At 55.3% G+C, this 56,531-nt stretch carries 58 protein-coding genes (1 of these 58 running past the window's edge); 26 read left to right on the plus strand and 32 right to left on the minus strand.

The annotated features are described in order from the left end of the window. On the minus strand, window positions 1-245 hold a 245-nt coding region (gene yhcN / locus IM295_RS01955), incomplete at its 3' end, for a peroxide/acid stress response protein YhcN (RefSeq protein WP_193055694.1). Window positions 246-620: 375 nt separating this feature from the next. Further along, complete coding sequence (gene argR, locus IM295_RS01960) at window positions 621-1,091, minus strand: transcriptional regulator ArgR (RefSeq protein WP_008502836.1); 471 nt, start codon at window positions 1,089-1,091, stop codon at window positions 621-623. A gap of 397 nt (window positions 1,092-1,488) precedes the next feature. Between argR and mdh the strand changes: the two genes are divergently transcribed. Beyond that, on the plus strand, window positions 1,489-2,427 hold the full coding sequence (gene mdh, locus IM295_RS01965; protein WP_028014594.1) for a malate dehydrogenase: 939 nt from the start codon (window positions 1,489-1,491) through the stop codon (window positions 2,425-2,427). Window positions 2,428-2,515: 88 nt separating this feature from the next. On the opposite strand, the gene degS is transcribed toward mdh, so the two are convergent. The 3 genes from degS to zapG all read right to left on the minus strand — a co-directional run bounded on the left by degS (window position 2,516) and on the right by zapG (window position 5,612). Further along, window positions 2,516-3,583, minus strand: a complete 1,068-nt coding sequence (degS, locus tag IM295_RS01970) for an outer membrane-stress sensor serine endopeptidase DegS (protein ID WP_028014593.1) — start codon at window positions 3,581-3,583, stop codon at window positions 2,516-2,518. 92 nt (window positions 3,584-3,675) lie between these two features. Beyond that, the gene (gene degQ / locus IM295_RS01975; RefSeq protein ID WP_193066142.1) at window positions 3,676-5,043 is read right to left on the minus strand and encodes a serine endoprotease DegQ; all 1,368 of its coding nucleotides are present in this window, start codon (window positions 5,041-5,043) and stop codon (window positions 3,676-3,678) included. Window positions 5,044-5,213: 170 nt separating this feature from the next. Further along, complete coding sequence (zapG, locus tag IM295_RS01980) at window positions 5,214-5,612, minus strand: Z-ring associated protein ZapG (RefSeq protein WP_010436126.1); 399 nt, start codon at window positions 5,610-5,612, stop codon at window positions 5,214-5,216. 189 nt (window positions 5,613-5,801) lie between these two features. On the opposite strand from zapG, the gene zapE reads away from it, so the two are divergent. From zapE to sspB, 5 genes are all read left to right on the plus strand, one after another. Next, window positions 5,802-6,926, plus strand: coding sequence for a cell division protein ZapE (gene zapE / locus IM295_RS01985; RefSeq protein ID WP_193066143.1), 1,125 nt, complete (start codon window positions 5,802-5,804; stop codon window positions 6,924-6,926). A 292-nt stretch (window positions 6,927-7,218) separates the two neighbouring features. Then, complete coding sequence (gene rplM / locus IM295_RS01990) at window positions 7,219-7,647, plus strand: 50S ribosomal protein L13 (protein WP_006178824.1); 429 nt, start codon at window positions 7,219-7,221, stop codon at window positions 7,645-7,647. Window positions 7,648-7,662: 15 nt separating this feature from the next. Next, complete coding sequence (gene rpsI, locus IM295_RS01995) at window positions 7,663-8,055, plus strand: 30S ribosomal protein S9 (protein ID WP_003860436.1); 393 nt, start codon at window positions 7,663-7,665, stop codon at window positions 8,053-8,055. Between the two features lie 307 nt (window positions 8,056-8,362). Beyond that, entirely contained in the window at window positions 8,363-9,001 is a 639-nt protein-coding gene (sspA, locus tag IM295_RS02000; protein WP_028014589.1) for a stringent starvation protein SspA, read from the plus strand. 5 nt (window positions 9,002-9,006) lie between these two features. After that, window positions 9,007-9,507: a ClpXP protease specificity-enhancing factor gene (gene sspB / locus IM295_RS02005; protein ID WP_028014588.1), complete on the plus strand. Its 501-nt coding sequence runs from the start codon at window positions 9,007-9,009 to the stop codon at window positions 9,505-9,507. Window positions 9,508-9,551: 44 nt separating this feature from the next. Here the strand turns inward: sspB and IM295_RS02010 are convergent, their stop codons facing one another. From IM295_RS02010 to gltB, 4 genes are all read right to left on the minus strand, one after another. Next, a complete protein-coding gene (locus tag IM295_RS02010) occupies window positions 9,552-9,845 on the minus strand; it encodes a hypothetical protein (protein ID WP_032644923.1) in 294 nt (97 codons plus the stop codon). 320 nt (window positions 9,846-10,165) lie between these two features. Then, on the minus strand, window positions 10,166-10,390 hold the full coding sequence (locus IM295_RS02015) for a hypothetical protein (RefSeq protein ID WP_032644922.1): 225 nt from the start codon (window positions 10,388-10,390) through the stop codon (window positions 10,166-10,168). Between the two features lie 269 nt (window positions 10,391-10,659). Further along, on the minus strand, window positions 10,660-12,078 hold the full coding sequence (gene gltD, locus IM295_RS02020; protein WP_063155272.1) for a glutamate synthase subunit GltD: 1,419 nt from the start codon (window positions 12,076-12,078) through the stop codon (window positions 10,660-10,662). 9 nt (window positions 12,079-12,087) lie between these two features. Continuing rightward, window positions 12,088-16,548, minus strand: a complete 4,461-nt coding sequence (gene gltB / locus IM295_RS02025; protein WP_193066144.1) for a glutamate synthase large subunit — start codon at window positions 16,546-16,548, stop codon at window positions 12,088-12,090. A 687-nt stretch (window positions 16,549-17,235) separates the two neighbouring features. Here gltB and IM295_RS02030 point away from each other — a divergent pair. Continuing rightward, window positions 17,236-18,177 carry a TIGR01212 family radical SAM protein gene (locus tag IM295_RS02030; protein WP_193066235.1) on the plus strand — a complete coding sequence of 314 codons (942 nt, stop codon included), beginning with the start codon at window positions 17,236-17,238 and terminating at the stop codon, window positions 18,175-18,177. On the opposite strand, the gene IM295_RS02035 is transcribed toward IM295_RS02030, so the two are convergent. Continuing rightward, the gene (locus IM295_RS02035) at window positions 18,157-19,659 is read right to left on the minus strand and encodes a helicase HerA-like C-terminal domain-containing protein (RefSeq protein WP_041907858.1); all 1,503 of its coding nucleotides are present in this window, start codon (window positions 19,657-19,659) and stop codon (window positions 18,157-18,159) included. The genes IM295_RS02030 and IM295_RS02035 overlap by 21 nt on opposite strands. A 137-nt stretch (window positions 19,660-19,796) precedes the next feature. Here IM295_RS02035 and IM295_RS02040 point away from each other — a divergent pair, with 137 nt between their 5' ends. Beyond that, window positions 19,797-21,434 (plus strand): dihydroxyacetone kinase subunit DhaK, encoded by a 1,638-nt coding sequence (locus IM295_RS02040; RefSeq protein ID WP_193066145.1) that lies wholly within the window; start codon window positions 19,797-19,799, stop codon window positions 21,432-21,434. Window positions 21,435-21,480: 46 nt separating this feature from the next. Here IM295_RS02040 and IM295_RS02045 read toward each other — a convergent pair whose 3' ends face one another. The 5 genes from IM295_RS02045 to pepA form a co-directional block, all read right to left on the minus strand. After that, entirely contained in the window at window positions 21,481-22,500 is a 1,020-nt protein-coding gene (locus tag IM295_RS02045; protein WP_028014580.1) for an NAD(P)-dependent alcohol dehydrogenase, read from the minus strand. An 83-nt stretch (window positions 22,501-22,583) separates the two neighbouring features. Continuing rightward, window positions 22,584-23,087, minus strand: a complete 504-nt coding sequence (locus IM295_RS02050; protein ID WP_028014579.1) for a GNAT family N-acetyltransferase — start codon at window positions 23,085-23,087, stop codon at window positions 22,584-22,586. 123 nt (window positions 23,088-23,210) lie between these two features. Continuing rightward, on the minus strand, window positions 23,211-26,066 hold the full coding sequence (locus IM295_RS02055) for a valine--tRNA ligase (protein WP_193066146.1): 2,856 nt from the start codon (window positions 26,064-26,066) through the stop codon (window positions 23,211-23,213). After that, window positions 26,066-26,509: a DNA polymerase III subunit chi gene (holC, locus tag IM295_RS02060; protein WP_003861884.1), complete on the minus strand. Its 444-nt coding sequence runs from the start codon at window positions 26,507-26,509 to the stop codon at window positions 26,066-26,068. Before holC ends, IM295_RS02055 begins: the two co-directional genes overlap by 1 nt. Window positions 26,510-26,626: 117 nt before the next feature. Next, window positions 26,627-28,138 carry a leucyl aminopeptidase gene (pepA, locus tag IM295_RS02065; RefSeq protein ID WP_028014577.1) on the minus strand — a complete coding sequence of 504 codons (1,512 nt, stop codon included), beginning with the start codon at window positions 28,136-28,138 and terminating at the stop codon, window positions 26,627-26,629. 143 nt (window positions 28,139-28,281) lie between these two features. On the opposite strand from pepA, the gene IM295_RS23255 reads away from it, so the two are divergent. The 6 genes from IM295_RS23255 to mtgA all read left to right on the plus strand — a co-directional run bounded on the left by IM295_RS23255 (window position 28,282) and on the right by mtgA (window position 34,664). Beyond that, complete coding sequence (locus tag IM295_RS23255) at window positions 28,282-28,341, plus strand: hypothetical protein (RefSeq protein WP_213743486.1); 60 nt, start codon at window positions 28,282-28,284, stop codon at window positions 28,339-28,341. Window positions 28,342-28,404: 63 nt separating this feature from the next. Further along, entirely contained in the window at window positions 28,405-29,505 is a 1,101-nt protein-coding gene (gene lptF / locus IM295_RS02070) for an LPS export ABC transporter permease LptF (protein ID WP_028014576.1), read from the plus strand. Then, on the plus strand, window positions 29,505-30,587 hold the full coding sequence (gene lptG, locus IM295_RS02075; protein WP_028014575.1) for an LPS export ABC transporter permease LptG: 1,083 nt from the start codon (window positions 29,505-29,507) through the stop codon (window positions 30,585-30,587). Before lptF ends, lptG begins: the two co-directional genes overlap by 1 nt. Before the next feature lie 135 nt (window positions 30,588-30,722). Further along, the gene (gene arcB / locus IM295_RS02080; protein WP_045260464.1) at window positions 30,723-33,056 is read left to right on the plus strand and encodes an aerobic respiration two-component sensor histidine kinase ArcB; all 2,334 of its coding nucleotides are present in this window, start codon (window positions 30,723-30,725) and stop codon (window positions 33,054-33,056) included. Window positions 33,057-33,288: 232 nt separating this feature from the next. Next, complete coding sequence (gene elbB / locus IM295_RS02085; protein WP_193066147.1) at window positions 33,289-33,942, plus strand: isoprenoid biosynthesis glyoxalase ElbB; 654 nt, start codon at window positions 33,289-33,291, stop codon at window positions 33,940-33,942. After that, window positions 33,939-34,664, plus strand: a complete 726-nt coding sequence (gene mtgA / locus IM295_RS02090) for a monofunctional biosynthetic peptidoglycan transglycosylase (protein ID WP_193066148.1) — start codon at window positions 33,939-33,941, stop codon at window positions 34,662-34,664. Before elbB ends, mtgA begins: the two co-directional genes overlap by 4 nt. A gap of 38 nt (window positions 34,665-34,702) precedes the next feature. Here mtgA and npr read toward each other — a convergent pair whose 3' ends face one another. From npr to IM295_RS02145, 11 genes are all read right to left on the minus strand, one after another. Continuing rightward, a complete protein-coding gene (gene npr, locus IM295_RS02095) occupies window positions 34,703-34,975 on the minus strand; it encodes a PTS phosphocarrier protein NPr (RefSeq protein WP_025756690.1) in 273 nt (90 codons plus the stop codon). After that, the gene (rapZ, locus tag IM295_RS02100; RefSeq protein WP_014885397.1) at window positions 34,972-35,826 is read right to left on the minus strand and encodes an RNase adapter RapZ; all 855 of its coding nucleotides are present in this window, start codon (window positions 35,824-35,826) and stop codon (window positions 34,972-34,974) included. Before rapZ ends, npr begins: the two co-directional genes overlap by 4 nt. A gap of 45 nt (window positions 35,827-35,871) precedes the next feature. Then, window positions 35,872-36,363 carry a PTS IIA-like nitrogen regulatory protein PtsN gene (ptsN, locus tag IM295_RS02105; protein WP_008501443.1) on the minus strand — a complete coding sequence of 164 codons (492 nt, stop codon included), beginning with the start codon at window positions 36,361-36,363 and terminating at the stop codon, window positions 35,872-35,874. 82 nt (window positions 36,364-36,445) lie between these two features. After that, on the minus strand, window positions 36,446-36,733 hold the full coding sequence (hpf, locus tag IM295_RS02110; protein ID WP_014171818.1) for a ribosome hibernation promoting factor: 288 nt from the start codon (window positions 36,731-36,733) through the stop codon (window positions 36,446-36,448). 22 nt (window positions 36,734-36,755) lie between these two features. Next, entirely contained in the window at window positions 36,756-38,189 is a 1,434-nt protein-coding gene (gene rpoN, locus IM295_RS02115; RefSeq protein WP_028014571.1) for an RNA polymerase factor sigma-54, read from the minus strand. A 47-nt stretch (window positions 38,190-38,236) separates the two neighbouring features. After that, window positions 38,237-38,962 (minus strand): LPS export ABC transporter ATP-binding protein, encoded by a 726-nt coding sequence (gene lptB, locus IM295_RS02120; RefSeq protein WP_028014570.1) that lies wholly within the window; start codon window positions 38,960-38,962, stop codon window positions 38,237-38,239. A 6-nt stretch (window positions 38,963-38,968) separates the two neighbouring features. Beyond that, complete coding sequence (gene lptA, locus IM295_RS02125) at window positions 38,969-39,523, minus strand: lipopolysaccharide ABC transporter substrate-binding protein LptA (protein WP_028014569.1); 555 nt, start codon at window positions 39,521-39,523, stop codon at window positions 38,969-38,971. Beyond that, complete coding sequence (gene lptC / locus IM295_RS02130) at window positions 39,492-40,067, minus strand: LPS export ABC transporter periplasmic protein LptC (protein WP_028014568.1); 576 nt, start codon at window positions 40,065-40,067, stop codon at window positions 39,492-39,494. The genes lptA and lptC overlap by 32 nt, the downstream gene beginning before the upstream one ends. Continuing rightward, on the minus strand, window positions 40,064-40,630 hold the full coding sequence (gene kdsC, locus IM295_RS02135; protein WP_025756695.1) for a 3-deoxy-manno-octulosonate-8-phosphatase KdsC: 567 nt from the start codon (window positions 40,628-40,630) through the stop codon (window positions 40,064-40,066). Before kdsC ends, lptC begins: the two co-directional genes overlap by 4 nt. A 14-nt stretch (window positions 40,631-40,644) precedes the next feature. Beyond that, window positions 40,645-41,631 carry an arabinose-5-phosphate isomerase KdsD gene (kdsD, locus tag IM295_RS02140; protein ID WP_028014567.1) on the minus strand — a complete coding sequence of 329 codons (987 nt, stop codon included), beginning with the start codon at window positions 41,629-41,631 and terminating at the stop codon, window positions 40,645-40,647. Between the two features lie 13 nt (window positions 41,632-41,644). Next, window positions 41,645-42,622 (minus strand): calcium/sodium antiporter, encoded by a 978-nt coding sequence (locus tag IM295_RS02145; protein WP_193066149.1) that lies wholly within the window; start codon window positions 42,620-42,622, stop codon window positions 41,645-41,647. A gap of 227 nt (window positions 42,623-42,849) precedes the next feature. Between IM295_RS02145 and mlaF the strand changes: the two genes are divergently transcribed. The 7 genes from mlaF (at window position 42,850) to murA (ending at window position 47,642) form a co-directional block, all read left to right on the plus strand. Next, window positions 42,850-43,662: a phospholipid ABC transporter ATP-binding protein MlaF gene (gene mlaF, locus IM295_RS02150; RefSeq protein WP_028014565.1), complete on the plus strand. Its 813-nt coding sequence runs from the start codon at window positions 42,850-42,852 to the stop codon at window positions 43,660-43,662. Window positions 43,663-43,669: 7 nt separating this feature from the next. Continuing rightward, the gene (gene mlaE, locus IM295_RS02155) at window positions 43,670-44,452 is read left to right on the plus strand and encodes a lipid asymmetry maintenance ABC transporter permease subunit MlaE (protein WP_028014564.1); all 783 of its coding nucleotides are present in this window, start codon (window positions 43,670-43,672) and stop codon (window positions 44,450-44,452) included. A 4-nt stretch (window positions 44,453-44,456) separates the two neighbouring features. Beyond that, the gene (mlaD, locus tag IM295_RS02160; RefSeq protein ID WP_041911946.1) at window positions 44,457-45,005 is read left to right on the plus strand and encodes an outer membrane lipid asymmetry maintenance protein MlaD; all 549 of its coding nucleotides are present in this window, start codon (window positions 44,457-44,459) and stop codon (window positions 45,003-45,005) included. A gap of 17 nt (window positions 45,006-45,022) precedes the next feature. Next, the gene (gene mlaC, locus IM295_RS02165; protein WP_028014562.1) at window positions 45,023-45,658 is read left to right on the plus strand and encodes a phospholipid-binding protein MlaC; all 636 of its coding nucleotides are present in this window, start codon (window positions 45,023-45,025) and stop codon (window positions 45,656-45,658) included. Beyond that, a complete protein-coding gene (mlaB, locus tag IM295_RS02170; RefSeq protein ID WP_028014561.1) occupies window positions 45,658-45,951 on the plus strand; it encodes a lipid asymmetry maintenance protein MlaB in 294 nt (97 codons plus the stop codon). Before mlaC ends, mlaB begins: the two co-directional genes overlap by 1 nt. Before the next feature lie 126 nt (window positions 45,952-46,077). Further along, window positions 46,078-46,332, plus strand: coding sequence for a BolA family iron metabolism protein IbaG (gene ibaG / locus IM295_RS02175; protein ID WP_008501458.1), 255 nt, complete (start codon window positions 46,078-46,080; stop codon window positions 46,330-46,332). Between the two features lie 50 nt (window positions 46,333-46,382). Next, window positions 46,383-47,642 carry a UDP-N-acetylglucosamine 1-carboxyvinyltransferase gene (murA, locus tag IM295_RS02180; protein WP_028014560.1) on the plus strand — a complete coding sequence of 420 codons (1,260 nt, stop codon included), beginning with the start codon at window positions 46,383-46,385 and terminating at the stop codon, window positions 47,640-47,642. A gap of 61 nt (window positions 47,643-47,703) precedes the next feature. Here murA and sfsB read toward each other — a convergent pair whose 3' ends face one another. Continuing rightward, window positions 47,704-47,991 (minus strand): DNA-binding transcriptional regulator SfsB, encoded by a 288-nt coding sequence (gene sfsB, locus IM295_RS02185; protein WP_028014559.1) that lies wholly within the window; start codon window positions 47,989-47,991, stop codon window positions 47,704-47,706. 230 nt (window positions 47,992-48,221) lie between these two features. Then, window positions 48,222-49,193 carry an octaprenyl diphosphate synthase gene (gene ispB / locus IM295_RS02190; RefSeq protein WP_028014558.1) on the minus strand — a complete coding sequence of 324 codons (972 nt, stop codon included), beginning with the start codon at window positions 49,191-49,193 and terminating at the stop codon, window positions 48,222-48,224. A gap of 257 nt (window positions 49,194-49,450) precedes the next feature. Here ispB and rplU point away from each other — a divergent pair, with 257 nt between their 5' ends. The 4 genes from rplU to cgtA all read left to right on the plus strand — a co-directional run bounded on the left by rplU (window position 49,451) and on the right by cgtA (window position 52,288). After that, window positions 49,451-49,762 carry a 50S ribosomal protein L21 gene (gene rplU, locus IM295_RS02195; protein WP_003025032.1) on the plus strand — a complete coding sequence of 104 codons (312 nt, stop codon included), beginning with the start codon at window positions 49,451-49,453 and terminating at the stop codon, window positions 49,760-49,762. Window positions 49,763-49,781: 19 nt separating this feature from the next. Next, window positions 49,782-50,039, plus strand: coding sequence for a 50S ribosomal protein L27 (gene rpmA / locus IM295_RS02200; RefSeq protein WP_004385076.1), 258 nt, complete (start codon window positions 49,782-49,784; stop codon window positions 50,037-50,039). A gap of 95 nt (window positions 50,040-50,134) precedes the next feature. Next, window positions 50,135-51,100 (plus strand): DMT family transporter, encoded by a 966-nt coding sequence (locus tag IM295_RS02205; RefSeq protein WP_028014557.1) that lies wholly within the window; start codon window positions 50,135-50,137, stop codon window positions 51,098-51,100. A gap of 15 nt (window positions 51,101-51,115) precedes the next feature. Beyond that, window positions 51,116-52,288 (plus strand): Obg family GTPase CgtA, encoded by a 1,173-nt coding sequence (gene cgtA / locus IM295_RS02210; RefSeq protein WP_014885381.1) that lies wholly within the window; start codon window positions 51,116-51,118, stop codon window positions 52,286-52,288. Between the two features lie 33 nt (window positions 52,289-52,321). Here cgtA and pmrB read toward each other — a convergent pair whose 3' ends face one another. The 3 genes from pmrB to dacB are packed head-to-tail and all read right to left on the minus strand — an operon-like array spanning window position 52,322 to window position 55,460. Further along, the gene (pmrB, locus tag IM295_RS02215; protein ID WP_041907874.1) at window positions 52,322-53,365 is read right to left on the minus strand and encodes a two-component system sensor histidine kinase PmrB; all 1,044 of its coding nucleotides are present in this window, start codon (window positions 53,363-53,365) and stop codon (window positions 52,322-52,324) included. Continuing rightward, window positions 53,362-54,024, minus strand: a complete 663-nt coding sequence (gene pmrA, locus IM295_RS02220; protein WP_028014555.1) for a two-component system response regulator PmrA — start codon at window positions 54,022-54,024, stop codon at window positions 53,362-53,364. Before pmrA ends, pmrB begins: the two co-directional genes overlap by 4 nt. 2 nt (window positions 54,025-54,026) lie before the next feature. Then, on the minus strand, window positions 54,027-55,460 hold the full coding sequence (dacB, locus tag IM295_RS02225; RefSeq protein ID WP_193066150.1) for a serine-type D-Ala-D-Ala carboxypeptidase: 1,434 nt from the start codon (window positions 55,458-55,460) through the stop codon (window positions 54,027-54,029). Window positions 55,461-55,688: 228 nt separating this feature from the next. Between dacB and greA the strand changes: the two genes are divergently transcribed. Then, on the plus strand, window positions 55,689-56,165 hold the full coding sequence (greA, locus tag IM295_RS02230; RefSeq protein ID WP_006812122.1) for a transcription elongation factor GreA: 477 nt from the start codon (window positions 55,689-55,691) through the stop codon (window positions 56,163-56,165). Window positions 56,166-56,317: 152 nt separating this feature from the next. On the opposite strand, the gene yhbY is transcribed toward greA, so the two are convergent. Next, window positions 56,318-56,531, minus strand: the 3' portion of a protein-coding gene (gene yhbY, locus IM295_RS02235) for a ribosome assembly RNA-binding protein YhbY (protein ID WP_003861814.1). The gene runs 80 nt beyond the window's last position; 214 of the gene's 294 nt are visible here — the last part of the coding sequence; its start codon lies off the right edge, out of view; the stop codon is at window positions 56,318-56,320.

The raw sequence follows: 56,531 nt of genomic DNA on the forward strand, positions 1-56,531 counted from the left end.
GTGGCGTGCCAGTGGTCACCGGAACGCGCTTCGATAATGCGATAGGATGACGCACCTTTTTCTTCCGCTTTTTTGTTCAGCATCTCATGCATGTCCATTGGAGACGTGCCAACAGCGCCGACAGAAACCGTACCGATTGCCTCACGGGATTGCGCCTGGTCAGCATTAATAGCGTCAGCCGCGAAAGCACCGAAGGACAGGACAGACAGGACGCTCAGCGCCGCTACAGTAGTTTTGATTTTCATGATTCTTACCTCGTCGAATTTTTTAGTGGGGTCTTGTTTCGTGACCCTCATCACAAAAATCAAGTATACACTAATAACGTAAAAAATTAATACCAGACTAATGGTTTCCCTTGTTATTACGTGTTAAACACGCTTTTTTTTATAACCTAATTGCATAATGTTGGGTGTTTTGTGAGCAATTTGTGCTGGTATTTATAAGAAAATCATAGGGATAATGCTTTTTGATTTTTTGTGCGATTTACGGGATTGCTATTCACTGGATGAATGTTAATGAGTGGTAAAAAGCACTAATCGTCAAAGCAAGGGCAGTGAAATAAAGGGGGAAATGATGCGAGAGCAGAATGATCCCCGCAGCGGCGCTACGGGGAGAGCGCATTACAGTTCCTGTTCGAACAGAACCAGAATCGCTTCGTGGAGATCCTTCACGGAGAAACCGCTAGCCGGGGTGGTAAAGATGGTGTCATCACCGGCAATGGTGCCGAGAATACCCTCTGTTTTACCTAACGAGTCCAGCATGCGGGCAATCAGCTGCGCGGCACCCGGGCTTGTGTGGATGACCACAACGGCGTCGTTATAGTCAATATCCAGAACCAAATTCTTGAGCGGGCTGGAGGTGGTCGGCACGCCAAGTTCAGCCGGCAGGCAATAGACCATCTCCATCTTGGCGTTGCGGGTACGCACCGCGCCAAACTTGGTTAACATGCGGGAGACTTTCGACTGGTTGATATTATCGAAGCCTTGTTCCTGCAGCGCCTGAACAATTTCTCCCTGAGAACTGAATTTCTCTTCTTTAAGTAGCGCCTTAAACGCTTTTACCAATTCTTCTTGCTTAGACGAGCTTCGCATAAGTCACCCGGAATATGACGAAAGAAACAACATTATTATGCATGTGGATGAATTTTTATGCAAATTATCTGCTCAACGGCAGGCTGAAATAATGTTATGAAAGGGAGTGATTTTATCAGATTTCGTTATCAGAAAACATGCCTGGGTCACGCCGCGCAAATAAGCTTAAAAGTAAATTAAATGTTATCAAAATGATGTTGTTTTGGTGGCGTGGCAGGGTGTATTGTAACCACCTCTTAATTCGTTGCCATCTGTCGTCAGATAGCTTTCTGGTGAGAGATAAAGTCGTGTGACCTCAAATTCTTTAGCTTCGAAAATTGTAATTAAAGACATGCTGATTTAAGGTCGCGGCAACGGATTTACAGATACTTAAGTTAACCATAATAAGGAGTTTAGGATGAAAGTCGCAGTCCTCGGCGCTGCTGGTGGTATCGGCCAGGCGCTTGCCCTACTACTGAAAACCCAACTGCCTTCAGGCTCAGAACTCTCCCTGTACGATATTGCTCCGGTAACCCCAGGCGTGGCGGTTGACCTGAGCCACATCCCGACCGCTGTAAAAATCAAAGGCTTCTCCGGTGAAGATGCGCGTCCTGCGCTGCAGGGTGCTGACGTGGTCCTGATTTCTGCAGGCGTGGCGCGTAAGCCAGGCATGGATCGTTCAGACCTGTTCAACGTCAACGCGGGCATCGTGAAAAACCTGGTGCAGCAGATCGCTGAAGTGTGCCCGAAAGCATGCATCGGTATTATCACTAACCCGGTGAACACCACCGTTGCTATCGCAGCCGAAGTGCTGAAGAAAGCGGGTGTGTACGACAAAAACAAACTGTTCGGCGTGACCACGCTGGATATTATCCGTTCCAACACCTTCGTTGCTGAGCTGAAAGGCAAACAGCCAACAGAAGTAGAAGTGCCGGTTATCGGCGGCCACTCTGGCGTGACTATTCTGCCTCTGCTGTCGCAGATCCCGGGCGTGAGCTTCACCGAGCAGGAAGTGGCTGATCTGACCAAACGAATCCAGAACGCGGGCACCGAAGTGGTGGAAGCGAAGGCGGGTGGCGGTTCTGCAACCCTGTCTATGGGCCAGGCGGCTGCACGTTTCGGTCTGTCACTGGTTCGCGCCCTGCAGGGCGAGAAAGGCGTTGTTGAATGTGCTTACGTTGAAGGCGACGGCGAACATGCCCGCTTCTTCTCTCAGCCGCTGCTGCTGGGCAAAAACGGTATTGAAGAGCGTAAGCCTATCGGTACGCTGAGCGCGTTTGAGCAAAACGCGATGGAAGGCATGCTGGACACGCTGAAGAAAGATATCACTCTGGGTGAAGAGTTCGTTAACAAGTAAAACGAAGTGTCTCCCGTAGGCCGGGTAAGCGTTAGCGCCACCCGGCAAAAAAACCGAAGCCAGTAAGCGCTTCGGTTTTTTTATGGGGCTAATTTGTTGCCGGGTATTCCTGAATCGTCACGTGCAGCGTCATTTTCTTATCGTTGCGCATGATTTCCACAGGGATGATCGAGCCAGGGCGAATTTCGGCCACCTGGTCCATCGTCTCCAGGGCAGAGACTGCCGGCGTGCCGTTGACCGACACGATGACATCATTAACCTGAATCCCCGCGTTAGCCGCCGGGCCACCCGGTGCCACCTCGTTGACGACGATGCCCTGAATCTGATCGATACCGCCGCCCTGAGTATGCATTGGCGCAATTTCGCGCCCGCCGATACCGATATAGCCGCGGATCACGCGTCCGTCGCGGATCAGCTTATCCATAATCTTGGTCGCCAGCTGGAACGGAATAGCAAAGCCGATCCCTTCCGGCGTCTCGCCGTCGTTGCTTTTATCGAACGAGAGGGTGTTGATGCCCATCAGTTCGCCCAGCGAGTTGACCAGCGCGCCGCCGGAGTTGCCGTGGTTGATTGACGCATCCGTCTGCAGGAAGTTCTGCCGTCCTGACGGGTTGAGGCCGATTCGACCGGTCGCGCTGATAATTCCTTGCGTGATGGTCTGGCCCAGGTTGTACGGGTTACCGATCGCCAGCACCACATCGCCGATGTGCGGCGTACGTTTACGGTTGATCGGAATGACCGGCAATCCGCCCGTGGCGTTAATCTTCAGCACGGCCAGATCGGTCAGGCTGTCTGAACCCACAAGCAACGCCTCAAACACGCGGCCATCCTGCAGGGCGACGATGATCTGGTCGGCATCGTTGATCACGTGTTTGTTCGTAATAATGTAGCCGCGCTCGTCCATAATCACCCCGGAGCCAAGGGTGCGGATCTCAAGCTGGTTATGTGCTGAGCTGTTGAGGCCGCGGTTATAAACGTTAACCACGGCAGGGGCGGCACGGCGAACGGCCTGGTTATAGGTCGCCGGCGTTTCATCCGTGCTGTCGAACTGGGGGGCAGACAGCTTATTAAACTGACGCAAAGACGGCATCGCCAGCAGCAGCAGGCCAGCGACAATCAAACCGATGACAATGGAACGTAAGAGCTTTAAAAGCATGATGCGCGTGTCGTGAAAAAAGGAACGATTTGCAGCATAACATGAGTTATCCGGACATCACACGCAGCGGTGATGTCCGGGATCGCAAATGCTTAGCGCAACAGAATGTAGATAGACTCATTGCCACGCATGACCTGCAGGGCAATGACCGCCGGTTTGCTCTCCAGCACCTTGCGCAGTTCGGCAATGGACTGCACGCGATTGCGGTTCACGCCAATGATGACATCTTCCTGATGCAATCCGGCCTGCGCGGCAGGGCTGCTCTTCTCGACGGTATCCAGGCGAATGCCTTTCGTACCGTCTTTCAACTGCCCATCGCTTAGCGTTGCTCCCTGCAGCGCCGGGGCGATAAGCTCCGCGCTGGCAGAGGACGAGGTGCTTTTATCCAGCGTCACTTCGACGTTCAGCGGCTTACCGTCACGGATCAGGCCCAGCTTCACTTTGGCCCCCGGTTCGGTAGTGGCAATACGCGAACGCAGTTCAGCAAAGCTGCTCAGCGGCTTGTCGTTAAGGCTGACGATCACGTCGCCCGATTTAATGCCTGCTTTTGCCGAGCCGGAGTTTGGCAGCACTTCACTGACAAACGCACCGCGCTGCACGTTGATATTGAACGCTTTCGCGATATCAGCGCTCATCTCCATGCCTTTAATACCCAGCAGTCCACGTTTGACTTCGCCGAACTGGATTAGCTGCTGCGCCAGCGTTTTAGCCATATTGCTCGGGATCGCAAAGCCAATCCCAATGCTGCCGCCGCCCGGAGCCAGAATTGCCGTGTTAATGCCAATCAGCTCGCCGTTAAGGTTGAGTAATGCCCCGCCGGAGTTGCCCCGGTTGATTGAGGCATCGGTCTGGATGAAGTTTTCCAGACCTTCCAGATTCAGGCCACTGCGTCCCAGCGCCGAGACTATGCCGGAGGTGGCGGTTTGACCTAAACCAAAGGGGTTGCCCACAGCGACGGCAAAATCACCGACGCGCAGCTTGTCGGAATCCGCAATGGCAATCTGGGTCAGGTTGCTCGGGTTCTGCACCTGCAATAGCGCGATGTCGCTCTGATCATCGCCGCCAATCAGTTTGGCATCAAATTCACGACCATCGTTCAGCTGGACGCTGATTTTATCGGCCTGGCTGATGACATGATTGTTGGTCAGGATATAGCCTTTAGCCGCATCAATGATGACGCCAGAGCCCAGGCCTTCAAAAGGCTGGGCCTGCTGGTTGGGGGACTCATCGCCAAAATATTTTTTCAGTTCTTCCGGTACGCGCTGGCTTTGAACCGCCGTGCCTTCTACCTGAACGCTCACGACCGCGGGCAACACTTTTTCCAGCATTGGCGCGAGGCTGGGAGTGGCTGCCTGTCCCGGCACCTGCGAAGGCAGCGCCGCACCGGCAGGGGAGGACGCCGAGAGAGATAACCCGACACTTAACGCTATAGCGCTCAACAGCTGGTTTTTTTTCTTCATTGATGCTGACTCTCGTATCCTGGAATGAAAGAAGAACGGCCCAAAATCATGATGATGTTATTGAATTTTATACCGCTGAACAATGAGGTGTTTGACTAAATAATAGCTGGGGACGGGAAGAAAGGACGGGCGCAAGAGATGCGCCCGTAAAATATATTTATGTTGTGCGATTAATCGCGTTTTGCGCCACCGCGCAGCAGGCCGGACGCTCCGTCAGAGTAGTCGCGTGGCATCTGAACCGGAGCCTGATCGTTACCCGCTTCTGAGTCGGCCAGACGGTTGCGGAACGGGTTAGTCTCCGCGGTCATTTCCGGCAGCAGGCTGCTGGAGCTTTTCGCCATATGCTGATACAGCTGACGGTAGTCGGTCGCCATGTTGTCCAGCAGCTCAGCGCTACGGGCAAAGTGGCTGACCAGCTCTTCGCGATACTCTTCCAGCTCTGCTTTATTCTTTTCCAGTTCGTACTGCAGTGACTGCTGCTGACGCAATTTGCGGTTGCCGAAACGCATGGCCACAGCACCGATCACGATGCCGACGACTAAACCGATTAGCGCATATTCCCAGGTCATGAACTTCTCCCGTTGTCTTGTTGTTCCGTAGGGTGTTGGCTCGGCTCCTGCCTGTGCCTGATAATGCCACTATAACCGCTATTTCCGCAGAAGTGGAATCCTGACGTATCATCGCGTAGTGTAGAACGGCCTTTTTTTCATCAGTCACGCCTGCTGATGAGCATTAATTGAAGGAATAACAATAAGATTATGCAAATCCTGTCCCCTGCATCGCGATATCAACTGGCCCTGAATGAGGGTACTCATCAGCCTGATGACGTTCAACGTGAGGCGGTAAACCGTCTGGAGATGATTTATCAGGCGCTCAAGGCAAAACCTGCTGAAGTAGAACAGAGTGGTGGGCTCAAAGCGGCGTTTGGCCGACTGCTCGGCAAAAAAGCGCCGCAGGCTCAGGCTCCGGTGCGCGGTTTATATATGTGGGGCGGCGTCGGTCGCGGAAAAACCTGGCTGATGGATCTGTTTTATCTCAGCCTGCCGGGGGAGCGTAAACAGCGCCTCCACTTCCATCGCTTTATGCTGCGGGTGCATGAAGAGCTTACAGCGCTGCAGGGCAAAAGCGATCCGCTGGAGATTGTGGCTGACAGGTTCAAGGCGGAAACGGACGTGCTCTGCTTCGATGAGTTTTTTGTTTCTGACATTACCGACGCCATGCTGTTAGGCGGGCTGATGAAAGCGCTGTTTGCCCGCGGGATCACGCTCGTTGCCACGTCGAATATCCCGCCGGATGAACTCTATCGCAACGGCCTGCAGCGGGCGCGTTTCCTGCCGGCTATTGATGCTATCAAACAGCATTGCGACATCATGAATGTCGATGCCGGTGTCGATTATCGTCTGCGCACGTTAACGCAGGCGCACCTGTGGCTTTCGCCGTTAAACGCCGATACCGCTCGCGAGATGGATAAACTCTGGCTGGCGCTGGCGGGCGCAAAACGCGAAAACGCACCGACGCTGGAGATTAACCATCGCCCGTTACCTACCCTTGGCGTAGAAAACCAGACGCTGGCGGTCTCTTTTGCGACGCTCTGCGTGGATGCCCGCAGCCAGCATGACTATATTGCGCTTTCGCGCCTGTTCCACACCGTGATGATGCTGGATGTGCCGGTGATGACGCGGTTGATGGAGAGCGAAGCGCGGCGCTTCATTGCGCTGGTGGACGAGTTTTACGAGCGCCACGTCAAGCTTGTCGTCAGCGCCGAGGTACCTTTATATGAGATCTACCAGGGCGAGCGGCTGAAGTTTGAGTTCCAGCGCTGCCTCTCGCGCCTGCAAGAGATGCAGAGCGAAGAGTATCTTAAGCGTGAGCATATGCCCTAATCAATGCTCCTCTCTCCCACGGGGAGAGGGGCTGGGGGTGAGGGTGCCAGACCGCACAAACGCGCCCCCCGAAAAACCCATTCCAAATCACATTTAAGGGTCGATCTTTGACCTCAACTTCTCTATAATCTTGCGACCCCACGTTACGAGAAGGTTTTTTTCCCGAAACTTTCTATGTGTCGGCATGTGCTATTCGAAGGGGTAGGTTTGCCGGACTTTGTCGTGTGAACCTCAACTGACTAAACGTTTGGGTGTTCACCAACGTGTAACTTATTATTTGGGTAAGCTTTTAATGAAAACTTTTACAGCTAAACCAGAAACCGTACAGCGCGACTGGTATGTTGTTGACGCGACCGGTAAAACTCTGGGCCGTCTGGCTACTGAACTGGCTCGTCGCCTGCGCGGTAAGCATAAAGCGGAATACACTCCGCACGTTGATACCGGTGATTACATCATCGTTCTGAACGCTGACAAAGTTGCTGTTACCGGCAACAAGCGTACTGACAAAGTGTACTACCACCACACCGGCCACATCGGTGGTATCAAAGAAGCGACCTTTGAAGAGATGATTGCCCGCCGTCCTGAGCGTGTGATTGAAATCGCGGTTAAAGGCATGCTGCCAAAAGGCCCGCTGGGTCGTGCTATGTTCCGTAAACTGAAAGTTTACGCAGGCAACGAGCACAACCACGCGGCACAGCAACCGCAAGTTCTTGACATCTAATCGGGATTATAGGCAATGGCTGAAAATCAATACTACGGCACTGGTCGCCGCAAAAGTTCCGCAGCTCGCGTTTTCATCAAACCGGGCAGTGGTAAAATCGTAATCAACCAGCGTTCTCTGGAACAGTACTTCGGTCGCGAAACTGCCCGCATGGTAGTTCGCCAGCCGCTGGAACTGGTTGATATGGTAGAAAAACTGGATCTGTACATCACCGTTAAAGGTGGTGGTATCTCCGGTCAGGCAGGTGCGATCCGTCACGGTATCACCCGCGCTCTGATGGAGTACGACGAATCCCTGCGTTCTGAACTGCGTAAAGCTGGCTTCGTTACTCGTGACGCTCGTCAGGTTGAACGTAAGAAAGTGGGTCTGCGTAAAGCACGTCGTCGTCCACAGTTCTCCAAACGTTAATCCATTCTGCTTACGCAGAACGATTGGCGAAAAACCCGCTTCGGCGGGTTTTTTTATGGATAATGCGCAGGTTATCCACAGTAACATTTCATATATCTTCTCTTTTTCCACATTTCCGGCATCCCCTCACCACAAAGCCATCAAAATCTGGTAAACTATCATCCAATTTTCTGCCCAAATATCGGTGAATACTCGATTTTTGTTCGATTCTTGAACAATGTGTCTTCTCTGGGATGGGCGATACTTCATCTGGCTGGCCCCGTTGGGCTGGTAGCAGTAAAAATTCTGAATATACCTGGAGGTTTTCATGGCTGTCGCTGCCAACAAACGTTCGGTAATGACGCTGTTTTCTGGTCCTACTGACATTTATAGCCATCAGGTTCGTATCGTGCTGGCCGAGAAGGGTGTCAGTTTTGAGATCGAGCATGTGGAAAAGGATAACCCGCCTCAGGATCTGATCGATCTCAACCCGAGCCAAAGCGTACCGACGCTGGTGGATCGCGAGCTGACCCTGTGGGAATCCCGTATCATTATGGAATATCTGGATGAGCGTTTCCCGCATCCGCCGCTGATGCCTGTTTACCCTGTTGCACGTGGTGAAAGCCGCCTGTACATGCAGCGTATCGAAAAAGACTGGTACTCGCTGATGAACGTCATTACCAGCGGCTCCGCTTCTGAAGCCGACGCTGCGCGTAAGCAACTGCGTGAAGAGCTGCTGGCAATTGCCCCTGTGTTTGGTCAGAAACCGTTCTTCCTGAGCGACGAGTTCAGCCTGGTGGATTGCTATCTGGCCCCGCTGCTGTGGCGTCTGCCAATTCTGGGCGTTGAGTTCAGCGGCCCTGGCGCAAAAGAGCTGAAAGGCTATATGACTCGCGTATTTGAGCGCGACTCTTTCCTGGCATCTTTAACTGAACCGGAACGTGAAATGCGTCTCGGCCGAGGCTAATGACTGTGGAAATGTCACAACTTACCCCACGCCGTCCGTATCTGCTGCGCGCCTTCTATGAATGGCTGCTGGATAACCAGCTCACGCCGCACCTGGTTGTGGATGTGACGTTGCCGGGCGTGCAGGTTCCAATGGAATACGCACGCGACGGACAGATTGTACTGAATATTGCGCCACGTGCAGTGGGTAACCTGGAGCTGGCAAACGACGAAGTGCGCTTTAATGCGCGTTTCGGCGGCGTGCCGCGTCAGGTTTCCGTTCCGCTGGCTGCGGTTCTGGCTATCTACGCCCGTGAAAACGGTGCAGGCACCATGTTCGAGCCGGAAGCGGCGTATGATGAAGAGGTTGCCAGCCTGAATGACGATGAGGCATCCGATGAACGCGAAAGCGACCCGGTAATGTCTGTGATTGATGGCGACAAGCCCGATCGTCAGGACGACGACGAGGGTCCCGATGATGAACCGCCACCGCGCGGTGGTCGTCCCGCACTGCGCGTTGTGAAATAAACAAACAGGCCCGACGGGCCTGTTTTGCTTTCTGCTTATAGCGGTTAGCTGTTACGTTCCCGCCACTCTTTTATCATTTCAGCGGTGACTTCATTCTGGTAACAAATTGGGGAATAGCCACCAGCCTTACTCCATGCACTGCGACGCCCGCATGAACTGCCATTTCGGGCCTGATTAAAAGGGCAAGCACATACGCCGGGATAATCAGCGATAGACTCCGCAATAATTTCGTTTTTAACCTGAGAATCGGAGAGCGCGTTGGCTTTGGCGACAGCATTACCGACGCTGAAAAACAAAATGGCAAAGAGTAGCCCGGTGACGATTTTATCGAATTTCATATCTTCATTTCCGTATGTAGTAGCAATATATCAGCGGCAAAGAGGTGCCGGCCTAGGATCAGACAAGTTATTTAGATGACACTAGTTGTCGTTTCATATTTGAGAATGCAATGATATTAGCTGTGAATGTTAATTCAGATATCTATGCTGTTAGTGAATGTTATTATCGAAATGTCCGGACATAAATGTCACATTTTCGATTGTGTTTGCCCCTAAGAATCACTCCGGTTAAAGACATAATAAAAAGCCCCGAAGGGCTTTTAAATAGCGCATATTTAGGCTTTAATCCCTTGGTGTATTACAAGGAACATCTAATTGCCCTAGGGGTATACACGGAACAAAGGCGGTTGATCTAAGTCCTTAAGATGGCGCTCGCGGGCGACATGAACCGCATAACCCTGTTCCAAAGCCCAATCAGCAGCCTTTTCCTGCGTTTTCTCTGTATGTATCTCTTTGCCGTCAACAATCACCACATGATGGATAACGTCTTCATCCTCACTCGTTGATTTAGGGCGATATTCTACATAGGCATGTTTTTTGACCATTATTTCAAATCCCTTTTGTTTACGGCGCAGATATTACGCCGCTCTTCTATTACTGCGTTATATGAACTTCTGCTTCAACACTTAACCATTTATTTGTTGTGGATATACGATTGCGTTCACGATTTAAAGAGAGTTACGGACCGTTGATAAAGGTTCATCATGTCATGGTTCGTAATAAATCTCAGGCAGAAGGAATAAGCCTGGAATTGAAGGGGGGAAAGAAGGGGGGGCGAACATGCGGTGATGATAAACCGCATGTTCAACCGGTATTACACTTCCAGGAAGTTCAGGATCCCGTCAGCCGCCTTGCGGCCCTCGGCAATTGCCGTCACCACCAGGTCGGAACCGCGAACGATATCGCCACCGGCGAAGATTTTCGGGTTGCTGGTCTGGAAGGCGTTGTCGCTGCCTTCCGGCGCAATCACGCGGCCCTGTGAGTCCAGCTCTACGCTGTGCTTCGCCAGCCACTCCATGCTGTGAGGGCGGAAACCAAACGCCATCACCACGGCGTCGGCCGGGATCACGTGCTCAGAGCCCGCCACAATCTCCGCACGACGACGGCCTTTCGCATCCGGCGCACCCATCTCCGTACGCGCCATCTTCACGCCGCTTACCTTTCCGTTGGCGTTCACTTCAATGCCCAGAGGCTGGATGTTGAACTGGAACTCCACGCCCTCTTCACGCGCGTTTTTCACTTCGCGCTTAGAGCCCGGCATGTTCTCTTCGTCACGACGGTAAGCACAGATGACGTGCGCCGCGTTCTGACGAATGGACGTACGCACGCAGTCCATCGCGGTATCACCGCCGCCCAGCACGACAACGCGTTTACCTTCCATGCTGACAAACGGCTCGTCGGCAGTTTCGCCGTAGCCCATCAGCTGTTTGGTGTTAGCAATCAGGAACGGCAGCGCGTCGTACACGCCTGGCGCATCTTCGTTCTCAAGACCACCGCGCATGGACTGATAGGTACCCACGCCCAGGAACACGGCGTCGTAATCCTTCAGCAGATCGTCGAGCTGCACGTCGCGGCCCACTTCGGTGTTGAGTTTGAACTCAATGCCCATGCCGGTGAAGATTTCACGGCGGCGGGTCATCACCTCTTTTTCCAGTTTGAAGGCCGGGATGCCGAAGGTCAGCAGACCGCCGATTTCCGGATGACGGTCAAAAACCACCGCCTTCACGCCGTTGCGTGTCAGCACGTCGGCACAGGCGAGGCCTGCCGGACCCGCACCGACGATCGCCACGCGCTTGTCGGTTTGACGCACGCCGGTCATATCCGGACGCCAGCCCATCTCGAAGGCTTTATCGTTGATATAGCGTTCGATGTTGCCGATGGTCACCGCACCAAACTCGTCGTTCAGCGTACAGGAGCCTTCGCACAGGCGATCCTGAGGACACACGCGCCCGCACACTTCCGGCAGGGTGTTGGTCTGGTGAGACAGCTCGGCGGCTTCAAAAATACGCCCTTCGTTGGCCAGCTTCAGCCAGTTCGGAATGTAGTTATGGACCGGACATTTCCATTCGCAGTAAGGGTTACCGCAGGACAGGCAGCGGTCTGCCTGTGCTTTGGCCTGGCCTTCTGAAAACGGCTCATAGATTTCAACAAATTCAATTTTACGGATCTTCAGCGGTTTCTTTGGCGGATCAACACGCTGCAGGTCGATAAACTGGTATACGTTCTGGCTCATCTGAATTCCTTACTGCGCCTGCACGCGCAGCTCTGCTGCGCTACGACTACGGTGACCCAACAGGGCTTTAACATCGCTGGACTTCGGCTTAACCAGCGCGAATTTCGCAGAGAACGCTGGCCAGTTCGCCAGGATCTCTTCGCCGCGCGAAGAACCGGTATGCTGCACGTGTTCGGTAATCAAACCGCGCAGGTGTTCTTCATGAATGGCCAGCGAATCAACGTCCAGCACTTCCACCAGTTCCGGGTTCACGCGCTTGCGGAACTCACCGTCTTCATCCAGCACGTAGGCAAAACCGCCCGTCATGCCGGCGCCAAAGTTCACGCCGGTTTTACCCAGGACGCACACAATTCCGCCCGTCATGTATTCGCAGCCGTTATCGCCGATGCCTTCCACCACGGTGATGGCACCGGAGTTACGCACCGCAAAACGCTCGCCCGCACGGCCCGCGGCAAACAGACGACCGCCGGTCGCACCGTACAGACAGGTGTTGCCGATGATGCTGGCTTCATGGCTGCGGAAGGCTGAACCGACCGGAGGACGCACCGCCAGCAGACCGCCCGCCATGCCTTTGCCGACGTAGTCGTTGGCATCGCCGGTCAGGTATAACTCAACGCCGCCGGCATTCCACACGCCGAAGCTCTGGCCCGCGGTACCGCTGAAGTGCGCGGTAATCGGATCCGATGCCAGCCCCTGGTCACCGTGCGTTTGCGCGATGTAACCGGAGAGGGACGCGCCGACAGAACGGTCGGTGTTGCGGATATCAAACCAGAACGTTTTGCTCTGCTTCTCGTCCACGTACGGCTTCGCCTGTTGCAGCAGCTGCGCGTTCAGCACGCCGTTGTCGAACGGCGGGTTGTTCTCGGTGCAGTAAACCGCTTTGCCAGGATGCGGCTCAGCCGTTTCCAGCAGCTTAGACAGCTCCAGCTTCTGCTGCTTGGCGGTGAAGCCTTCCAGCTCTTTCAGCAGGTCGGTACGGCCAATCAGATCCACCAGACGCTTCACGCCCAGCTGCGCCATCAGCTCGCGGGTTTCACGGGCGATGAAGTCAAAGTAGTTGGTCACTTTGAACGGCAGGCCGTGATAGTGATTCTTACGCAGCTTCTCGTCCTGGGTTGCAACGCCGGTTGCGCAGTTGTTCAGGTGGCAAATACGCAGGTATTTACAGCCGAGCGCAACCATCGGGCCGGTACCGAAGCCGAAGCTTTCCGCACCCAGAATCGCCGCTTTGATGATGTCGAGGCCGGTTTTCAGACCGCCGTCCACCTGCAAACGGATCTTGTGACGCAGACCGTTAGCCACCAGCGCCTGCTGGGTTTCCACCAGGCCAAGCTCCCACGGGCAGCCCGCGTATTTCACGGAGGAGAGCGGGCTTGCGCCGGTACCGCCGTCGTAGCCGGCAATGGTGATCAGATCCGCATAGGCTTTCGCCACGCCGGTGGCGATGGTGCCGACGCCCGGCTCGGAAACCAGCTTCACGGAGATCATCGCTTTCGGGTTGACCTGCTTCAGGTCGAAAATGAGCTGCGCCAGATCCTCGATAGAGTAGATATCGTGGTGCGGCGGCGGGGAAATCAGCGTTACGCCCGGCACCGAGTAGCGCAGTTTGGCGATGTACGGGGTGACTTTATCACCCGGCAGCTGACCGCCTTCGCCCGGTTTTGCACCCTGAGCGACCTTAATCTGGATCACGTCGGCGTTAACCAGGTAGGCAGGGGTTACGCCAAAGCGGCCGGACGCCACCTGCTTGATGCGCGACACTTTGTTGGTGCCGTAACGGGCAGGATCTTCACCGCCCTCGCCGGAGTTGGAGTTGCCGCCGATGCTGTTCATGGCTTCCGCCAGCGCTTCGTGCGCTTCCGGGCTCAGCGCGCCGATGGACATCGCCGCGGTATCGAAGCGTTTGAACAGTTCGGATGCAGGCTCAACTTCGTCAACGCTGACCGCTTCATCGCCCGGATTGAGGGCAATAAGGTCGCGCAGCGTCGCTGCCGGACGGTTGTTCACCAGCTCGGCATACTGCTGATAATCGCTGTATTCGCCGCTCTGTACCGCCTGTTGCAGCGTGCGCACCACGTCCGGGTTGTAGGCGTGATATTCGCCGCCGTGAACGTATTTCAGCAGGCCGCCCTGTTCCAGCGGCTTACGTGCCAGCCAGGCGCGCTTCGACAGGTTCACCAGATCCTGCTGGAAGTCAGCAAAACCGGCCCCGCCGATGCGGCTGACCACGCCCTGGAAGCAGAGGTTGGCGACGTCGTCGTGCAGGCCGACCGCTTCAAACAGCTTCGAGCAGCGGTAAGAGGCAATGGTCGAGATGCCCATTTTGGACATGATCTTGTACAGGCCTTTGTTGATGCCGTTACGGTAGTTCAGCATCACCGTGCGGTAATCTTTGTCGATGGCGCGGGTGTCTACCAGGCGAGCCAGCGTTTCGTAGGCCAGGTACGGGTAGATCGCCGTCGCACCAAAGCCTAACAGCACGGCAAAGTGGTGCGGATCGCGGGCGCTGGCGGTTTCCACAATGATGTTGGCATCGCAGCGCAGGCTCTTGTCGACCAGACGCGTCTGGATAGCCCCCACCGCCATTGGCGCAGGCACCGGCAGACGGTTTTTCGCAATGTTACGGTCAGACAGCACCAGCAGAACGGTGCCGTTACGCACCATCTGCTCGGCTTTGTCACACAGCGCATTCACCGTCTCTTCGAGGCTCGTTTCGGTCACGTCGAAGGTGATATCGAGCGTGTCGGCGCGGTAGTGCTCCTCGGTCATGGTGGTGAGCTGTTTAAAATCAGAGTACAGCAGGATCGGCGATTTAAAGGTCAGACGGTGCGCCTGGCCTTCGGCTTCGCAGAAGACGTTCATCTCGCGACCGATGCTGGTGGCCAGCGACATCACGTGGGCTTCACGCAGCGGATCGATTGGCGGGTTGGTCACCTGCGCAAACTGCTGACGGAAGTAGTCGTAAATAATGCGCGGCTGGCTGGAGAGCACGGCGAACGGGGTATCGTCCCCCATCGAGCCGACCGCTTCCTGGCCGTTTTCGCCGAGCACGCGAATAACCGAGTCCAGCTCTTCCGCGCTGTAGTTAAACTGCTTCTGGAAGCTTGCGAGGGTATCGTCGTCCATCTCGCGGCTGCCCACTTCGTCGTCAGACAGATCTTCGAACGGCACCAGGCGACGGACGTTTTTCGCCATCCACTCTTTATACGGATGGCGGCTTTTCAGATCGTTATCGGTTTCCGCAGAGTGCAGAATACGGCCGCCGCGGGTATCGATCACCATCAGCTCGCCCGGACCGACGCGGCCTTTCTCGACCACTTCGTCAGGCTGGTAATCCCAGATCCCCACTTCAGAGGCGCAGGTGATGAGTTTATCTTTAGTGATGACGTAGCGCGCCGGACGCAGGCCGTTACGGTCCAGGTTACACGCAGCGAAGCGACCGTCGGACATCACGATACCTGCCGGACCGTCCCACGGCTCCATGTGCATGGAGTTAAAGTCGAAGAACGCGCGCAGCTCCGGATCCATATCCGGGTTGTTCTGCCAGGCCGGCGGCACGAGCAGACGCATGGCGCGCACGATATCCATCCCGCCCGCCAGCAGCAGTTCCAGCATGTTATCCATGGAGCTGGAGTCAGAGCCGGTTTCGTTCACGAACGGCGCGGCATCGTGCAGGTCAGGGATCAGAGGGGTCTGGAACTTATAGGTACGAGCACGCGCCCACTGGCGGTTGCCGGTGATGGTGTTGATCTCGCCGTTGTGCGCCAGGTAGCGGAACGGCTGAGCCAGCGGCCAGCGTGGTACGGTGTTGGTGGAGAAGCGCTGGTGGAACAGGCAAATGGCCGATTCCAGACGCAGGTCCGCCAGGTCCAGGTAGAAGCGCGGCAGGTCAGCCGGCATACACAGACCTTTATAGATGTTCACCAGGTTAGAGAGGCTACAGACGTAGAACTCTTTATCGTCCTGGAGACGTTTTTCAATGCGGCGACGGGCGATAAACAGACGGCGTTCCATATCGCGTGGACGCCAGCCCGCAGGCGCGTTAACGAAAATCTGCTCAATACGAGGCAGCGAGGAGAGGGCGATTTCACCGAGTACCCCTTCGTTGGTTGGCACATCGCGCCAGCCGACAATCGACAGGGTTTCGCGCTGAAGTTCTTCTTCAACGATGCGGCGTGAGACGGCAGCCTTTTCAGGATCCTGATTCAGGAACAGCATGCCGACAGCGTAGTTTTTGGCTAAACGCCAGCCGCGCTCTTCCGCCACGATGCGGAAGAAACGATCCGGTTTTTGCAACAGCAGGCCGCAACCGTCGCCGGTTTTACCATCGGCCAGGATGGCGCCACGGTGCTGCATACGGGCCAGTGCGTGAATAGCGGTACGCACTACCTTGTGGCTAGGTTCGCCTTCTATGTGGGCGATCAGGCCGAAACCACAGTTATCCTTCTCAAGGGATTTATCGTACAACATATCAGTGAACCTCCCCAGGCTCGTCGGGCTTCCCACTGAACTTTACCGTGGCGCACAGGCGCAGAAAGAGCATGGCGACGGGGTTAGCGTTTCATACGCGGACCTCGCATTCGCCCTCTTTTTCATCCTTTCGCGCAGGTAAACAAGTTTGAGGACTTGCTTCAGAGGGAATCTCAATTACTGCATAAATATGATGAGCAGGCCGCTCATCCAGAAAGCTTCCAGCGGATTTCCAACTTATCGGGAATTGGTACACAGGTCAAATGGCAATCTTATTTATACAAAAATGTGCTAAAGCGTAATTATCATTTTGTTTTTATTGGTTATTTGGCTAATTTTGCAACCACTGAAAGCGCCAGGAAGGTGCAGGGGAGTGTGATCTGACTCACTATATGAAAGCGGTATTATTGATGCAGCGTGCTGAAATGCGGTTTTATGGCAGAATAATAATCTGGCGCAGTCTTCGAACCCGCATAAAATCACTGTTTTTCAGTCCTGGCGCTATAAATGAAAAAAACCATCAGAACATAAGGAAAAGTAATTACGTGGCGGGTGAATGAAATCTCGGTGATCGTGATTATTTATTCAAATGGATAAAGGCCGTCCAGGGCGATTGATCCAGGTCATCGCCGACAGAGGCTAAAAATGGCAGGCTTGTCCCCTTTCTTCGGGACGGTCTATCAGATTATGCAGTTACAGAAATTAGTCAATATGTTTGGTGGGGATCTTTTGCAGCGGTACGGTCAAAAGGTGCATAAGCTGACGCTGCACGGCGGCTTTAGCTGCCCGAATCGCGACGGCACCATCGGGCGCGGCGGCTGCACCTTCTGTAACGTAGCGTCGTTTGCTGACGAAGCCCAGCAGCATAAATCCATCGCGGAACAGCTCGCCCATCAGGCCAGCCTGGTGAACCGCGCGAAGCAGTATCTGGCCTATTTCCAGGCCTACACCAGCACGTGGGCGGAGGTGCAGGTGCTGCGTTCCATGTACCAGCAGGCGGTTGCTCAGGCGAACATTGTCGGGCTGTGCGTGGGTACGCGCCCGGACTGCGTACCGGAGGCGGTGCTGGATTTACTTAGCGAGTACAGAGAGAAGGGCTATGAGATCTGGCTGGAGCTGGGCTTGCAGACCGCGCACGATAAAACCCTGCACCGTATCAATCGTGGGCATGATTTCGCCTGCTACCAGCGCACCACGCGTCTCGCCCGCGAGCGTGGCCTGAAAGTCTGTTCGCATCTGATTGTCGGCTTGCCCGGAGAAGGGCAGCAGCACAGCCTGGAGACGCTGGAAAAAGTCGTGGAAACCGGCGTAGACGGCATTAAGCTGCACCCGCTGCATATCGTGAAGGGAAGCATAATGGCGAAAGCCTGGGAAACCGGGCGGTTAAGCAGTATCGAGCTCGACGACTATACGGTGACGGCGGGAGAGATGATTCGCCACACGCCGCCGGAGATTGTCTACCACCGCATCTCCGCCAGCGCCCGCCGTCCAACGCTTCTGGCACCGCTCTGGTGCGAGAACCGGTGGACGGGGATGGTGGAAATCGACCGCTATCTTCAGGAAAACGGCGTACAGGGTTCGGCGCTGGGCCGCCCGTGGGTTCCCCGCCTATCGACGGCGGCCGCCTAGCAGACTCCCCAGCATGCCGCGCACAATCTGATTGGTGACCTGCCGCGCGGCGCTTTTCGCCATAGTCTGTACCACGCCGTCGCGCTTGCCGCCGCGCGGTCCGGTTGTGCCAAACAAAATGTCTTTTAGCCCGCCGAGAATCCCGTCATCCACTGCGACTGACTGGCCCTTAGCGGGTGGAGCATCCTGCGATTCGGTGGTTGCCTGTACCCCTTTTTGCAGCATCTCGAACGCAGACTCTCGATCCACCTCGTCTTCATACTTGCCGTACACCGGGGAGTGATTAATCAGGCTGTTACGTTCATCGTCGGTAACCGGCCCCATGCGCGAGCAGGGCGCGATCACCATGGCGCGTTCCACCACGGACGGGCTGCCCTTGGCATCCAGGAACGAGATCAGCGCTTCACCGGTGCCCAGCGCCTGAATCGCGGCTTCGGTATCAAAGGCCGGATTGGCACGCATGGTTTGCGCGGCGGCTTTCACCGCTTTCTGATCCTTCGGCGTAAAGGCGCGCAGGGCGTGCTGCACGCGGTTACCAAGCTGGCCCAGCACATTGTCAGGAATATCTGACGGGTTTTGCGACACAAACCAGACGCCGACCCCTTTGGAGCGGATCAGGCGTATAACCTGTTCAATTTTATCCAGCAGCACCTGCGGCGCGTCGTTAAACAGCAGGTGTGCTTCGTCAAAGAAGAAGACCAGTTTGGGTTTTTCCAGATCGCCCGCTTCCGGTAACTGCTCGTACAGTTCGGAGAGCATCCACAGCAGGCTGGCGGCGTAAAGCTTTGGCATCTGGTAGAGCTTCTCTGAACTCAGAATGTTGATGATGCCTTTGCCGCTGCTGTCGGTGCGCATCCAGTCTTTAATATCCAGCATCGGCTCGCCGAAGAAGTGTTCGGCGCCCTGCTGCTCCAGCGTCAGTAGCCCACGCTGAATGGCACCGACAGAGGCGCTGCTGATATTGCCGTACTGGTTCTGGAAAGATTTGGCGTTATCGCCGATGTACTGGGTGATGGCGCGCAGATCTTTGAAATCAAGCAGCAGCAACCCCTGATCGTCGGCGATACGGAAGATAATATTCAGCACCCCGGACTGCACGTCGTTGAGGTTGAGCAGGCGGGCCAGCAGCAGCGGGCCGAGATCGGAAACGGTGGCGCGTACCGGGTGGCCTTTCTCACCGAAGATGTCCCAGACCACCACCGGGTTGCCGTGTGGCGTCCAGTCCGTGATACCGATATTCTTCAGTCGTTCGAGCAGTTTTTCTGACGCTGTACCTTCCTGAGCCACCCCGGTTAAATCGCCCTTCACGTCAGCCATAAAGACCGGCACGCCAATCTCTGAAAGTGACTCCGCCAGCTTCTGGAGAGTGACTGTTTTCCCTGTGCCGGTGGCGCCGGTAATCAGACCGTGGCGGTTCGCCATCGCGGGCAGTAGATACAGCTCTTTTTCCAGCGTCCGGGCAATTAACAATGGTGTACTCATGATGCGCTTCCTCTCTTAGTCCTGGGTGGAGTATAGGCAACCTGACGGCAAAATGGTTGAGTAAATTGCTGACTTTGCGGCGCATTGTCCAGTGCGGACTATGCTTTTGCATACGGTTCATAAAATAGTGGAAAACAATGTCCAGATTCTTCTTTAACGATCGCAAACAGCTGGTCAATGACGCCATTGAAGGCATACTGCTTTCTGCGCCACATGCGAATCTCGTCAAACTTGATATCGATCCAGCTATCAGGGTTGTCGCCCGCGGCGACTGGGATAAAAGCCGCGTGGCGGTGATCTCCGGCGGTGGCTCCGGGCACGAACCGGCGCACGCCGGATTTGTCGGTAAAGGCATGCTGACGGCGGCAGTGTGTGGCGATCTGTTCGCCTCCCCGAGCGTGGATGCGGTGCTGAACGCCATTGTGGCGGTGACGGGCGATCGCGGCTGCCTGCTGATCGTCAAAAACTATACCGGTGACCGGCTTAACTTTGGCCTGGCGGCAGAAAAGGCCAAACGCTACGGCCTGAAGGTCGAGATGGTGATTGTGGCGGACGATATCGCGCTGCCCGACAACAAGCAGCCGCGCGGCATTGCCGGCACGGCGCTGGTGCACAAGATTGCGGGCTATGCAGCGGAGCAAGGAAAATCGCTGAGCGAGGTGCGGGATATTGCGCAGCAGGCCTGCGATAACCTCTGGAGCCTGGGCGTTGCGATGCAAACCTGCAACCTGCCGGGCAGCGACGATGAAGAGGGGCGCATCAAGCAGGGCCATGTCGAGCTGGGGCTGGGGATCCACGGGGAGCCGGGAGCCTCGGTGGTTGATACGCAAAACAGTAAAGCGATTATCGACACGCTGGTGACGCCGCTCAAAGCGCAGGCGGGCGAGGGGCGTTTCGCGGTGCTGATCAACAACCTCGGCGGCGTGTCCGCGCTGGAGATGGCTTTGCTCACCAAAGAGCTGGCACATTCAGCGCTGAAAGAGAATATTGCGTACCTGATTGGCCCTGCGCCGCTGGTGAGCGCGCTGGATATGAAGGGTTTTTCTCTGACGCTGCTAAAGCTCAACGATTACTTTGAAAAGGCGATCCACGGCGAGGTCGAGACGCTGGGCTGGCAGAAGCCTGTGGCCTTTGCCCCTCTGCGTACCGTTCCGCAAAGCGCTATTCACGATAGCGTGGAATATGCCGCGTCCGACAATCCGCAGGTGAAGGAGTCTGTTTCACAGGTGACGAAGACGCTCATACAGCTTGAAAACCGCCTGAATGCGCTGGATGCCAAAGTGGGCGATGGCGATACCGGGTCTACGTTTGCGCAAGGTGCACGGGATATTGCGCAGCGCCTGGAAGAAAACACTCTCCCGCTGAATGACGTACCTAAGCTGCTGTTGCTGGTGGGGGAACGACTGGCCACGGTGATGGGCGGATCGAGCGGTGTACTCATGTCGATCTTCTTCACGGCGGCGGGGCAAAAGCTTCACGATGGACAGCCGCTACCTGAAGCATTGCTGAGCGGACTGGCGCAGATGAAGCAGTATGGCGGGGCAGAGCTCGGCGATCGTACGCTGATCGATGCGCTGCAACCGGCGCTGGAAGCCTTGAAGAAAAAAGATCTTCAGGCGGCAGCGCAGGCTGCGCAGCAGGGAGCGGAGGCAACGGCGAAAATGGCGAAAGCCGGAGCAGGGCGCTCATCGTATGTGAATAAAGAGAATCTGGATGGGGTAATGGACCCGGGGGCGGTCGCGGTGGCGGAAGTGTTTAATACATTGGCGCAGTAGCAAAAGTAGGCCGGGTCAGGCGAAGCCGTCACCCGGCAAACTCATATCAGAAATCCGCTTTCAACACCACGCGATAACGGGCTTTGCCGTCGCGCACGTGCTGGATGGCTTCGTTAATTTTCGACATTGGATACAGCTCGGTGGTTGGCGTCACTTTGGTGCGGCCGGCAAACTTCATCAGCTTGCGCAGCTCGTATGGCGTACCGGTCGCGGAGCCTGACACGCTGCGATCCCCGCCGATCAGGGTAAAGGCCGGAACCGGCAGCGGCTTCATCACCGCACCCACGGTGTGGAAGTTACCGCCGTAGGCCAACGCTTCAAAGTAAGGCTGCCAGTTGAGATCGACGTTCACGGTGTTGATGATCAGGTCAAACTGCCCAGCCAGCGCGTTCAGCGCGTCCGGATCGCGGCTGTTCACGACTTTGTCCGCGCCCATTGCCAGCACTTCTTTCTCCTTCGCCGGGTTCGAGCTAAACGCCGTCACTTCACAGCCCATCGCGTGCAGCAGCTTGATGGCGATGTGGCCCAGACCGCCGATACCGATCACGCCCACGCGGCTGGTGGCGGTGACGTGGTGCATCAGCAGCGGTTTAAAGACGGTGATCCCGCCGCACAGCAGTGGACCAGCAGATTCAATATCAATGCTGTCCGGCAGCGGGATGACCCATTGCCAGTCGGCGCGCAGCTTATCGGCAAAACCGCCCTTGTTCAGGATGGTGGGCACTGCGCCTTCAAGGCAGTTGATCTGGTTGCCGCTGATACAGGCGTCGCAGTGGCCGCAGCTGCGTGCTGTCCAGCCAATACCCACGCGCTGGCCAACCTTCAGCCCTTTGTCCTGCGCGGCGCTGCCGAGCGCGACGACGCGGCCAATCACCTCGTGCCCGGCAACCAGCGGATAGCTGGAGAAGCCCCATTCGTTGTCGATCATCGAGAGATCTGAGTGGCAGACCCCGCAGTAATCAACCTGTACTTCGACGTCTTCCGCTTTTAGTTCGCCCGCATCGTACTCGTACAGCTCAAGTTCTGCACCCGCCTGCGGTGCGGCGTAGCTTTTTATCTTCGACATCGTGTTTCCCCCGTTGTGGTGTGAACTGAGAGTGTAGAGCATTCAGTTTACAGCCGCTTAACAGAAGGGGGCAGGAACGAAACTTACAGACTTTTCAGCATTCTGACTTCGCAATCGACGTGGCCCGTGCAGCCCAGCGGCGCATCGATATGCTCAAAGCCCAGATGTTCATACAGGCCGATGGCCTCTTTGAGGAAGGCGGTGGTTTCGAGGTAACAGCGTTTAAAACCCTGATTGCGCGCGTGCTCCAGGGCGACCAGCGCCAGCTTTTTCGCCAGACCCTGTCCACGAACCGACGGCAGGAAATACATTTTCTGCAGCTCACAGATATCCGGCTCGCTGCAGCTCAGCGGTGCAACGCCGCCGCCGCCCACAACCTGGCCGTCCTGCTCAATGACCCAGTAGGCGTGGCCCGGCTGGCTGTATAGCTTAAACAGTTCGTCAAGATTCGGGTCGGCAACGGTGTAACCTTTATCCGCCGTCAGCCCAAACTCTGCAGAAACGGTGCGGATAACGGCGGCGATAGCCGGATTGTCCTGCTCAGTGATCCGACGCATCGTCGTCGCGACGGGGGTAATCACGCTCATAGCATTACTCATTACAAAAATTGACACACAGTTGCTGTTAATAGCACCGCAGAAAAGGGAGTGCAAGCGAGGAGTTTTCAGGAAGGTTACCCCTTACGCCCTGAAGCGTAAGGGGTAAAAGCATTACAGGGCTGCGATAACGGCCTGCTGCTCGATCAGTTTGGTCTTCGCATCGGCGAAGGCAACCAGACGCTCACGCTCTTTGGCAATGACCGCTTCCGGCGCGCGGGCAACAAAGCCTTCGTTCGCCAGCTTGCTTTCGATTTTGCCAATTTCCACGTCGACTTTCGCCACTTCTTTCGCCAGACGCGCCAGCTCTGCGTCTTTGTCGATCAGGCCTGCCATCGGGATCAGCAGCTCCGCACCGTCGATGATTTTAGTCACGGAAACCGGACCCTTGTCATCGGCAGGCAGCACGGTGATGCTTTCCAGACGCGCCATGGTTTTCAGGAAAGTGTTGTTCTCGGTGACGCGACGAACGGCAGCGTCGCTGCAACCGCGCAGCAGCAGCTCCAGTGGTTTACCCGGGGCGATGTTCATTTCGGCACGGATGTTACGTACCGCAACGATCGCCTGCTTCAGCCACTCGGTATCCGCTGACGCGGCTTCATCAACCTTAGCCGCATCGAATTCCGGGAACGGCTGCAGCATGATGGTATCGGCGTTGATGCCCGCAATGACCTTCACGCGCTGCCAGATGGTTTCGGTGATGAATGGAATGACCGGATGCGCCAGGCGCAGCAGGCCTTCCAGGACGGTAATCAGCGTGTTGCGCGTGCCGCGCAGCTCTGCTTCAGAACCGCCGTTCATGACCGGCTTCGCCAGCTCCAGATACCAGTCACAGAACTGGTTCCAGGTGAATTCATACAGAATGCCCGCTGCGATATCGAAGCGGTAGCTGTCCAGCGCCTCGCGGAAGGCTTTCACCGTCTGGTTAAATTCCGCCAGGATCCAGCGGTCCGCCAGAGACAGGGTCATCTCGCCGCCGTTGAAGCCGCAGTCCTGATCTTCGGTGTTCATCAGCACGAAGCGGCTGGCGTTCCACAGCTTGTTACAGAAGTTACGGTAACCTTCAAGACGTTTCATGTCCCAGTTGATGTCGCGGCCGGTAGAGGCCAGCGCCGCCAGGGTGAAGCGCAGGGCGTCGGTACCGTGAGATTCGATCCCGTTCGGGAACTGCTTCTCGGTACGCTTGCGGATTTTCTCAGCCAGTTGCGGCTGCATCATGTTGCCGGTACGTTTTTCCAACAGGTCTTCCAGGGAGATCCCGTCAACCATGTCCAGCGGGTCAATCACGTTGCCCTTGGACTTGGACATCTTCTGCCCTTCGTCGTCGCGGATAAGGCCGGTCATATAGACGGTATGGAACGGAACCTGCGGCTTGCCGTCTTCGTCTTTGATGAAGTGCATGGTCATCATGATCATGCGGGCAATCCAGAAGAAGATGATGTCGAAGCCGGACACCATTACGCTGGTTGGATGGAACTGACGCAGCGCGTCGGTGTTTTCCGGCCAGCCGAGGGTAGAGAAGGTCCACAGCGCGGAGGAGAACCAGGTATCCAGAACGTCTTCATCCTGGCGCAGGGCCACGTCAGCGCTCAGGTTATTTTCCTGACGCACTTCGTCTTCGCTACGGCCAACGTAGACGTTGCCTTCGTTGTCGTACCATGCCGGGATGCGGTGACCCCACCACAGCTGACGGGAGATACACCAGTCCTGAATGTCGCGCATCCAGGAGAAGTACATGTTTTCGTACTGCTTCGGCACGAACTGAATGCTGCCGTTCTCAACCGCTTCCACAGCCGGTTTCGCCAGCACGTCGGCACGCACGTACCACTGGTCGGTCAGCATTGGCTCAATAACCACGCCGCCACGGTCGCCGTACGGCACGGTCAGATCGTGAGGCTTAATCTCTTCCAGCAGGCCGAGGGCATCAACGGCGGCTACGATGGCTTTACGTGCGGCAAAGCGCTCCAGCTTCTGGAACTCCGCCGGGATCTCGCTGGAGTAAACGTCGGATTCGTTGCCTTTGGTGTCGTACACCTCTGCGCTTTCGCGGATATCGCCGTCGAAGGTCAGAATGTTGATCATCGGCAGGGCGTGACGACGACCCACTTCATAGTCGTTGAAGTCGTGCGCCGGGGTGATTTTCACGCAGCCGGTGCCTTTTTCCATGTCGGCGTGTTCGTCGCCCACAATCGGAATGCGGCGGTTCACCAGCGGCAGCACCACAAATTTGCCGATCAGATCTTTATAACGCGGATCTTCCGGGTTAACGGCCACGCCGGTATCGCCCAGCAGGGTTTCCGGACGGGTGGTCGCCACCACCAGGTAATCTTTACCGTCTGCGGTTTTTGCGCCATCGGCCAGCGGATAGCGGATGTGCCACATGGAGCCTTTGGACTCGCGGTTTTCCACTTCCAGGTCAGAAATTGCGGTACGCAGTTTCGGGTCCCAGTTTACCAGGCGTTTGCCGCGGTAAATCAGGTCTTCTTTGTACAGACGGACGAACACTTCTTTTACGGCGTTGGACAGGCCTTCGTCCATGGTGAAGCGCTCGCGCTCCCAGTCCACGGAGTTGCCGAGACGGCGCATCTGACGGGTAATGGTGCCGCCGGATTCTGCCTTCCACTGCCAGATTTTGTCGATGAACGCATCGCGACCGTAGTCGTGACGAGTTTTACCTTCTTCAGCGGCAATTTTACGCTCAACCACCATCTGGGTCGCGATACCCGCGTGGTCAGTCCCCGCCTGCCACAGGGTGTTTTTGCCCTGCATGCGCTGGTAGCGGATCATGGTGTCCATGATGGTCTGCTGGAAAGCATGCCCCATATGCAAACTGCCGGTGACGTTCGGCGGCGGGATCATGATGCAGAAGGACTCTTTGCTTTCGTCGCCGTTAGGCTTGAAATAGCCCTGCTGTTCCCAGTGCTCGTAAAGCGGCTGTTCGATATCGCGTGGGTTATATGTCTTTTCCATTATTTCCAGGTTGCCGTATTCAGGTTAAAACCGGCCAGGCGGTACGCTTTATAGCGTTCGCGCGCCAGTTGTTTCAAGGATTCTTCGTAAGGGACAAAGTCTACCACTTCTGTGAAAGCGGTGGCAAAATCTGCAAAGTCTGTCCGCAGGCTAATGAGAATATCGCGCGCGCTGCTGTTGCGCTTTTGCGGCCAGGCAATTTCGACCGGTGCCCCGCCGCGTGGACCTTCGCCCGACAGGTTATGCGGAACAAAACTTTCCGGCGGGCGCGCCCATAGCGCTTCATCCAGGCGAATCGCCTGCTGCTCATCTTCACAGGCAATCAGTACGCGTTTACCTGCGCGCCAACGTTCTGCGGCAATTTCACACACCAGCTGTTCAACGGCGCTGAGGCCATCCTGATGGGTGTCGTTGTCCAGAAGGTAGAACGTTGCATTCTTCATATATGGGGCTTCTTGTCGTGGATTTAAATGCAAAGCCGGGTGGCGCTTCGCTTACCCGGCCTACGGTTGAGTGGCGTGTAGGCCGGGTAAGGCGAAGCCGCCACCCGGCACATTACATCACTCGTCGCCGTTAAAACCCGCACGATTAAGCAGGAACTGCGACAGCAGGGCCACCGGACGTCCGGTAGCGCCTTTGGCTTTACCGGAGCGCCATGCGGTCCCCGCGATATCCAGGTGCGCCCAGTTGTACTTGCGGGTAAAGCGCGCCAGGAAGCAGCCTGCGGTGATAGCCCCGCCAGGACGACCACCAATGTTAGCCATGTCCGCAAAGTTAGACTCCAGCTGTTCCTGATACTCGTCACCCAGCGGCAGACGCCATGCGCGGTCACCGGCCTGCTCGGACGCGCCGATAAGCTCGTGCGCCAGCGGGTTGTGGTTCGACATCAGGCCGGTGATGTGATGGCCCAGGGCAATCACGCAGGCACCGGTCAGGGTAGCCACGTCGATAACCGCTTCTGGCTCGAAGCGCTCAACGTAGGTCAACACGTCACAGAGTACCAGACGGCCTTCGGCGTCGGTATTCAGCACTTCAACGGTCTGGCCGGACATGGTGGTCAGGACGTCGCCTGGACGATACGCGCGACCGCCAGGCATGTTTTCGCAGCCTGCCAGCACGCCGATTACGTTGATGGGCAGCTGAAGCTCCGCAACCATGCGCATGACGCCGTAAACCGCCGCCGCGCCGCACATGTCGTACTTCATCTCGTCCATGCCTTCTGAAGGCTTGATGGAGATACCGCCGGAGTCAAAGGTCAGCCCTTTACCGACGAGCACGATCGGACGCGCGTCTTCAGACGGATTGCCTTTGTATTCGATGACCGACATCAGGGATTCGTTCTGCGAGCCGTTACCCACCGCCAGATAAGAGTGCATCCCCAGCTCTTTCATCTGCTGTTCGCCGATGACGCGGGTGATGACGTTTTTGCTGTAGGAGTCAGCCAGCTGGCGCGCCTGAGAGGCGAGGTAGGCGGCGTTACAGATGTTTGGCGGCATGTTGCCGAGATCTTTTGCCGCTTTGATACCGGCGGCAATCGCCAGACCATGCTGGATGGCGCGCTCGCCGCTGGTCAGTTCGCGACGGGTTGGCACGTTAAAGACCATTTTACGCAGCGGGCGACGCGGCTCGCTTTTGTTGGTCTTAAGCTGATCGAAGCTGTAAAGGCTCTCTTTTGCCGTTTCGACGGCCTGACGCACTTTCCAGTAGGTGTTACGGCCTTTGACGTGCAGCTCGGTCAGGAAGCAGACGGCTTCCATTGAACCGGTGTCATTCAGCGTATTAATGGTTTTCTGAATAACCTGCTTATACTGACGTTCATCCAGCTCGCGCTCTTTGCCGCAGCCAATCAGCAGAATACGCTCTGACAGGACGTTCGGAACATGGTGCAGTAACAGCGTCTGCCCAGGTTTGCCTTCCAGTTCGCCACGGCGCAGCAGGGCGCTGATATAGCCGTCACTGATTTTATCGAGTTGCTCGGCGATCGGGGAGAGTCGGCGCGGTTCAAAGACGCCCACAACGATGCAGGCACTCCGCTGTTTCTCCGGGCTACCGCTTTTTACACTGAACTCCATGCACTACGCTCCTGAATCTTAAAGACAACGGCGGCTGCTACGGATAGAATTGAAACCTTTCGTAACTCATGTCCGCTGTTGTGGTGACTTCGTGTTAATCTTACGTTACTACGGTTTCGACACGTCAGAAAAAGTCCTGAAGCGTGAATCCGCCGGATGTTTTAATCTTAGCGACGATTTCGACGACTCAAGAGAATAAATGACGTTTAAGCCATGAAACAAGCGATTTTCCAGCAAAGAGACGGGTTTTTACGGGCGTATTTAAAGTGATAATCATAAGATATCTGGTGCGGGAGACGCTCAAAAGCCAACTGGCGATCCTCTTCATCCTGCTGCTGATTTTTTTCTGTCAGAAGCTGGTTAAGATCCTCGGTGCGGCCGTTGACGGCGAAATTCCAACGAATCTGGTGCTTTCCCTGCTTGGGCTGGGGATCCCGGAAATGGCGCAGCTTATTCTGCCGCTGAGTCTATTCCTCGGCCTGCTCATGACCCTCGGTAAGCTGTACACCGAGAGTGAAATTACGGTGATGCATGCCTGCGGCCTGAGTAAAGCCGTACTGGTGAAAGCGGCGATGATACTGGCGCTGTTCACGGGCATTGTTGCGGCGGTGAATGTGATGTGGGCGGGCCCTATGTCTTCCCGTCATCAGGACGAAGTGCTGGCCGAGGCGAAAGCAAACCCCGGCATGGCGGCGCTCGCGCAGGGGCAGTTCCAGCAGGCGACTGACGGAAACTCCGTGCTGTTTATTGAGAGCGTTGACGGCAGTAAATTCAACGATGTATTTCTGGCGCAGCTGCGTCCTAAAGGTAACGCGCGTCCGTCCGTGGTGGTTGCCGATTCTGGCCAACTTTCTCAGCGCAAAGACGGTTCTCAGGTCGTCACGCTGAATAAAGGCACCCGTTTCGAAGGCACCGCGATGCTGCGTGACTTCCGTATTACGGATTTCCAGAACTATCAGGCCATTATTGGTCATCAGGCGGTGGCGCTCGATCCGACGGATACCGAGCAAATGGATATGCGCACGCTGTGGAATACCGATACCGACAGAGCGCGGGCTGAGTTCCACTGGCGTATTACGCTCGTATTCACCGTGTTTATGATGGCACTGATTGTCGTGCCGCTGAGCGTGGTGAACCCGCGCCAGGGTCGAGTGCTCTCTATGCTGCCAGCGATGCTGCTTTACCTGATCTACTTCCTGCTGCAAACCTCGATTCGCTCTAACGGCGCGAAGGGTAAGCTGGATCCGATGGTCTGGACGTGGTTCGTTAACAGCCTGTACATCTTACTGGCGCTGGGATTAAACCTGTGGGATACGGTGCCTGTGCGCCGCATACGTGCCCGATTCTCGCGTAAAGGAGCCATCTAATGCAGGCGTTTGGCGTTCTTGATCGCTATATCGGTAAAACCATTTTCACCACCATCATGATGACGTTGTTCATGCTGGTGTCGCTCTCCGGCATTATCAAATTTGTCGATCAGCTGAAAAAAGCCGGGCAGGGCAGCTATGACGCGATGGGTGCGGGGATGTACACCCTGCTCAGCGTGCCAAAAGATGTGCAGATCTTCTTCCCGATGGCGGCCCTGCTGGGCGCGCTGCTGGGGCTGGGGATGCTGGCTCAGCGCAGCGAGCTGGTGGTGATGCAGGCCTCAGGCTTTACCCGTATGCAGGTTGCGCTGTCGGTAATGAAAACCGCAATCCCGCTGGTGCTGTTGACCATGGCGATTGGCGAGTGGGTGGCACCGCAGGGCGAGCAGATGGCGCGTAACTATCGTGCTCAGGCAATGTACGGTGGTTCACTGCTCTCGACTCAGCAAGGTTTATGGGCGAAAGACGGGAAAAACTTCGTCTACATCGAACGGGTAAAGGGTAATGATGAACTGGGCGGGGTGAGCATCTACGCGTTCAACGACCAGCGCCGTCTTGAGTCTGTCCGACACGCCTCTTCCGCGAAGTTTGACGCTGAACATAAGCAGTGGCGTTTGTCGCAGGTTGATGAATCTGACCTGACCGATCCAAAACAGATTACCGGGTCACAGACGGTGACCGGCACCTGGAAGACCAACCTCACGCCGGATAAGCTCGGGGTTGTTGCGCTGGATCCTGACGCGCTCTCTATCAGCGGCTTGCACAACTATGTGAAGTACCTGAAGTCGAGCGGGCAGGATGCCGGACGCTATCAGCTCAACATGTGGAGCAAAATCTTCCAGCCGATGTCCGTGGCGGTGATGATGCTGATGGCGCTGTCGTTTATCTTCGGCCCGCTGCGTAGCGTGCCGATGGGCGTGCGCGTCGTGACCGGTATTAGCTTCGGCTTTGTCTTCTATGTACTCGATCAGATCTTCGGTCCGCTGACGCTGGTTTATGGCATCCCGCCGATTATCGGTGCGCTGCTGCCGAGCGCCAGCTTCTTCCTGATCAGCCTGTGGCTGCTGCTGAAACGCTCCTGATTGACCTCTCCTCGCTTCCGGTGAACCGGAGGCGAGGCTAATCTCCTGTTTCACCCCGCACTTTTTCTCACAACCTTCAACGTCCCGCCTCGAATTTGAGTATTATTGAGCGATAAAGTCGTGAAGGGATCCTCTATGAAGCAAATTCGAATGCTAGCCCAGTACTACGTCGACCTGATGATGAAGCTTGGACTGGTGCGTTTCTCCATGCTGCTGGCGCTGGCGCTGGTCGTTCTGGCGATTGTCGTGCAGATGGCCGTTACGATGGTTCTGCATGGTCAGGTCGAGAGTATCGACGTTATCCGCTCTATCTTCTTCGGCCTGCTCATTACCCCCTGGGCGGTCTATTTCCTTTCCGTGGTGGTCGAACAGCTGGAGGAGTCCCGTCAGCGCTTATCAAAACTGGTCGATAAGCTGGAGGAGATGCGCGAGCGCGACCTGAAGCTCAACGTTCAGCTTAAAGACAACATTGCTCAGTTGAATCAGGAAATTTCAGATCGTGAGAAGGCGGAGGCAGAGCGTCAGGCCACGCTGGAACAGCTGAAAATCGAAATGAAAGAGCGCGAGGTGACGCAGATCCAGCTTGAGCAGCAATCCTCCTTCCTGCGTTCGTTCCTGGACGCTTCGCCGGATCTGGTATTCTACCGTAACGAAGATAAAGAATTTTCAGGCTGTAACCGGGCGATGGAGCTCCTGACCGGGAAAAGTGAGAAGCAGCTGATTCACCTCAAGCCGCAGGACGTTTACTCCGAAGAGGCGGCCGCCAAGGTCATGGAGACGGACGAAAAAGTGTTCCGCCATAACGTCTCGCTGACCTACGAACAGTGGCTGGATTACCCGGACGGGCGCAAAGCCTGCTTTGAGATCCGTAAGGTGCCGTACTATGACCGCGTCGGGAAGCGCCACGGCCTGATGGGCTTCGGGCGTGATATTACCGAGCGTAAGCGCTATCAGGATGCGCTGGAGCGCGCCAGCCGCGACAAGACCACCTTCATCTCCACCATCAGCCATGAGCTTCGTACGCCGCTTAACGGCATTGTGGGGCTGAGCCGCATTCTGCTGGATACCGACCTGACCGCAGAGCAGGAAAAATACCTCAAAACGATTCATGTCTCGGCGGTCACGCTGGGTAATATCTTCAACGATATTATTGACATGGATAAGATGGAGCGCCGAAAGGTTCAGCTTGATAACCAGCCGGTTGATTTCACCAGCTTCCTTGCCGATCTGGAAAACTTGTCTGGTCTGCAGGCCCAGCAGAAGGGGCTGAATTTTGTCATGGATCCCACCCTGCCGCTGCCGCATAAAGTGATTACCGACGGCACGCGACTGCGTCAGATCCTGTGGAACCTTATCAGCAACGCGGTGAAATTTACCCAGAAGGGGCAGGTGGCGGTGCGTATTCGCTATGACGACGGCGACATGCTGCACTTCGAGGTGGAGGACTCCGGGATTGGTATTCCGCAGGAGGAGCAGGACAAGATTTTCGCGATGTACTACCAGGTGAAGGACAGCAACGGTGGAAAACCGGCCACTGGTACCGGAATCGGCCTGGCGGTGTCTAAGCGGCTGGCGAAGAGCATGGGCGGTGACATCACCGTTGCCAGCCAGGCGGGCAAAGGGTCAACCTTCACGCTGACGGTGCATGCGCCGGCGGTGGCGGAAGAGGTAGAGGATACCTTTGAAAACGACGATATGCCGCTGCCTGCGCTGCACGTCCTGCTGGTGGAGGATATTGAGCTTAACGTGATTGTAGCGCGCTCGGTGCTGGAAAAACTGGGCAACAGCGTGGATGTCGCGATGACCGGTAAAGCCGCGCTGGAGATGTTTACACCGGGTGAATATGACCTCGTTCTGCTGGATATCCAGTTGCCGGATATGACCGGGCTGGATATCTCGCGTGAACTGACGCGTCAGTACGCGGCTGATGAACTGCCGCCGCTGGTGGCGCTGACGGCGAACGTCCTGAAAGATAAAAAAGAATACCTCGACGCCGGTATGGACGATGTACTCAGCAAGCCTCTGGCGGTGCCTGCTCTGACCGCCATGATCAAGAAGTTCTGGGATACCCACGATGAAGAGGAGAGCACCATGACGTCTGTTGATAGCGCAAAAGCCCAAACGATACTCGATACCGCGATGCTGGAGCAGTATATCGATCTGGTCGGCCCGAAACTGATTACCGACGGCCTGGCGGTGTTTGAAAAAATGATGCCGGGTTATCTGAGCGTGCTGGAGTCAAACCTGACGGCGCGTGACCAGAAGGGCATCGTGGAAGAAGGGCATAAAATCAAAGGCGCAGCCGGCTCGGTCGGGTTACGCCACCTGCAGCAGCTGGGTCAACAGATTCAGTCGCCTGATTTACCAGCCTGGGAAGATAACGTTGGTGATTGGGTTGAAGAGATGAAACAAGAGTGGCAGAACGATGTTGCGGTGCTTAAAGCCTGGGTGGATGCCAGAAAAAAATGACCCCGGCTAGACCGGGGTGCGCGAATACTGCGCCAACACCAGGGAAATCGTGGCTGCGCCTGTTTTTTAAAGTAATTTTCTAATGGGCGCCGCCGTAAAAATTTAGGCCGCACGCAGATAAGATAGCAAATCTTAAATGGTTTGTTACATGAATCAGTGAAATGTGTGAAGCATAGCGTTTTAATCAAAATTATTAATGTGCTTCAGCGAGTTGCAAAGAAGGATCGTCAAGATGAAAAAAATTGGTGTTGTCCTGAGCGGATGCGGTGTTTTTGATGGTTCAGAAATACATGAAGCCGTAATCACGCTGCTGGCCCTGACAAAACAGGGAGCAGAGGTTATCTGTTTTGCGCCCGACAAAAATCAGTCGGATGTGATTAACCATCTGACCGGCGAGCCGATGGCCGAAACGCGTAACGTGCTGATTGAAGCCGCGCGTATTACCCGGGGAGAGATTCATCCGCTGGCGCAGGCAGATGCCGCTGAACTGGATGCGCTCATTGTGCCGGGCGGCTTCGGCGCCGCGAAAAATCTCAGCACCTTTGCTGCCGAGGGTGCCGCATGCACGGTGGACCCTGATCTCAAAGCGCTGACGCTGGCGATGCATGCCGCGGGCAAGCCGCTGGGCTTTATCTGTATTGCACCGGCCATGCTGCCAAATATTTTCGATTTTCCGTTACGGCTGACGATCGGAACCGATATTGATACCGCAGAGGTCGTCGAGGATATGAGGGGTGAACACGTTCCGTGTCCGGTCGATGACATTGTGGTGGATGAAGACAACAAAATTGTCACCACGCCCGCGTATATGCTGGCGAAGAATATTGCGGAAGCCGCCGTGGGCATTGAAAAGCTGGTCGCCCGGGTGCTGGTGCTGACGGAATGAGGCGACATTTTTCCGCAGGCGCATGGGTGAAACGCCTTCTTTTACGCATCGTTCTCGTCCTGGCGGTGTTCTGGGGAGGCGGGCTGGCCGTGTTCAGCATTTTGCCGGTACCGTTTTCAGCGGTCATGGTTGAGCGCCAGCTTAGCGCGTGGTTCTCCGGTGATTTCGGCTATGTTGCCCATTCTGACTGGGTGAGCATGGATGAAATTTCTCCGTTCATGGGGCTGGCGGTTATCGCGGCGGAAGACCAAAAATTCCCGGAGCACTGGGGGTTCGATGTGGCTGCGATTGAAAAGGCGCTGGCCCATAACGAACGTCACGAAAACCGCGTGCGCGGTGCGTCAACGCTGTCGCAGCAGACGGCTAAAAACCTGTTCCTGTGGGATGGCCGAAGCTGGGTGCGAAAAGGGCTGGAAGCGGGCCTGACCCTGGGAATGGAAACGGTCTGGAGCAAAAAGCGTATTCTGACCGTTTACCTTAATATCGCCGAGTTCGGCGACGGGGTATTTGGTGTCGAAGCTGCATCACAACGCTATTTTAATAAACCTGCCAGCAGGCTGAGCATGTCGGAGGCGGCGCTGCTCGCGGCTGTTCTGCCTAATCCTGTCCGCTTCAAGGCCAGCGCCCCGTCAGGGTACGTGCGAAGCCGTCAGGCGTGGATCATGCGCCAGATGCGCCAGCTGGGTGGGGAAGGGTTTATGGAGAGAAATGCGTTAATGTAGGGCGGGTAAGCGCAGCGCCACCCGCCAGAATAGCAGGCCTAATCTTCGTCGAACCCGGCGTTAAACAGCGCAACTACCGCTGCCAGAGCTTCCTCTTCCTGAGGACCGGTGGCTTCAACCTCAATCTGACGCCCTTTGGCGGAGTCCAGCATCAGCAGCGCAATCACGCTGTTGGCTTCCGCTTCGGTGCCTTCGTCATTACGCAGCAGCACTTCTGCATCGAAACCCTGCATCAGCTCAAACAGCTTCATCGCCGGGCGTGCATGCATGCCCAGCTTATTGGTGATCTCAACGGTCTGTTTTACGGTCATGTTTTACGTTTTTCCAGCGTGCGATGACGGGACTGAACGTTCTTCCCGCGCGAGCGGAAATAGTCGGCCAGCTGTTCGGCGATGTAGACCGAACGATGTTTACCGCCGGTACAGCCAATCGCTACCGTCAGGTAGCTGCGATTGTTTGTCTCCAGCATAGGTAACCATAGCTCAAGGTAGCTTCGCGTCTGGTAGATAAAATTGTGAACTTCTGTGTGTCGGTCGAGGAACGCCGCCACGGGCTTATCCAGGCCGGTCATTGGACGCAGTTTGGGATCCCAGTGCGGGTTCGGCAGGAAGCGCACGTCGAAAACATAGTCCGCATCAATCGGAATACCGTGCTTAAAGCCGAAGGATTCGAACACCATCGTCAGCTCGCGCTCGCGTTTGCCCAGCAGCCGGGTACGCAGCATTTCCGCCAGCTCGTGAACGGACATCTCTGAGGTGTCGACAATCAGATCGGCACGAGAGCGCAGCGGCTCAAGCAGATCGCTCTCTTCGTCGATGGCGCTCTCCAGCGAGAGATTCTTGCTGGAAAGCGGGTGCAGACGACGGGTGTCGCTGTAGCGGCGGATCAGGGTATTGCGGTCGGCATCAAGGAACAGCAGCTGAGGCGAGAACGCGTCAGGCAGGTTACTCATTGCCTGTTCGAAGATCTCTGGCGATTCTGGCATGTTACGAACGTCGATACTGACGGCGGCGGAGGTTTGTCTCTCCGCTAACGTGCGTGCCAGATCGGGCAATAACACGACCGGCAGGTTATCGACGCAGTAAAAACCCATGTCTTCCAGCGCGCGCAGGGCAACGGATTTCCCCGACCCTGAACGACCGCTGACAATCATCAGCACCATGTTCCGTTTCTCCTCAGGACAACAGATGTGAAGGCCATCACCTGGTTATGCGTCATCCTGATTGCCTTCTGCTTCAGTGATAATTTGATAAAGCTCTTCATCACTTTGGGCCGAGCGCAGTCGACGGCAGATGGTTTTATCCGCCAGACGTTTAGCAACCAGCGAAAGCGTATGCAGGTGGGTCTTGGTCTGGTCGGCAGGCACCAACAGCGCGAAGAGGAGATCGACGGGCTGATTATCAATGGCGTCAAAAGCGATTGGGGTTTCCAGCTGCACAAACACACCGACGGCACGCAGGGTGTCCTCTTCCAGCTTGCCGTGCGGGATCGCGATGCCGTTGCCGATACCGGTACTGCCCATCTTTTCACGGGTCAGAATGGCTTCGAACACCACCTGCGGCGGCAGGCCCAGCTGTTTTGCAGCTAATTCACTGATGATCTCCAGCGCACGTTTTTTGCTCTGGCAGTGAACGGCACTGCGGGTACATTCCTGGTTAAGGACATTGCTCAGTTGAAGAGCGGAATCGTTGTTCATCATAATTTCACCTAAGCGCTAACTGTACAAATGGCCCGTTGTGTTTCACAACAGGCCGTCCTGCACCCGTTAACTGCCCGGACAATTAGTGTTGTTTCAGTTTATCTTTATGTTTATTGAGCTGTCGCGCAAGCTTGTCAATCAAGCCGTCGATAGCCGCGTACATGTCTTGCCCTTCCGCACTGGCATGGAGTTCACCCCCGTTTACATGCAGGGTTGCATCCGAGATATGAGTCACTTTCTCCACTTTTAACACAACGTAGACCTGATTGATCCTTTCGAAATACTGCTCGAGTTTCGCGAACTTAGCGTTCACAAAGTCACGTAAAGCCTCAGTAATCTCGACGTTATGTCCTGTGATATTGAGCTGCATAGTGTCTTCCTTATCGGTTGTGTCAGACCAGCTGTTTACGCTGGTTAGACGGCGGAATGGATAAAGACTCTCGATACTTCGCAACAGTACGACGTGCCACCATAATACCCTGATCGGACAGCATGGTGGTCAACTTACTGTCACTTAGTGGCTTCGCGGGGTTCTCCGCGGCGATCAACTTCTTCACCAGGGCGCGAATCGCCGTTGAGGAGGCTTCGCCGCCACCCTCGGTGTTCACGTGGCTGGAGAAGAAATACTTAAGCTCAAAAATACCGCGCGGGCTGTGCAGATACTTCTGCGTAGTAACGCGGGAAATAGTGGATTCATGCATCTCGACGGCCTGGGCGATATCCGCCAGCACCATCGGCTTCATATACTCTTCGCCCTGCTCAAAGAAGGCCTGCTGCTGTTCGACGATGCAGCGGCTCACGCGAAGCAGGGTATCATTCCGGCTCTCCAGGCTCTTGATCAGCCATCGCGCTTCCTGAAGATTGCTGCGAATATATTGATTGTCAGAGTCGTTGCGCGCGCTGGTACACATGGAGGCGTACTGCTGGTTGATTTGCAGGCGAGGGATGCTGTCAGAGTTCAGTTCAACGACCCAGCGGTCATTGTGTTTTCTGACCAGCACGTCCGGGATAACGTACTCGGGTTCGCTGGTCTGGATCGACTGACCGGGACGCGGATCGAGGGACTGGATCAGATTTACCGCCTCTTTCAGCACCTCTTCCTTCAGGCGCGTCACGCGCATCAGGGTGCGGAAATCGTGGTTAGCCAGAAGATCCAGATGATCGCTGATGATTAAGCGAGCCTCGTCGAGCCACGGCGTCTCTTTGCTGAACTGAGAAAGCTGGATCAGCAGACAGTCGCGCAGGTCCTTCGCGGCCACCCCGACCGGATCGAAGCGCTGAATGCGTTTCAGTACCGCTTCAATCTCCTCAATCTCAATCTCTTCATCGCCCATGCTTTCCAGAATGTCGTCCAGCGTGACGGTCAAATAACCGGTGTCATCAACGGCGTCGACAATCGAGGTGGCAATGGCGCGGTCGGTATCGGAGAAGGGGGTAAGCTCTACCTGCCACATCAGGTAATCCTGCAGCGACTGGGTGGTTTCGCCCTGGTAGACCGGTAATTCGTCGTCCTGGTAGTCTGCACGTGTGCCGGAAGGGGTCCCGGCGGTATAGATTTCATCCCAGCTGGCATCCAGCGGAAGCTCGTCCGGCATCTCTTTTTGTTCGAGTGCATCCGCGGTGTCGAGCGCTTCTGTGTCCTGTGACTGCTGGGTATCTACCTCGTCATGAAGATCGGCTTGCTCCAGCAGGGGATTGCTGTCCAGCGCCTGCTGGAGCTCCTGCTGGAGTTCTAAGGTGGACAGTTGCAACAGACGAATTGCCTGCTGTAACTGCGGCGTCATCGCCAGCTGTTGGCTGAGCCTTAATTGCAAACCTTGCTTCATGTTCAGAGCATTTTTCTCCGGTTCGGCGTTACGTTACCTCTACCCTATCAGAGTCTGAAGTCTTCCCCAAGATAGACGCGCTTAACATGATCGTCTTCGAGGATCTGCTGCGGCGTACCGTGAGCGATCAGATTGCCCTGGCTCACGATATACGCGCGTTCACATACCGCCAGCGTTTCACGAACGTTGTGGTCGGTGATCAGCACGCCAAGTCCGCTGTCACGCAGATGCTCGATAATGCGTTTAATGTCGATAACGGAGATCGGGTCAACGCCCGCAAACGGTTCATCCAGAAGGATAAACTTCGGATTGGCGGCCAGCGCGCGCGCAATCTCAACACGACGGCGTTCCCCCCCGGACAAGGCCTGGCCCAGGCTGTCGCGCAGGTGTTCGATATGAAACTCTTCCATCAGCTCGTTGGCGCGATCCTGACGCTGTTCGTTGGTCAGGTCGTCGCGAATTTGCAGGACCGCCATCAGATTATCAAAGACGCTCAGACGACGGAAAATAGAGGCTTCCTGCGGCAGATAGCCGATGCCACGGCGCGCGCGGGCGTGCAGCGGCAGCAGGCTGATATCTTCATCGTCAATAATAATGTTGCCGGCATCGCGCGGCACAATACCCACCACCATGTAGAAGGTGGTGGTTTTACCCGCACCGTTCGGGCCAAGCAGGCCCACAATTTCGCCGGAGTTGACGGTCAGACTGACATCTTCTACGACACGGCGGCCCTTATAGGCCTTCGCGAGATTTTTTGCAGTTAATGTTGCCATAGCGAATTAGTTACTCTTCTTCTGTGCCGGGGCCTGGCCCTTGCCTTTGTCCTGCAGCTGCGACGGAACCAGCACGGTGGTTACGCGTTTGCCTTTCTCGCTGGAGGCCTGCATTTTTTGCTCTTTCACCAGATAGGTAATCTGGTCACCGGTAATATTGCTGTCCAGCTGTTCCAGATACGCGTTTCCGGTCAGGATGACCAGGTCCTTCGCCAGCTCATAGTGCATATGCGAGGCGTGGCCCTTCACCGGCTTGCCGTTGTCCTGCATCTGGTAGAAGGTGGCCGGGTTGCCGTAACCATCAATGATCTCTTTGCCCTGCTCGCCGCCCGGACGGGTAACGACCACTTTATCGGCGTTAATTTTGATGGTCCCCTGAGTCATGACGACGTTACCCGTGAAGGTGACGACGTTACCCTGCATATCGAGCGACTGAGTGTCGGACTCGATATGGATCGGCTGGTCGGTATCGCCCGTTACAGCAAGCGCGGGGAGACTGGCCGCCAGCATCGCGCTGGCGATAATTACTTTAAGGCTGAGTTTGTTTGTTTTGAATTTCATAGGAGGTTCTAACCTTTTCAATCAGCTCGGCGTTCTTGCTGCGTAAGTTCCCGCGCATTCTTAAACCGCTGGAATTAAATGTTGTGCCATACAGTGTGACCAGATCCTGCGACGTCACGTCCTGGGTTACCAGGTTGATCTGGGCATTATCCGTCGTAATTTTTCGCAGTTGCGAGTCAGCGGTCAGGGCGTTGACTTCAACGTGGCCATACAGATAAAGCATACGGTCATTTGTCAGTTTGGCCCGATCTGACTTAATTGACCACGTCGGCACTTTGTCTTTATCGAAAGTGGTCATGACAGGTTGGGTAAACCACGAAACGCCGTCATCGGAAAAGTATTCAACGTGCTGGGCAATCAGGCGATAATTCAGCGCACCTTCCGGGCTATAGACCACGGTGTCACTGTGATCGCTTTTATAGGTTGGATCGTTATTGTTGACGACTTCCGTTTGCGTATCGTCGCGATCGGCAAGGTTCACGCCAATCAATACCAGTGCGACAAGCGAAAGCAGAATGATAACCCAACGTCTGGTTTTACTCATATCGATTGCCCTTTGGCTTCATCAAGCTTGCCCTGCGCCAGCAGAAGCAGATCGCAGACTTCACGGACGGCACCCCGGCCACCGTTGATGTGGGTAACGTAGTCAGCGCGCGGGATCAACAGCGGATGAGCATCAGCGACCGCGATGCTGAGACCGACTTCAGCCATCACCGGCCAGTCAATCAGGTCGTCTCCGACGTAGGCCACGTTTTCCGGTGCGATAGCCAGTTTACCCAGTAAATCATTGAACGCTGCCATCTTATCGGATTGACCCTGGTAAAGATGGGTAATACCTAAGGTTTCACAGCGGTCTTCTACCAGTTTAGCTTTTCGTCCGGTGATGATAGCAACCTCGATACCCGAGGTGAGCGCACAGCGGATACCGTAGCCGTCGCGAACGTTAAACGCTTTCAGCTCTTCTCCATTATTGCCCATGTAAATCAGGCCATCGGAAAGTACGCCATCCACATCCAGAATGAGCAGACGAATATTTTCCGCCTTTGCCATCATCTGGGTACTGACCGGACCATAACAGGTTGCAAGGGATGCACCCGCATTACTCATTGTCTTATCCTTTATTACACTACGCCAGCGCGCAGCAGATCATGCATATGTACCACACCCAGCAACTGGTCGCCATCGGCAACCATAACGGAGGTGATATGGCGGGACTGCATCAGGTTCAGCACATCCACGGCCAGCGTTCCCGGACGCACGCGAATGCCGCCGGGCGTCATCACATCGGCAATGCCGAGCGTGCGGACATCTACACCCATGTCGAACACGCGACGCAGGTCGCCATCGGTGAAGATCCCCTGAATTTTCATCAGATCGTCGCACACGACCGTCATACCCAGATTCTTACGGGTGATTTCCAGCAGCGCATCACGCAGGGAGGCTTCTTTGCTGACGTGAGGGATCTCATCCCCGGTGTGCATAATATCGTTTACCCGCAGCAGCAGCTTGCGCCCCAGCGCGCCGCCCGGATGGGAGAGCGCGAAATCTTCCGGCGTAAAACCGCGGGCTTCAAGCAGCGCGACGGCAAGCGCATCGCCCATGACCAGCGCGGCGGTGGTGCTGGACGTTGGTGCCAGGCCGAGCGGGCAGGCCTCTTTCGGTACTTTAACGCACAGATGAATATCGGCCGCACGCGCCATGCTACTTTCCGGACGGCTGGTCATGCAAATCAGCGGCACCTGCAGACGCTTCAGTACGGGGATCAATGCCAGAATTTCATTGGACTCACCGGAGTTGGACAGCGCGATAACGACATCCTGCGGCGTGACCATCCCCAGGTCGCCGTGCGCGGCTTCCCCCGGGTGTACAAAGAAGGACGAGGTTCCGGTGCTGGCAAACGTTGCCGCCATTTTGCGCCCAATGTGGCCGGACTTGCCCATCCCCATCACCACGACTTTCCCGGCACAGTAGAATATCTTCTCACATGCCAGACTAAAATCCTGATTAATGTACTGATCTAACTGCGCCAGACCTTCACGTTCAATCTCCAGAACCTCTTTGCCTGCTTTCTGAAAGTCAAAACCCGGCTGCAATTCTATTTGCGACATAATGCGTTTCCGTTTATCCAGAGAGAAGAGGCGAGAGCCAGTACAGCATCGCCATCCATACGATAAATCCACCCGTCAGCAGCGCGCCTGCGCCTTTGCCGATCTGGCGTTGCCGCCGCCAGCAGAGCAGGGCAAATATCACGCTGACCAGCAACATCACCCCGTAATCGCGTGAAAACGCCAGAGGATTAAACGGCCCCGGCGTAATCAGAGCCGGCAGGCCCATGACAATCGCGATATTAAATATGTTGGAACCGATGATATTACCAATGGCGATGTCATCTTCCCCTTTACGCGCCCCCGCAATGGCGGTGGCCAGCTCCGGCAGGCTGGTGCCGATAGCAATAACCGTCAGGCCAATCGTCAGTTCGCTCATGGCGAAATAGTTCGCCAGTACCGTCGCGTTATCCACGACCATGCGCGTTGCCATCGGCATGATGATCAGCGCAACGCCAAGCCAGAGGAGGGCGACCGGCAGCGTGCCTTCCCGCGGGAGTTCGGCAACCTGTTCACGCGTCAGGCTATCCTGACCCTGTTTTTCCGCCTGGCGGGCAATTTTAACACTATACAGCAACCAGATGACGGCCAACGCCAGCAGGAAAATGCCGTCGCTATAGCTCAATACGCCATCATAAAATACGCACCCTGCCAGCAGGCTTACGACTAACATTAGCGGCAATTCACGGCGCAGAACATCAGAATGCACGAGAAATGGATGGAGCAGTGCCGCAAGGCCTAAAATCAGTAATATATTGACGATGTTAGAGCCAATCGCGGTGCCAATTGCCAGGTCTAACTGACCATGCAGCGACGCCGAGACGGAGACGATGATTTCAGGAAGTGACGTGCCAACGCTGACCACGGTCATCCCGATGACTACAGGCGGTACACCCGTCAGGCGACACAGGATAGATGCAGCAAAGACTAAACGGTCAGCACTGTAGACCACTAACAGTAAACCAATGATTAACAGTGCTGTTGCTAAAAGCATCAAAAGTCCTTTCTTCAGGTATACTTGTCGGTCCATCGCGCGGGAATGGCTGGACTGCATACGGTCTGAGGCGTAACGAATTCCTAATTTTGACTTTATGCGCCGGAAAAGTAAAACAAATGCCAGCTTTCGCTAACCTCAACGGCTAATATTCTGTAAAAATGCGGGGTTAAGGGCTGATTCAGGCTGCACGTCTTAACGTGAGCAGGGTAAGAAAGGAACGATAAATGAGCCAAACGATGGCGAATATCGTCGATGTCCGCGGTGTGAGTTTTTCTCGCGGCAATCGACTGATATTCGATGATATTTCGTTGACCGTACCGCGTGGCAAAATCACCGCCATCATGGGGCCGTCCGGGATCGGTAAAACGACCCTCCTGCGCCTTATTGGTGGTCAGATCCCACCGGATAGCGGTGAAATCCTCTTCGATGGCGAAAACGTCCCGGAGATGTCGCGCTCGCGCCTGTATACTGTCCGCAAACGTATGAGTATGCTCTTTCAGTCGGGGGCGTTGTTCACCGACATGAACGTCTTTGATAACGTGGCCTATCCGCTGCGCGAGCATACCAGCCTGCCGCCTGAGCTGCTGAAAAGCACGGTGATGATGAAGCTTGAAGCTGTGGGGTTGCGGGGAGCCGCGAAGCTAATGCCTTCGGAACTGTCCGGCGGGATGGCGCGCCGCGCCGCGCTGGCGCGAGCTATTGCATTAGAGCCCGATTTAATCATGTTCGACGAACCGTTCGTCGGGCAGGATCCCATCACGATGGGCGTGCTGGTAAAGCTCATCTCTGAACTGAACAGCGCGCTCGGCGTCACCTGTATCGTGGTGTCTCACGATGTACCGGAAGTGTTGAGCATTGCCGATTACGCCTATATCGTGGCGGACAAAAAGATCGTTGCACACGGCAGCGCCCAGGCGCTGCAGGAAAATTGCGATCCGCGCGTGCGGCAGTTCCTCGACGGTATTGCTGACGGACCCGTACCGTTCCGCTACCCGGCGGGCGATTATCGTGACGATTTACTGGGAATAGGGAGTTAAGCCACTCATGCTGTTAAATGCGTTGGCCGCTCTCGGACACCGTGGCATAAAAACCATCAGGACGTTCGGGCGTGCCGGATTGATGTTATTCAACGCGCTGGTCGGCAAGCCGGAGTTTAGCAAGCACGCCCCTCTGCTGGTGCGTCAGCTTTATAATGTCGGCGTGCTGTCGATGCTCATCATCATTGTCTCCGGTCTGTTTATCGGCATGGTGCTGGGGCTGCAGGGCTACCTTGTTCTGACAACCTACAGTGCGGAAACCAGCCTCGGAATGCTGGTGGCGCTTTCGCTGCTGCGCGAATTGGGTCCGGTTGTGGCGGCACTGCTGTTTGCCGGACGCGCTGGGTCGGCATTAACGGCTGAGATTGGCCTGATGCGTGCGACCGAGCAGCTATCCAGCATGGAAATGATGGCGGTCGATCCGCTGCGTCGCGTGATCTCGCCGCGTTTCTGGGCGGGGGTGATCTCGCTCCCGCTACTGACTATTCTGTTTGTCGCCGTGGGGATCTGGGGCGGTTCGCTGGTTGGGGTCCACTGGAAAGGCATCGATGCCGGCTTCTTCTGGTCCGCGATGCAGGACGCCATCGACCTGCGAATGGATCTGGTTAACTGCCTGATTAAAAGCGTGGTGTTTGCCATTACGGTCACCTGGATTGCATTGTTCAATGGATATGATGCCATTCCGACCTCGGCGGGCATTAGCCGTGCAACTACACGTACTGTCGTACATTCGTCGCTGGCCGTACTGGGCCTGGATTTTGTGCTCACCGCACTGATGTTTGGGAATTGAGTTCATGCAAACGAGAAAAAATGAAATTTGGGTCGGCGTTTTCCTGCTGCTGGCGCTGCTGGCGGCGCTGTTTATCTGCCTGAGAGCGGCGGATATCACCTCAGTACGCACCGAGCCGACGTATCGCATCTATGCCACGTTCGATAACATCGGCGGGCTGAAGGCGCGTTCACCGGTCCGCATTGGCGGCGTGGTGATCGGCCGCGTATCTGACATTACGCTCGATGAGAAAACGTATCTGCCGCGCGTCGCGATGGATATCGAAGAACGTTACAACCACATTCCGGACACCAGCTCCCTTTCTATCCGTACTTCCGGCCTGCTGGGTGAACAATATCTGGCACTTAACGTCGGCTTTGAAGATCCTGAGCTGGGAACGACTATCCTTAAAGACGGTAGCGTTATCCAGGATACGAAGTCCGCGATGGTGCTGGAGGACATGATTGGTCAGTTCCTTTACAACAGTAAAGGGGATGATAAAAAGTCTGACGATGCCCCTGCGCAGAGTGAAGACCATACCAACGTTGCGCCGACCCCTGGTGCTGCGAATTAATTCAGGAGAAGTCATTCATGTTTAAACGACTGTTAATGGTTGCCATGCTGGTCATTGCCCCTCTCACTGCGGCACATGCTGCGGATCAGAGCAACCCGTACAAACTGATGGACGAAGCTGCGAAGAAAACCTTCGACCGTCTCAAAAACGAACAGCCAAAAATTCGCGCGAATCCTGACTATCTGCGTGACGTGGTTGACCAGGAACTGCTGCCGTATGTGCAGATCAAATATGCGGGAGCGCTGGTGCTGGGCCGCTATTACAAAGACGCGACGCCTGCGCAGCGTGAGGCCTATTTTGCCGCATTCCGTGAATACCTGAAGCAGGCGTATGGTCAGGCGCTGGCGATGTACCACGGTCAGACCTATCAGATCGCCCCGGAGCAGCCGCTGGGTGATGCGACCATCGTGCCTATTCGCGTAACGATCATCGATCCTAACGGCCGTCCGCCGGTGCGCCTGGATTTCCAGTGGCGTAAAAACAGCCAGACCGGTCACTGGCAGGCGTATGACATGATCGCCGAAGGCGTAAGCATGATCACCACCAAGCAGAACGAGTGGAGCGACCTGCTGCGCACCAAGGGCATTGATGGCCTGACCGCACAGCTGCAGTCCATTGCTCGTCAGAAAATTACCCTGGACGAGAAGAAGTAATGTCGCAGCAACTCCGCTGGTCGCGTGAAGGCGAGACGTTAAGGCTATCCGGTGAGCTGGACCAGGATCTGCTGAACCCACTGTGGGATAAACGCCAGGAAGCGATGCAGGGCGTGACGCTTATCGACTTAACCGACGTCACGCGGGTGGATACGGCAGGCGTTGCGCTGCTCGCCCATCTGGTTGCCGTGGGCAAAAAGCAGGGAACAAGCGTCATGCTTCATGGCGCGAGTGACAATGTCGTTACCCTTGCGCAACTCTACAATCTGCCTCAGGACGTACTGCCTCGTTAATATTTTCAGTGCGTTACTTCCGAAAGCCCTGACAGTTTCATCGTCGGGGCTTTTTGCTTGTTTAAGACGACGCCACTTTGCTCTAAGATGTTGGGCTTGTTTTCACTATCAGATGATTAAGAGCCCATGGAAAATCATGAAATCCAGACAGTGCTGATGAATGCACTCTCCCTTCAGGAAGCCCACGTCACTGGCGATGGCAGTCACTTCCAGGTTATTGCTGTGGGTGAGATGTTCGACGGTATGAGCCGTGTGAAGAAGCAGCAGGCTGTGTACGCGCCGCTGATGGAATATATTGCGGATAACCGCATCCACGCCCTGTCGATTAAAGCGTTCACCCCGCAAGAGTGGGCACGCGATCGCAAACTAAACGGTTTTTGAGCTGAGGGCGACAGGCCCGCAGCACGGTTGAATTTATAAGAGAGCACACAATGGATAAATTTCGTGTACAGGGGCCAACGCGTCTCCAGGGCGAAGTCACAATTTCTGGCGCGAAGAACGCCGCGCTACCAATCCTCTTTGCTGCGCTGCTCGCGGAAGAGCCGGTAGAAATTCAGAACGTACCGAAGCTGAAAGATATCGACACGACCATGAAGTTGCTCACCCAGTTGGGCACTAAAGTTGAGCGCAACGGTTCCGTCTGGATCGACGCCAGCAACGTGAACAACTTCTCTGCGCCTTACGATCTGGTTAAAACCATGCGTGCATCTATCTGGGCGCTTGGCCCGCTGGTGGCACGTTTCGGTCAGGGTCAGGTTTCGCTGCCGGGCGGTTGCGCCATCGGCGCGCGTCCGGTTGACCTGCATATCTTTGGCCTGGAGAAACTGGGCGCAGAGATCAAGCTGGAAGAGGGTTACGTTAAGGCCTCCGTCAACGGTCGTCTGAAAGGCGCGCACATTGTCATGGACAAAGTGAGCGTAGGCGCTACCGTCACCATCATGTCTGCAGCAACGCTGGCAGAAGGTACCACCATCATCGAAAACGCCGCGCGCGAACCGGAGATCGTGGATACCGCCAATTTCCTCGTGGCGCTGGGCGCGAAGATTTCCGGCCAGGGTACTGACCGCATCACCATTGAAGGCGTTGAGCGTCTGGGCGGCGGTGTGTATCGCGTTCTGCCGGACCGTATCGAAACCGGCACCTTCCTGGTGGCTGCGGCGATCTCTGGCGGTAAGATTGTCTGCCGTAATGCACAGCCAGACACTCTGGATGCCGTTCTGGCGAAGCTGCGTGAAGCGGGTGCCGATGTTGAAACTGGTGAAGACTGGATCAGCCTCGATATGCACGGCAAGCGTCCTAAAGCGGTGACCGTGCGTACGGCTCCGCATCCGGCATTCCCGACCGATATGCAGGCACAGTTCACTCTGCTGAACCTGGTTGCCGAAGGAACCGGTGTGATTACCGAGACGATTTTCGAAAACCGTTTTATGCACGTACCTGAACTGATCCGTATGGGTGCACATGCTGAGATCGAAAGTAACACCGTGATTTGCCATGGCGTTGAGAAACTGTCCGGTGCTCAGGTAATGGCAACGGATCTGCGTGCGTCTGCAAGCCTGGTGCTGGCGGGCTGTATCGCGGAAGGCACAACGGTGGTGGATCGTATTTATCACATCGATCGTGGCTATGAACGTATTGAAGACAAACTGCGCGCGCTGGGTGCCAATATCGAGCGTGTGAAGGGCGAGTAATCGTTCCGGCAGCCCCCTGCCAGAAATGACCGGGGGGTTGCTATTCCTGTCAAAAAAACCGTTATCCCTGCGGTTCTGTTTTTGCTTTTCTCTGGCGCATCATGCGCGTTCTGTCGATAAATTCATGAGTAACAGGATCGTGATAACGTGAAGGCCAGATCACCCACGGGTGCGTCTCCAGCGCCGTCGCGATAATCAATTCTCCCTTTGGCCAGGGGCGGGTCAGGGCGTTGGCCAGGGTGGAAGAACTCAGACCATGGCGGCGGGACTCTGCTGCAAGTGACGTACCTCTTTTGCGCAGTGCCGCAATGATATCTGCCGTATGCCAGTCGATAAATTTCGTATCCATAACGCTGTCCTTAAGTTCGGATTCACCTACGCCGTTTCTTCTGAAACGACTGGCTTACTATACTCATTTCGACTTCTTGTTCTAAAAAGTTCGCGTTACTTGAAGGGATATTCAGAATAAGACATGGCTTTATTCATGCGGGCTCTAACCCGATTCATTTACATGAATGCGGAATTTACTGGTGCGTTTTTGAACCTCCCCGCGATGGATACGGGGAGGTGGGTGCAAGATTAACGGTCGCGTTGAACAGCGATGTGGGCAAGACCAATCAGGGCATCGCGCCATGGGCTGTCTGGAATAACCTGGAGAGCTTCGATGGCTTTGTCAGCCTCTTCTTCAGCACGCTGGCGGGTCCATTCCAGCGAGCCGCAGATGGCCATCGTTTCCAGTACAGGTTCCAGAAGATGGCGACCATTTCCCTGTTCGATCGCCTCACGGATCATTTTCGCCTGGTCGGCCGTTCCGTTACGCATCGCGTGAAGCAGAGGCAGGGTCGGTTTGCCTTCGTTCAGGTCATCGCCAACGTTTTTGCCGAGCGTTTCGCCGTCCGCGCTGTAGTCCAGCAAATCATCAATCAGCTGGAAGGCAGTACCCAGATAGCGCCCATAATCCTGCAGTCCTTTTTCCTGCGCCTCGGAACAGCCAGCCAGGATGCCGGAACACTGGGCTGCCGCTTCAAACAGGCGCGCTGTTTTGCTGTAGATAACGCGCATGTAGTTTTCTTCGGTGATATCGGGGTCATTGACGTTCATCAGCTGCAGCACTTCACCTTCAGCGATGACGTTGACGGCTTCGGACATCACCTCGAGCACTTTCAGAGAGCCCAGGCTGGTCATCATCTGGAAGGCGCGGGTATAGATAAAGTCCCCGACCAGAACGCTGGCGGCGTTCCCGAAGGCAGCGTTTGCCGTGGCTTTGCCACGACGCATATCGGACTCATCCACAACATCGTCATGCAGAAGCGTCGCGGTGTGAATAAATTCGATCAGCGCGGCGATCGTCACGTGGGCATTTCCCTGATAGCCAACGGCTCTGGCAGCCAGAATGGCAATCATCGGGCGAATGCGTTTACCGCCGCCGCTGACAATGTAATAGCCCAACTGATTAATCAGCTGAACGTCAGAGTTGAGTTGCTCCAGGATTGCTGCATTTACACCCGCCATATCTTGCGCGGTTAACTCGTTGATTTTTTCTAAATTCATCGCAAAAGCCGGGCTTTTTATCCTGTTGATCCCATCTTCAATGGGGTAACGAAGGGTTTCGGTTTATCAATAGTAGTGCTGATTGTACTGAAAAAACGGCTCAGATAAACGTTACCGTACGTGTTGTGTTTTTTTTCTTCATGTATTGACGGTAGCACTTGTCAAAGGCTCGCGTTTTGCGTAATATTCGCGCCCTATTGTGAATATTTATAGCGCACTCTGATTCATACGAGGACGTGCGCGGAAGCGGAGTTTATATGTACGCGGTTTTCCAAAGTGGTGGTAAACAACACCGAGTAAGCGAAGGTCAGACCGTTCGCCTGGAAAAGCTGGACATCGCAACTGGCGAATCTGTTGAGTTCGCTGAAGTTCTGATGATCGCAAACGGTGAAGAAGTCAAAATCGGCGTTCCTTTCGTTGATGGCGGCGTTATCAAAGCTGAAGTTGTTGCACACGGTCGTGGCGAGAAAGTTAAAATCGTTAAGTTTCGTCGTCGTAAACACTACCGTAAGCAGCAGGGCCACCGTCAGTGGTTCACTGATGTGAAAATTACTGGCATCAGCGCCTAAGACCTGAGGAGAGATTTAAATGGCACATAAAAAGGCTGGCGGCTCCACACGTAACGGTCGCGATTCAGAAGCTAAACGCCTGGGCGTTAAGCGTTTCGGTGGCGAATCCGTTCTGGCGGGTAGCATCATCGTTCGTCAACGTGGTACCAAATTCCACGCTGGCAACAACGTAGGTTGCGGTCGTGACCACACTCTGTTTGCTAAAGCAGACGGTAAAGTGAAATTTGAAGTTAAAGGCCCGAACAACCGTAAATACATCAGCATCGTTGCTGAGTAAGGTTTTCTCGGTCCGGTAACGGATTAAAGCCCCGCAACGTGTTGCGGGGCTTTTTACATTGGAAACCCGGAAAATTTTCTGTAGGGAAAACGGGCATGAAGCAGCAGGCCGGCATTGGTATTCTTTTGGCGCTCACGACCGCAATGTGCTGGGGTGCGCTGCCAATTGCAATGAAGCAGGTACTGGAAGTGATGGAGCCGCCTACGGTGGTCTTTTATCGCTTTCTGATGGCAAGCATTGGTCTCGGGACCATCCTTGCGGTTAAAGGCAAGCTTCCACCGCTGCGGCTCTTCCGCAAACCTCGATGGCTGGTGTTACTGGCCATTGCGACGGGCGGTCTGTTCGGTAACTTTATCCTGTTCAGCTCTTCCCTGCAGTATTTGAGCCCTACGGCGTCTCAGGTGATTGGTCAGCTTTCGCCTGTGGGCATGATGGTCGCGAGCGTGTTCATCCTCAAAGAGAAGATGCGCGGGACGCAGATTATCGGGGCAAGCATGCTGCTATGCGGCCTGGTGATGTTCTTCAACACCAGCCTGATCGAGATTTTTACCCGGCTTACGGACTACACCTGGGGCGTGATCTTCGGCGTGGGTGCAGCAACGGTCTGGGTGAGCTATGGCGTCGCGCAAAAGGTGTTATTGCGTCGTCTGGCCTCACAGCAGATCCTTTTTTTGCTGTACACTTTGTGTACAGTGGCATTATTGCCGTTAGCGAAGCCGGGCGTCATTACCCAGCTGAGCGACTGGCAACTGGCGTGCCTCATTTTTTGTGGGCTTAACACGCTGGTCGGTTATGGCGCGCTGGCGGAAGCGATGGCGCGCTGGCAGGCAGCACAGGTGAGCGCATTGATCACGCTTACCCCGCTGTTTACGCTGTTATTTTCAGATTTGTTATCAATGGCCTGGCCCGATGTCTTCGTCAGACCGATGCTCAACCTGTTGGGCTATCTCGGTGCGTTTGTCGTGGTTGCGGGCGCGATGTATTCCGCCATTGGTCATCGTCTTTGGGGACGTTGGCGCAAAAATGAAGCGGTCGTAGTAGTCCCCCGCTCAGGCGAATGAGTTACGGAGAGTAAAATGAAGTTTGTTGATGAAGCGACGATTCTGGTCGTGGCAGGTGATGGCGGTAACGGTTGTGTAAGCTTCCGCCGTGAAAAATATATTCCTCGTGGCGGCCCTGACGGCGGTGACGGTGGCGATGGTGGTGACGTGTGGCTGGAGGCGGATGAAAACCTCAACACGCTAATCGACTACCGCTTTGAAAAATCCTTCCGCGCAGAACGCGGACAGAACGGCCAGAGCCGTGACTGTACCGGTAAACGCGGTAAAGACGTGACCATTAAGGTTCCGGTTGGTACGCGCGTTATCGATCAGGGCACCGGTGAAACCATGGGCGATATGACCAAACACGGTCAGCGCCTGATGGTGGCGAAAGGCGGCTGGCACGGTCTGGGTAACAGCCGTTTCAAATCTTCCGTTAACCGTACCCCGCGTCAGAAAACGATGGGTACCCCGGGTGATAAGCGCGACCTGCAACTTGAACTGATGCTGCTGGCTGACGTGGGCATGCTGGGTATGCCAAACGCAGGTAAATCGACCTTTATTCGCGCCGTCTCTGCGGCCAAGCCAAAAGTAGCGGACTATCCGTTTACCACGCTGGTACCAAGCCTCGGCGTTGTCCGTATGGATAACGAGAAGAGCTTTGTGGTCGCCGATATTCCGGGCCTGATTGAAGGCGCTGCGGAAGGGGCTGGCCTGGGTATTCGCTTCCTGAAGCACCTTGAGCGTTGCCGCGTTCTGCTGCACCTCATCGACATCGATCCGATCGACGGTTCCGATCCGGTTGAAAACGCCCGTATCATTATCGGTGAGCTGGAAAAATACAGCGAAAAACTGGCGAGTAAGCCACGCTGGCTGGTCTTCAACAAGATCGACCTGATGGATAAAGCGGAAGCCGAAGCGAAAGCCAAAGCGATTGCCGAAGCGATGGGCTGGGAAGATAAATACTACCTTATCTCCGCGGCAAGCCAGGTTGGCGTGAAAGATCTCTGCTGGGATGTGATGACCTTCATCATCGAGAACCCTGTCGTTCAGGCTGAAGAAGCGAAACAGCCAGAAAAAGTCGAATTCATGTGGGATGACTACCACCGCCAGCAGCTCGAAGAGCTGGAAGCGGAAGAGGAAGACGACTGGGACGATGACTGGGATGAAGACGACGAAGAAGGCGTCGAGTTCATCTACAAGCACTAATATCTGTCCAAAGCCCCCATCAGGGGGCTTTTTTCATTCCAGCGTTGAGGGCAGCCAGCAGCTTGCTATCAGGCCGCCTTCAGCACCATTCTCCAGCATCAGCTTACCGTGATGAAGCTGCAGGATGCGCTGTACGATACTCAGGCCCAGGCCGCTGCCGCCGTAACGCTGATCGAGGCGACGGAACGGCTCCGTGATCGACTGTCGATGCGCTTCGTCAATACCAGGCCCCTGATCGATAACGCTGAGCTGCGTACCGCCTTCGACCTCGGTAAGCGTCACGGTAATCGTGGTGCCTGTCGGGCTGTAGCGCCCGGCATTCTCCAGCAGGTTGCGCAGCATCAGCCGCAGCAGTACCGCGTCTCCCTGAACAGTGAGCGCGCTTTTAGCAGGCCAAATCACCGTATGCTCTTTGGCTTCATGCTCAAGACCAAGAGGCGTGATAATGGTGTCCGTCCAGTTGATGGTTTCATAGTGGCCGCTCGCCATTGCCTGTCCTGCACGGGCCAGCATCAGCAGTTGCTCAACGGTGTGCATTAGCTGGTCAATACGGCTGATGAGCGTCGTGGCCTGCGTAGAGCCTGACTGGGCCATGAGCTCCAGATGGAGCCTGATTCCGGCAAGAGGCGTTCGCAGTTCATGGGCGGCGTCAGCCGTGAAGAGACGCTCTTGCTGAATGGTACTGTCCAGCCTGGCGAGTAGCTGATTGAGCGAGGTGGTAACGGCGCCGATTTCTTCCATGTCGGAATACATAGGAAGTGGGGTTAGGTTATCCGCCGAACGGTTAGCCAGGCTCACGCGCAGTTTGTTCAGCGGTCGGGTTATCCAGGTGACCGCCCAGAACGAGAAAAACAACGTAAACCCAACCATCACCAGGGAAGGAACCAGCAGCGAGGCAATGGCTTCGCGGATCTCTTTCTCGACGTGGTTGTTACGCGATTTTGCCGACAGCGTTTCGTTCACCAGAAAGCCAATCTGCTCGCGGCTTTCGTGCCACAACCAAATGACGCTTATCAGCTGGAAAAATAACAGAATGACCGCCAGCAACACCATTAATCGCCGACGCATGCTGTTCATTTCTGGCTCTCCAGGCGGTAGCCAACGCCGCGGACGGTTTTAATCCGGTCTTTGCCGAGCTTACGACGCAGGTTGTGGATGTGGACTTCCAGGGTATTTGACCCCGGATCGTCCTGCCAGGAATAGATATCCTGCTGAAGGGTTTCTCTGTGTACCGTTTGTCCGCTTCGCATGATCAGACGCGTCAGCAAGGCGAACTCTTTTGGTGTGACTTCAACGGGCTGGGACTGGCGCAATACCTGCTGGGTTTGCAGATTCAGGGTAATGTCCCCGTCGGTTAGTAAGTTATCACTATGGCCCTGATAACGGCGTATTAACGCTCGCACCCGAGCCTGAAGTTCTGCAAGCGCAAAGGGCTTCACCAGGTAATCATCGGCGCCAGCATCAAGGCCGGTAATACGATCTTCAATGGCGTCGCGTGCCGTCAGGATTAACACTGGATTGGCGATGCCCCGGCGACGCCACTGGGTAAGCAGCGTCGCGCCGTCTTTGTCCGGCAAGCCCAGGTCAAGGATCACCAGGCTGTATTCGCCGCTCTGGATCAGGGCATCTGCTTCTGCCGCGGTGCCGGCACAGTCCAGGGCATAGCCTTCATTGGCGAGTCCCAGAGCCAGTCCTTCCTGTAATAACAGATCGTCTTCAACTATAAGTAGTTTCATCGCTAGTTATTCTGGTAGATGTCTTTATAAAGCCTGCTTTCGAAGCGAACCAGTGGAATACGGCGGTTGCGCTGGTCGGTCGGTTCGACGGCATAGCCGGAAAGATACTGCACGAATGCCATGCGCTGTCCGCTGGCGGTCGTGATGAACCCTGCCAGGTTATACACCCCCTGCAGTGAACCTGTTTTCGCGGAGACTTTGCCATCCACACCTGCTGCGTGAAGCCCGGCGCGGTACTGCAGCGAACCGTCGTGTCCGGCAAGCGGCAGCATTGAGATAAAGTTTAGCTCAGTGTCATGTTGTGCAATGTACTGAAGCACCTGCATCATGGTGGCCGGGGCAATCAGGTTATGACGCGATAATCCTGAACCATCAACGGCGATAGTGTTACCCAGATCGATCCCCGCCTGCTGGCGCAGGATCTGACGAACAGCGTCTGAGCCCGCGCGCCAGGTTCCCGGCACGCCGAAACGCGCGTGGCCAATCATGCGGAACACGGTGTCGGCAATCATGTTGTCAGACTTTTTCAGCATAATTCGCAGCAAATCGTGCAGCGGTGGCGACTGTTTGCTGGCAATGACCGTTCCGGGCTGGTTGACCTGCGTCTGGCGTAGCAGCGTGCCGGAGTAGGTTATTCCCGCCTGCTTCAGCTCATCCTTGAGAATCGCACCCGCATAGCTTGCGCCATCCTGAATCGCGAAGGCCAGCGGCAGGGGATCGGCGCGCTGCGTCAGGCAGCCGGTGAGGGTGTAGCGGTTAAGATCGCCAGGCACCACGTCCAGTTCGCAGTACTGGGCATCAGGGGAGCCTTTAGCCAGCGTTCGCACCAGGCTAAACATGGTCACCGGATAGTAAGATGCCACGCGAATGAACGCTAAATCATCTGGCTTGGGCGCGCTGTAAAGGGAGATCGAGAAGCAGTTGCGGTCAACAATCGCGGCGGCTGGCGGGGCGCTAAAGCACTGCGTCATGTCGTTCCACGGCCAGCCTGGTGCTTTATCGTGGCTGGCAAAAATGGAGGTATCGATCAGCACGTTGCCATCGATTTTTGTCACGCCGGATTTTTTCAACACCGCTACCATGTTGCGGATATCCTGGCGCTTAAAGGTGGGATCGCCACCGAAACGGGCGATAAGATCGCCTTTCAGTTCGCCACCGTCGACGTTACCTTTGGTTTCAAGCGTGGTGGTAAAACGGAAGTCAGGCCCGAGTTGGAGCAGGGCGGCGAGGGCAGTGATCACCTTCTGGGTACTGGCAGGCAGCGCCATCTGTTGACTGTGATAGTCAATCTCGGGAGCCTGTGCGCCAACCTTCTGCACCATCAGGGCGAGGTTCGCGCCTGCGGGGAGCTGATTAATGTACTCATCAACATTCGCGGCCTGGGCGGTGAACGTTATACTGGTAGTCAATCCGATGATAAAACTGGAAAATCGCATAATCTCGCGCTAACAACCCGAAAACAAACCGTCATACTACGGTGCATGGCACTGCAAAGTAAACGATGACCCATAGTGAACTTCGCGGTAAAATGCGTATCAAATTGAAAAATTGCTGCTGACCTGGGGCGTCGCTCCCGGGTCGGTTTTCTTTTTGCTTCTTGCCCGCTTCGGGGGGCAGGAGCAGGGAACACTGCTCCCAACAGGAATGTTTAAGAGGTATAACAAATGCAAGCTATTCCGATGACCTTACGTGGTGCCGAAAAACTGCGCGAAGAGCTGGATTTCCTGAAATCCGTGCGTCGCCCTGAAATCATCGCCGCTATCGCGGAAGCCCGTGAGCATGGCGACCTGAAAGAGAATGCTGAATACCATGCGGCGCGCGAGCAGCAGGGTTTCTGTGAAGGGCGCATTAAAGATATCGAAGCGAAACTGTCTAATGCGCAGGTTATCGATATCACCAAAATGCCTAACAATGGTCGCGTGATCTTTGGTTCTACCGTCAGCGTTCTGAACCTCGACAACGATGAAGAGCAAACCTATCGCATCGTGGGCGATGATGAAGCAGACTTCAAACAGAACCTGATTTCGGTGAACTCACCCATTGCTCGCGGCCTGATTGGCAAAGAGCAGGACGATGTTGTCACCATCCGCACCCCTGGCGGTGAAGTGGAATACGAAATTATCAAGGTTGAATACCTGTAATTCGCTTCTCTACTAAGATGTTGATACATTGTAAAGAAAAGAAAAAGGCCGCATAGCGGCCTTTTATCAACTCAAGGAGCATGGCATTTTGCTGAGCCTGCTGAAAGAAATCCCTCGTTTCACACAGAAAATGTGATTGATTCAGGATATCCTTAGCGTGGCAGCGAGATTTTACGCTCTTTAGATGGGCGATAGAGCACCAGCGTTTTACCGATGACCTGTACATTACAGGCGCCGGTTTCGCGCACGATGGCTTCCACGATCAGGTTTTTAGTGTCTCTGTCTTCAGAGGCGATTTTCACCTTGATCAGCTCGTGGTGTTCCAGCGCTTGTTCAATCTCGGCAAGCACCCCTTCGGTCAAACCA

The organism is Enterobacter cloacae complex sp. P14RS, from assembly GCF_014895895.1.
Classification (GTDB): Bacteria; Pseudomonadota; Gammaproteobacteria; order Enterobacterales; family Enterobacteriaceae; genus Enterobacter; species Enterobacter bugandensis.

Coding starts and splice junctions, on each gene's coding strand:
- zapG (WP_010436126.1), bottom strand. CDS start 5,612: ATGACCTGGGAATATGCGCTAATCGGTTTAGTCGTCGGCATCGTGATC.
- holC (WP_003861884.1), bottom strand. CDS start 26,509: ATGAAGAATGCAACGTTCTACCTTCTGGACAACGACACCCATCAGGAT.
- pmrA (WP_028014555.1), bottom strand. CDS start 54,024: ATGAAACTACTTATAGTTGAAGACGATCTGTTATTACAGGAAGGACTG.
- mdh (WP_028014594.1), top strand. CDS start 1,489: ATGAAAGTCGCAGTCCTCGGCGCTGCTGGTGGTATCGGCCAGGCGCTT.
- pmrB (WP_041907874.1), bottom strand. CDS start 53,365: ATGAACAGCATGCGTCGGCGATTAATGGTGTTGCTGGCGGTCATTCTG.
- rapZ (WP_014885397.1), bottom strand. CDS start 35,826: ATGGTGCTGATGATTGTCAGCGGTCGTTCAGGGTCGGGGAAATCCGTT.
- argR (WP_008502836.1), bottom strand. CDS start 1,091: ATGCGAAGCTCGTCTAAGCAAGAAGAATTGGTAAAAGCGTTTAAGGCG.
- IM295_RS02010 (WP_032644923.1), bottom strand. CDS start 9,845: ATGAAATTCGATAAAATCGTCACCGGGCTACTCTTTGCCATTTTGTTT.
- rpoN (WP_028014571.1), bottom strand. CDS start 38,189: ATGAAGCAAGGTTTGCAATTAAGGCTCAGCCAACAGCTGGCGATGACG.
- ibaG (WP_008501458.1), top strand. CDS start 46,078: ATGGAAAATCATGAAATCCAGACAGTGCTGATGAATGCACTCTCCCTT.
- IM295_RS02040 (WP_193066145.1), top strand. CDS start 19,797: ATGTCCAGATTCTTCTTTAACGATCGCAAACAGCTGGTCAATGACGCC.
- lptG (WP_028014575.1), top strand. CDS start 29,505: ATGCAGGCGTTTGGCGTTCTTGATCGCTATATCGGTAAAACCATTTTC.
- zapE (WP_193066143.1), top strand. CDS start 5,802: ATGCAAATCCTGTCCCCTGCATCGCGATATCAACTGGCCCTGAATGAG.
- cgtA (WP_014885381.1), top strand. CDS start 51,116: ATGAAGTTTGTTGATGAAGCGACGATTCTGGTCGTGGCAGGTGATGGC.
- lptC (WP_028014568.1), bottom strand. CDS start 40,067: ATGAGTAAAACCAGACGTTGGGTTATCATTCTGCTTTCGCTTGTCGCA.
- IM295_RS02035 (WP_041907858.1), bottom strand. CDS start 19,659: ATGAGTACACCATTGTTAATTGCCCGGACGCTGGAAAAAGAGCTGTAT.
- kdsC (WP_025756695.1), bottom strand. CDS start 40,630: ATGAGTAATGCGGGTGCATCCCTTGCAACCTGTTATGGTCCGGTCAGT.
- ptsN (WP_008501443.1), bottom strand. CDS start 36,363: ATGATGAACAACGATTCCGCTCTTCAACTGAGCAATGTCCTTAACCAG.
- rpmA (WP_004385076.1), top strand. CDS start 49,782: ATGGCACATAAAAAGGCTGGCGGCTCCACACGTAACGGTCGCGATTCA.
- sfsB (WP_028014559.1), bottom strand. CDS start 47,991: ATGGATACGAAATTTATCGACTGGCATACGGCAGATATCATTGCGGCA.
- greA (WP_006812122.1), top strand. CDS start 55,689: ATGCAAGCTATTCCGATGACCTTACGTGGTGCCGAAAAACTGCGCGAA.
- degQ (WP_193066142.1), bottom strand. CDS start 5,043: ATGAAGAAAAAAAACCAGCTGTTGAGCGCTATAGCGTTAAGTGTCGGG.
- pepA (WP_028014577.1), bottom strand. CDS start 28,138: ATGGAGTTCAGTGTAAAAAGCGGTAGCCCGGAGAAACAGCGGAGTGCC.
- IM295_RS02045 (WP_028014580.1), bottom strand. CDS start 22,500: ATGTCGAAGATAAAAAGCTACGCCGCACCGCAGGCGGGTGCAGAACTT.
- degS (WP_028014593.1), bottom strand. CDS start 3,583: ATGCTTTTAAAGCTCTTACGTTCCATTGTCATCGGTTTGATTGTCGCT.
- IM295_RS02050 (WP_028014579.1), bottom strand. CDS start 23,087: ATGAGCGTGATTACCCCCGTCGCGACGACGATGCGTCGGATCACTGAG.
- mtgA (WP_193066148.1), top strand. CDS start 33,939: ATGAGGCGACATTTTTCCGCAGGCGCATGGGTGAAACGCCTTCTTTTA.
- IM295_RS02205 (WP_028014557.1), top strand. CDS start 50,135: ATGAAGCAGCAGGCCGGCATTGGTATTCTTTTGGCGCTCACGACCGCA.
- gltB (WP_193066144.1), bottom strand. CDS start 16,548: ATGTTGTACGATAAATCCCTTGAGAAGGATAACTGTGGTTTCGGCCTG.
- kdsD (WP_028014567.1), bottom strand. CDS start 41,631: ATGTCGCAAATAGAATTGCAGCCGGGTTTTGACTTTCAGAAAGCAGGC.
- lptA (WP_028014569.1), bottom strand. CDS start 39,523: ATGAAATTCAAAACAAACAAACTCAGCCTTAAAGTAATTATCGCCAGC.
- IM295_RS02015 (WP_032644922.1), bottom strand. CDS start 10,390: ATGGTCAAAAAACATGCCTATGTAGAATATCGCCCTAAATCAACGAGT.
- gltD (WP_063155272.1), bottom strand. CDS start 12,078: ATGAGCCAGAACGTATACCAGTTTATCGACCTGCAGCGTGTTGATCCG.
- mlaF (WP_028014565.1), top strand. CDS start 42,850: ATGAGCCAAACGATGGCGAATATCGTCGATGTCCGCGGTGTGAGTTTT.
- rplM (WP_006178824.1), top strand. CDS start 7,219: ATGAAAACTTTTACAGCTAAACCAGAAACCGTACAGCGCGACTGGTAT.
- mlaC (WP_028014562.1), top strand. CDS start 45,023: ATGTTTAAACGACTGTTAATGGTTGCCATGCTGGTCATTGCCCCTCTC.
- elbB (WP_193066147.1), top strand. CDS start 33,289: ATGAAAAAAATTGGTGTTGTCCTGAGCGGATGCGGTGTTTTTGATGGT.
- dacB (WP_193066150.1), bottom strand. CDS start 55,460: ATGCGATTTTCCAGTTTTATCATCGGATTGACTACCAGTATAACGTTC.
- IM295_RS02030 (WP_193066235.1), top strand. CDS start 17,236: ATGCAGTTACAGAAATTAGTCAATATGTTTGGTGGGGATCTTTTGCAG.
- mlaD (WP_041911946.1), top strand. CDS start 44,457: ATGCAAACGAGAAAAAATGAAATTTGGGTCGGCGTTTTCCTGCTGCTG.
- hpf (WP_014171818.1), bottom strand. CDS start 36,733: ATGCAGCTCAATATCACAGGACATAACGTCGAGATTACTGAGGCTTTA.
- rplU (WP_003025032.1), top strand. CDS start 49,451: ATGTACGCGGTTTTCCAAAGTGGTGGTAAACAACACCGAGTAAGCGAA.
- mlaB (WP_028014561.1), top strand. CDS start 45,658: ATGTCGCAGCAACTCCGCTGGTCGCGTGAAGGCGAGACGTTAAGGCTA.
- ispB (WP_028014558.1), bottom strand. CDS start 49,193: ATGAATTTAGAAAAAATCAACGAGTTAACCGCGCAAGATATGGCGGGT.
- npr (WP_025756690.1), bottom strand. CDS start 34,975: ATGACCGTAAAACAGACCGTTGAGATCACCAATAAGCTGGGCATGCAT.
- murA (WP_028014560.1), top strand. CDS start 46,383: ATGGATAAATTTCGTGTACAGGGGCCAACGCGTCTCCAGGGCGAAGTC.
- rpsI (WP_003860436.1), top strand. CDS start 7,663: ATGGCTGAAAATCAATACTACGGCACTGGTCGCCGCAAAAGTTCCGCA.
- IM295_RS02055 (WP_193066146.1), bottom strand. CDS start 26,066: ATGGAAAAGACATATAACCCACGCGATATCGAACAGCCGCTTTACGAG.
- IM295_RS02145 (WP_193066149.1), bottom strand. CDS start 42,622: ATGCTTTTAGCAACAGCACTGTTAATCATTGGTTTACTGTTAGTGGTC.
- arcB (WP_045260464.1), top strand. CDS start 30,723: ATGAAGCAAATTCGAATGCTAGCCCAGTACTACGTCGACCTGATGATG.
- mlaE (WP_028014564.1), top strand. CDS start 43,670: ATGCTGTTAAATGCGTTGGCCGCTCTCGGACACCGTGGCATAAAAACC.
- lptB (WP_028014570.1), bottom strand. CDS start 38,962: ATGGCAACATTAACTGCAAAAAATCTCGCGAAGGCCTATAAGGGCCGC.
- sspA (WP_028014589.1), top strand. CDS start 8,363: ATGGCTGTCGCTGCCAACAAACGTTCGGTAATGACGCTGTTTTCTGGT.